The organism is Methanomassiliicoccaceae archaeon, assembly GCA_034928305.1.
GTDB lineage: Archaea > Thermoplasmatota > Thermoplasmata > Methanomassiliicoccales > Methanomethylophilaceae > VadinCA11.
In genome coordinates, this window is sequence record JAYFOZ010000005.1 from 1 (window position 1) to 57,472 (window position 57,472).

Below are 57,472 nucleotides of genomic sequence, written 5' to 3' on the forward strand. Positions count from 1 at the left end.
TATGTCTCCCTCGATGGTGCATATCAGGAACTTTCCGAGGCCTTCGCCCGCCGATTTTCCGGATTTCTCCAGCTCAGGGGTGAGAAGGTTCACGCCCGCGTTCATGGCGTTGGCGGCCGACATGATGTGCGGCAGGAACAGCTTCTTCGCCTGGTACAGGTCCCCTACTTCCTGGATCCCCGCGGTGTATCCTTCCTGGATCAGGTTCACCAGGTCGGCTTTTTTCGCGATCGCCTCCTTGGCGACTTCCGCGGATGCTTTCTGGTCGTAGGCCGTGACGGCCTTCTTCGCTCTCTCGTTCAGATCTTTCTGAGTCATATTCTTCACAATACCTTTTTGTCTGCTTCCTTGATTATATTTTGAATTGTCTTCATATCGTCGGCATCTATCGGGGTCGCAACATGTTCCTCGAGGATCGACCGGACCTTTTCATGAGCCAGTTCCACCGTATGCCTTCCGCCCGTGCTCTTCCATCCATCGTACATGTTCCTGTCGAACAGTTCAGGATGGGTGTGCCCGAACATTCCAGCCATCGTCTCCGGCCTCGAGATGAACTCCCCGCCGACCCCCACTTCTTTTATGGCATCGATAGAGAGGGTCTCCGAGTTGACCTCGAATCCTTCTAGGGCACGCCTCACCAAGGGTATCATGTCGTTCACCATGACCGCCTGTTCGAGCGAGAAGGTCATTCCCAGCTCGATGAGTCCCACGCCGAACACGTTGGACGTGCCGTTCAGTGCAGGCAGCATCGCGTTGAGCGTCGCTTCCTGCGCCGACTGGAAATCGGGGCATTTGGAATCGGAGATCGCTCCCGATGTGATGCATGGCACGCCGTAGAACTGTGACATCTGCGAGCTGGCCGAACTGATCAACGCGTTCTCCGGAGATCCGAAGGGCGCTGTGTCGGTCATGAAGTCGAACCCCGTGGTGCAGCTTCCGTATATGACCGGCAGCCCGGGCTTTACCAGCTGCGCCAGGGTTATCCCGGCGAGTGCCTCCGAATTGTGGATCGCCATCGTCCCCGCGAGGGTCACGGGCGATGTGGTCCCTGCCATGGCCATCGTCATGGACATGAAGGGCATACCGTATTCTCCTGCCTTGATTGCCAGTTCGCAGAACGATGTGTCCAGCTGAAGCGGGCTGGAGCTGCATCCGCCGACCATGAGGAACGGTTTCTTCCGCGCCTCCTCCCCGTCCCCTGAATAGCAGGCCTTCATAATGTCGAAGTATGCATCGACATAATTCGGGTCCGGATCCAGAAGGAACGGCTTGGAGGTGTTGGTGATCATGGCCTCTACCTCGTGGAGGGTGCGTACGCACCTTTTGTTCATGAGGTCCAGGGCAGACACGGGCTGCGTCACAAGATCCACATTCTCGCAGGCGTCGAGGACTTTAGCAATGTCCCTTATGTCGGGGATCGTCGAGTCCCTGGTGTCGAACCTGTTCTCCGATACGTAATGGCAGACCTTCGTTCCCATCCCCAAGTTCATGAAATTGGTTCTGGAACCGTCGGACACCATCTTGACGTCATGCTTGCCGTCCCGGCTGCTGAACGTCCACATTCTGGGGACGCTCTTCAACGCGCCGTTAATGACATCTCGGGGTATTCTGACGATTCCGCTGCTTTCGTCGACCGTGCAGCCGGCGCGCTCCATGATGGCCCTCGCACCTGTGTGAGCCACCCTGATACCTGTCTGAGAGAGTACTTCGAGGCTCCCCTCATGTATCATTTCTATTTCTTCTTTGGATAATACGTCTGCTTTCAGATTTTTCATCGGCGCGCCTCGTTTTTCTTCAATCTGACGTTAAAAACATTCTGGGTCATTTTTTTCTTCCCGCGAAATGTTTTTCATTCGCTTTCTCGATTATCCGTTCTATATTCTTGGCGGCCTTCTCGCTTAGAGGTTCCGGCTTGTGGTTCTCCAAAATATAGAGCACCTTATCATGTGCCGCTTCTGCCAGGTCCTTGGATCCGTCTTTCTCCCACAATCCGATCATGCGCCTGTCAATGATCGCGGGGTGCGATGGAAGTCCGACGTTCATCATGGTCTCTTGCAGTCCCAAGAAGTCTTTGCCTGCGCCGACGTCCTTTATAGAATCGACCGCGAGAGATTTTTCATTCACTTCTATCCCTCTCGCAGCATATTTGTTCATGCCGATGATGTCGTTGTCGATGACCATCTGCTCAAGGGACAGCGACATGCCCAGCTCCAGCATTCCTGCGCCGTAGACTGTCGAGGCCCCAGCCAGAGTGGGAATGAGGTTGGTTATCGTCTTCTCATGCCCGGCCTGCTCGTCGGGGACCTTTGCGTCAGCCTAGGTACCAGCGACGATCGAGGGCATGCGGTAGTACTTCGCCAGTTCCGCGACACCGGCGCTAATAAGTGCCAGTTCGGGAGAGCCTACCGGTGCAGAGTCGCAGAAGAAATCAAAGGACGTGGTCGAGCTGCCGTATATCGTGGGCATTCCAGGGTTGGCCAGCTGAGTTATGACGATGGCTGAAAGCACTTCGGCATTGTGCACGACCAGCGTGCCCGCGAGATAGATGGGCGCGGAAGCCGCGCCCATCGCCATACTGAGACACATCATCGGGAAACCGTATTTTCCGCAGTTGACGGCCAGCTCACATGCGTGGTGGTCCAGCTGCAACGGGCTCGTGGGGCATCCGCCTACGATGAAGAAGGGCTCTTTCTTAGCCCTCTCCTCATCTCCGCCGTAGCAAGCGCACTCTATGTCGAAGTATTCCTGAAGGTATTCCGGGTCGGGGTCCAGAAGTATCGGCTTCGATGAGTTCGCGACGATGGCCATCGTCTCGTACAGCGTCCTGGCGCATTCCTTTCCGACAAGGTCCATCGCAGATATCGGCAATGTGAACCAATCGATGTTCTCGCAGGCGTCGGTGACCTTCGCGATCTTCGCAAGGTCCTCGAGCGTTCCGTCCCTGGTCCTGTATTTTCCGGGAGATACGTATTCAGTGAGCTTGACTCCCACGCCGAAGGTCATGTTATGGGTCTCTGACCCGTCGCTGACCATCTTGACGTTGTGTTTCCCGTCGCGGCTGTATATCATGAAGGATTCCGGCACCTTCTTGATGGCGGATTCCACGATATCGGCAGGGAACCTCACGGCCCCTGTTTCGTCGTCGACTTTGCAGCCCGCCTCTTTCAATATCTCCCTTGCCTTGGCATGATTCACAACGATTCCCGTGTCCCATAGCACTTTAAGGGTCGCCGCATGGATCTTGTCCATGTCGGCTTTAGATAGTATTTCTGTTTTTGATTTCATTACGTTTCCTCTTTATTTCTTCAAATCTTCTTGAAAAACGTTCTTCCGAGGTAGATCACTACTGCTGTCAGGACGACGGCCAGTCCTATGAATGCGTATTCGGCTCCCGCCCATGCAAAATATTCAAATCCCATATCCATTTCAATCCCTCAACATAGATTCGGCTCTCGAAAGGCCGTAGTCGGTGATCTTGTACTTGTGCAGAAGCTTGCCCTTCTCCAGCTCCCCCTCGTCGATCCTTGTGTCCACCAGCTCGAGGAGCCCGTTGGCTTCCAGTTCGATGAGCCAGAAACGGGCGTTGGAGAACCAGTACGCAGAGGTCCGACCCTCCTGGGTCATGACCTCCTTTATCGCTTTGTGCTCCCATACTTCCCCTTCTTTTTCATAGAATTTCAACAATTTGGATTTAGAAGACAGAACAGCCATCTCATTCACCTCCCCTGGTGCGGTTGGATGATTTCAGGTCTCCGCTTTCCCAATACATTATGAACATCCCTGCGACCGCGATCACCGCTCCGATGGCGAGCGTCCATGTCGGGGCTACACCGAGGAATACGAACAACCCTATCAGGGAGACAGGGACGTACAGCGATCCGAGGGCGAGGGTGCGCCCTACGCCCAGCAGAGGGAATGATTTGTACTGGCACACGTAGCATATCCCTAGAGTGAGAGCTCCGAGCACCATCCAGAAAACGAAGGCTCCGCTGGTGAAGGATGCGATGAATATGTCGGCGAAGATGCCAGGACCTATTGCGATCAGTGTGATAGGGAATATTATAATCAGCCAGATCGAAGACTCGGTGATGTATCTGACAGGCAGCGAGGCATCGGAATCCGTAACATCCAAAGCACGGACCGAGAAGTTCCCTTCGAGTCCCCATCCAATAGCGGACATTATACCGCCCAGGTAACCGAGCCATACTCCATCGGGAGATGCGGGGTTCGCAATGTTTTCTATCATAGCCTGAGGGTCGAGGATTATGACTCCGCCCACGAGTATGGCCAGTATTCCGATCGCAGTCTTCCTGGTCATCTTTTCCTTGTTATAGAGCCATCCGACCAATGCTCCGACGACTGCGGAGAGCAATCCGATGGACGCCGCGAATCCTGCACCGATGTAACCGATCGCGAGCGTGGACCCGAAGATGGCGACCGGGCCTCCGAACAGAGAGCCGACCAGCAGCCATCTGCTGATCCGGTGGTTGCGGACTATCCTTCCCACGTCTCTGAGCTTGCCTGTCGCGCCTGCCCATATGACCATCAGTACGAGACCGAAGATTATCGCCTGTCCAGCGGAGATCATGATTGCACTGACGACATATCCGCCCATCCCCTCTACGAATTGGAAGTTGACGAACGGTTCGACAGACCATGCCATCTGGAGCGGGACGTATCCCAACCCCCATGTCAGAGCACATAGAAGTGCCCATACGAATCCCCATTTTATTCGGTTTTTCCTTTCGATCTCAAGTTTCTCTTCAATAGAACTTCTATCCGCGTCGGCGAAAACGCCGCCGGCCGTCTTTTTATCGAGTATCTCTTCCAGAGTACCTCCCCCTAACGAGTGTCCCTTGTGGAGCGCACTGTTGGATGAAACATTACATCCGCAATATATAATGTTGATGATAACTCAATATATAGGTTGATATGTCAAAGTGAATCTTGTATTTTTTATGTACTGATTCGCTCATTTTTTAAAATTGAATTGATAACTAAGATAATATTCATAAATAATTGTACAATTATGCATATTTATTGCAGTGTAATAAATAATTACATTGACAACTCAATTATTAAATACACACACGTGCATGGTGCACCATCGGGCGGATGACCGCACGATCGCGGGGATTAGTAAATTTCCTCCCAGGCTTGACCTTAAAAGTACGAAGTCCTCGCGCCACATTTACATAATTATAATAACTGACTCGTATTGGTGAAAGCATGAACGGCGGACGCTGGACGAGTCCATATTGGAGTTCTTTCCTTCCGATATTCTTCGATCGTGTGACGAAAATAATGAGAAAAAACGTCAACGAGGAGATAGCGGACACGGGACTGACCAGCGCGCACACGATATACCTGATCGCACTGAACCTGAAGGACGGACAGACAATGGTGGAGTTGTCGAAGTTCTTGGATTACGACGTTGCCAACACAAGCAGAGTAATCAAGACACTCATGCAGGGTGGGTACGTATACAACGACCGCAAGACCCCTAAGAGCAGGAGGTACAAGATCCACCTCACCGAAATGGGCAGGAACCTGGCCGAGCGCGTGATGAATTTCGAAGACTCGAAGATGGAGGAGTACTTCGGGAATGTTGAAACAGAGGACCTGTTGCAAATGAGGGATACTCTGATCACTATCCTGAGGAGCATGGACCCGGAACTCGACGACTATATATCGTCTCCCTTCGACAACCCGTACTATACTCTGCTTCATACCAACCCTCCGGGAGACGGGGACAGGTTCTTCATTTCGGGCCGCGCGCCGAAAGAGAAAAGATAATCTTGTCGGACAATGTAAATAAACGACCGACGATACGTAGACGGGGGACATCGATGAAAGTTGTTAGCTCGGGCATCGTTGACGGCTGGTTCGAGGACAGGTTCGGTTCGAGGGGGGACGAATCCATATACGAAGTTATCCCCAGCCGTTCTGTTCCGTTCGAAATAATCAATCCTCCAGAGGGCACGGTTTCTTTCGCGTTCATCCTGATTGACTACGACACCGTTCCCGAGCTCGGATTTCCATGGATCAATTGGATGGGGGCCAATCTGAGGCGGACGAAGGTCGAGGAGAACGAGAGCCTTACCGCGACGGATTTCCTGCAAGGCTACAGCAGCTACAGCGGGCACGAAGGAGGATTCACGAACGTGAAATACGGAGGTATGTGGCCTACCAGCGGGAGGCACACCTATACCCTCCAGATATTCGCCGTGAACAGGTTGCTCGACCTCGAAGACGGTTTCACCTACAGCGAGCTCATCAGAGAAATCCAAAAGGGCAAGTTGGCCATCGCGAGCGTGTCCGGGCTGTACTCCGCCGGCGGGAAGTGACGGCGGTACACGTTTAAGGTTCAGGCCGTTCTTTCCGCCGACGACGTCGTCCTGAAGACAATGGCGGACCCCCTGGGATTCGAACCCAGGTCATCGGCTTCGAAGGCCAACAGGATGATCCACTACCCCAAGGGTCCACACGGCCTCTACCGCTGAAGCCTTATTTTTATTATCCGTTCCTAGCTCTCCCTGAACAAGTCTTTATCCACGTTACTTCATCACGCAACAATGACAAAGGTCGTAATGAACCACGGTGCCGGCGGGGAAGCGATGCAGGAATTCCTGTCGAAACATATCATCTGCCATTTTCCCAAAGTAAAATCGGATGTTCCGCTGGATTCGATGGATGATTCCGCCGTCGTGGACGGCATAGTTTTCACGATCGACGGGCACACCGTCAAGCCGCTGTTCTTCCCGGGCGGAGATCTGGGCAAGATCTCAATCTCCGGAACAGTTAACGATATAGCTGTCATGGGCGCGAAGCCCCTTGCCATCGGCTGTTCTACGATAATCGAGGAGGGCCTCGATATCGACATCGTCGACAGGGTCATGTCGAGCGCGGGAAGGACCTGCCTGGAATGCGGCGTGCCCATCGAGACCGGCGACACGAAGGTCGTGGAGGCGGGCGCGGTAGACCAGATGTTCATGGCCACTTCGGCCATTGGAAGAAGGTCCGAATATCTGGACGCCAACTTCGCCAAAGCGAAGGAATACCGCAACGTCACCGACAACTGGTGCACCGATTCGAACATAGCGCCCGGCGACGCCATAATCGTATCCGGCTACGTCGGGGACCATGGGGTCGCATTGATGTCCTTCCGCGAAGGGTACGGGTTCGAGAGCGAGGTCCAAAGCGACGTGGCCCCGCTGAACATGATGATCGAGAGGGCACTCAGGGTAGGCGGCATCGTCACAATGAAGGATTCAACGCGCGGGGGCCTCGCTAACACTCTGAACGAGCTCGCCTCCAAATCCCGCGTGGAGATCGACGTCGAATATACGTCCATCCCCATCAGGGACGGCGTCGTAAACGCGTGCGACCTTCTGGGCATCGATCCGCTGAGCATAGGGAACGAGGGCAAATGCGTCGTGGCATGCGTCCCTGAAATGGCGGACGCCGTGCTGAAGATGCTGAGGTCGACCCCGGAAGGTAAGGACGCGTCCCTGATCGGATATGCCGGCAAAGGCCCCGGAAGGGTGATACTAAAGACGGAGGTAGGCGGCAGACGCATACTGGAGCCGCCCATCGGCGACCCGGTCCCGAGGATCTGCTAAGCGACCGCGGTTATTTGATATAGCCGTAGTATATGCTTTGGACGAGCAAATATGGTTACATTCTTACCTTTCCCAGGATATAGGCCCGCGATCGGAAGCGGAGAATCTGTAGGCGACAGGATCAGCCCCCCTTACGATGTTATCGATCCATCTTACTTGGTGGAACTGCAGAGCCATGCACACAATATCACCAGACTTACGCTCGACCCGGACCAGGACAAAAGGTACCGCGGTTCCAGGCAGGAATTGGACAAATGGATCGCGGACGGTTCGCTGAAACAGGACGGGGACTCTTTCTACATCTACGAGCAGACGTTCGAGGACGGAGGCAGGAAGATGACCCGCACGGGCATCGTCGGAATACTGAAGACCGAGCCTTACGAGGACGGCAACGTTGTTCCGCACGAGGAAACGTTCTCAAAAGTAAAGGCCGACCGCCTGAACCTGCTCAGGGACATGGAGTCCCATTTGGAATCTATATTCGGCATTTATGATTCGTTCAATCCTGGATTGAACAGAAAGATCAGGGACAATGCCATGCTTGTCTGCAGGTACGTCGACAGCGACGGCGTGGAACACAAATATTACCGTCTGGTCGACGAGAAGGTCTGTAACGAGATAACGTACGAACTGAGCGACCAGAAGGTGCTCATAGCCGACGGCCATCACAGATACGAGACCGCTCTGGCGTATTCCCGGGAGAATCCCGGATCCGAAAAGAAGGGCTACGTCCTCGCCACCCTTGTATCCTCATCGGACTCCGGCCTGTCCATCTGGCCGACGCACCGCCTCGTTAAGACCGAAAGCATCTCCGAGAAGAACGCGATAAAGAAGATGTCCGAATCCCTCGAGATGAAAGAGGTCTCCGCAGAGGAGATGGAGAAAGACCTGGAGAACTGGATGATGGGGCTCAGGTTCCGTTCCGGAAAGTGCTATCTCGCACGTTATTCCGGAGAGGGCATTTGGAACTTAGACACATATGTCGTCCAGGAGAAGATATTGAAGGATATCTACAAATGGGACGAGGGAAAGTCCCAGGTCGATTACGACGCAGAGCTTTCTTCGGTGAAAATAAAGATGTCCGCCGGCGATTACGACCTGGCCGTGGTCCTCAACAGACCAAGCCTCGATACGGTCTGGAATCTTTCTATGCAGGGCAAGCGCATGCCCAAGAAAACCACATATTTCTTCCCGAAGATCTGGTCCGGCTTCGTGATCTATCGGATGGACTGATCATCTTATCGGGGCCCGGGCCCTGGCGAAAACCGTGGCCGCAGTCAATACTACGGCGGCCACGGTCAGCCCGACCAATATGAAGCCCAGCATCACCGTCGTGGCACAGATGATGAAAATCGCTGTCAGCGCGAAGAGCATGAACGACCTTCTTTTCCACAGCACTTCGGCATCGTTTCTTCCGGTCGTCCGGGGGGAGCCCGCATTGACATTTTCCTCGACACATGTGCCCATCTCGACGCATCGCGCCCTGGTACCGAAGAACGCGAGAAATAACGCTATAGCGATAAAAAGTGCAAAAACAAAGAAGTCTATCGGCCCCATCGCCATGCCAGAGCATCGCAACGTAGATTAAAAACATAAGGGATTAAAATGGAGCCGCTGGAGGGAATTGAACCCTCGACCTACGCCTTACCAAGGCGTCGCTATACCCCTTAGCCACAGCGGCCTGTGGGGTGCCTAATCAATATATGATTGATAAAGGTTTCTGGTATAATCTGAAGAGCACTTATGATTCCAGCATGCGGCCCGGTTATTTTGAAGAAACTATATCTGATTAGTGCGCCTACGCCAGACTATGAAGAAAGAGATGAGTTCCCTTGACGTCCGCTCCGTGGTATCGGAGATGTCCGTCCTCGAGGGCGCCCACATGGACAAGATTTTCCACTGGGGCGCGGGAAACGTACTGTTTCGAATAAGCGTTACGGGCGGTAAGAAGGAACTTTTCTTCAAAGACAAAAAATGGCTGTACATGCCGCCGGTCAAACCAGAGGCCCCCGTGCTCCAGACGTCCTTCGCGTCCTTCATGCGTAAATATCTGGACAACGCCAGGATCGGGAAGACCAGGCAGGCGGGGTTCGACCGTGTCGTGGTCACGGAACTCAGAAAGGGTGAAACGGATTATCAGCTGATATTCGAAATATTCGGAGGAGGGAACGTCCTACTCGTATCAGAGGGGAAGATCGTCAACTGCCTCATACACAAGACCTACAGAGACAGGGCGGCCAGGCCTGGCGAGGAGTATATCATGCCGAAACCCCGTTTCGAACCGGGAATATCGACGTTCGATGAATTCGCGGCCCTTTTCCGGTCATCCGATTCGGATACTGTCCGGACGTTGGCGACCTCGGTGAACTTGGGCGGTCAGTACGCCGAAGAGATCTGCGTCCGCGCCGGCGTCGATAAAAAGGCCACGTCCAAATCCGTTAACGACGAACAATTAAGGGCCGTCTTCGAAAAAATAGTGGAACTCGTTTCTTCTGCGGCATCTTCTCCGGAGCCCACCGCATACCGCAAGGACGGCAAGATCGTAGACCTAGCACCTGTCAGGTTGCTTTCTTACGGCGAGGCGGACGCAGAACACTACGAAACAATGTCTTTGGCCATAGAAGCCATGCTCAAGGAAACAGACGTGACCGCGGTCGAGGACTACGTGGACCCGGAAATCCTGAAGCTGAGGCGCCGTATAGAGAAACAAGAAGAGACCGTCGCCGATTATGAGATGGCCGCCGAGGAGTTCAGACTTGATGCCGATGCGCTGTACACCGACTATCAGCGGGCCGACGAGCTCCTTACGGTCCTGGGCCAGCAGTCGAAGAGGCTGCCCTGGGACAAGCTGTCCGAGGGTGCGATGAAAATTCCATTCGTTTCGTCCATAGATCCTTCAAATAACAAAATTACGGCCACCCTGAGCGGGCGCAAGGTCATTCTGGACTACACTAAAGGCGTGGACACGAACGCCTCCATCATATATCAGAAGGGCAAGGACATAGGCGACAAAGGTAAAAGAGCCGAAGACGCGCTTAAGATGAGCCGCGAAGAACTGGTAAAGAAAGAGAAGGGGTTCGAAAAGGAGAGGCATATTGCACTTACCCGCGCGCAACCTACCAAACAATTCTGGTTCAACCGCTACAAGTGGTTCTTTACCGGGACAGGAAAACTCATAATCGCAGGAAAGGACGCCCACAGCAACGACAACATCGTCAAAAAACACCTGAAAGACGGCGATGTGTATGTTCACGCGGACATACACGGCGCCCCCTCGGTCGTTTTCAAGGAAGGCAGCGTTGCCACGCCCGATGAGCTGAAACAGGCATGCGCATTCGCATTCTGCCATTCCAAGGCCTGGGTTTCCGCCATGTCCGACGGAAGCGCGTTCTGGGTCTATCCCGACCAGGTAAGCAAGACTCCGAATCCCGGTGAGTTCGTCCCCCGCGGAGCCTTCATAGTGCGCGGAAAAAGGAACTACGAATATCATATACAGACGGAGCTCGCGGTCGGAGAGATCGATTACCAGGGAAGCAGGAAGATCATGTGCGGCCCGAGGGAAGTCATCGAAAAGACATCCGAAAAGTACTTCGTCATAAGGCCGGGAAGAGGCAAGAACAAGAAGACCGCTTCCGATATTGCGAAAGCTTTCGAAGTGCCCGAGGAAGAAATATCAGGAATATTGCCGCCCGGAGATTCCGAAATAACAGAAAAATTCTGGCCTAAAGAGTCCAGTAACTAATCCGAACGTGGCGCTCGCGCCGGAATTCGAATCCGGGTCAAGAGATCCGCAATCTCTCAGGATATCCAAGCTACCCCACGCGAGCAAAAAGGTGCGGAAAAAGTCTTGCGACTAAGGTGTTTAAACCTCAGGGTGAGAAAGGTAGCGTGAGATGTATCCCGCAATCCTGTTCCTCATCTTAATCGAGGTTACGTCTGTGAGGGTGCTCACCATCTCCTTGTTGTTCTCGAAGTCCCTGCTGAATGCCTGGGGATACTTGTTGAGGAGCTCAATGGACACTCTCTTGATGTATGTGGGTCTTATCCTTCCCATATCTTTCACCGAGTGAACCGATTAAGTATATTCCCTATTTAAGGCTTTTTAACTCTTTTGGGGCGACCGCAGGACTTACTGCCTTCTGGACATGGGCCCCTGACACAGGGGGGGCCGGCATCCTTGAAGATCGTGGGAGAGATTTCCCTGCAAAGCCTGAGCATTTCATCCGCCATCTCGCGGATCTCCCACTGTGCCCTCTCGCAGCACCTGAGATCGAAGAAGTGCAGCAGCTCGCGGGCGTTCATCGTTATCGTGATGTTTGTGGTGCAACCGTTGGGCAGTATGTACCTCGCATCCTCGGCGGGCACTTTCTCGCCCAGCCGGGAGTATGCCTCCCATATCTTTTCCATGGCGTCCTTGTAGATCTCCAGGGCCTCGGGGTCATTGCTTACGGTATGCGGTATGACATAGGTCGGCTCCTTTAGCGGGACGTACCTCTGGGACTGTTGAGAGAACGACGCTATGCGATGCCTGACCAGCTGATGTGTCAGCGACCTCGATACCCCTGAGACCGAGAACGTGAAAACCGCATGCTCTATAACGGAGTGGTGCCCCATGGAAACGATCTGCCCCAGCGACCTCTCGGCATCCCCTGTCCCGATGATCTCGTCGGCGGGTTTGTCGGAATAGCATGACCTGCCTGCGGCGGCGCATATCTCGGCCGCGTCCCTGGTGTAAGAAAGAAGCGTAACTCTCATATTATCATCCAAGCCTTTCATACCATATATCGGACATCAGCTTACCTATCTTCTGCTCATCCCTTATGTCCGCCAAACGAACCTTCCTCACGTCCATGTCCTTTGGAAGCAGCTCGACTATGCCTTCGACGTGCGCATCGCCCACGACCGCTACCATTTTGTCGTGTCTCTTGGAAGCTTCTGCGATCTCATTGGCCATGGCTTCGTTGCGCTCCTTGTGGAGTATGCGCATCATTGTGGGATAACGGCGCCGCATTTCGTCCATATATTCCTTCTCGTTATCGGAAAAATCCTTCTGTGTCTCTTCCACGTCTTTCCGCGAGGACCTTCTGTCTTTAGTTCCCGATAAACGCCAGCGCATCTTCTCGATAAATGACATCTCGTCCCACATCCTGAGGAGCATCTCGACCACGTCCCCATCCATTAATATTACTTCGGCGCCGGCCGCCTTCCCGGCCCTGCATGCCTCGAGGAGCTCGAGACCTGCGTATGTTCCGAACTGGGATGCCGTGCGGCTCTGAGTCTTGCCCAAGGACTTCGCTATGCCTGGCAACTTTATCGGCCTCTGGTCCTTCGGATGCTCGTACGTCCCGTCCATCACTCTGAACCTTTTCTCGTCCAGCTCCACCAGTACTGCATCGGGCCATGTGTTTTTGATGATGAAACGCACCTGCTCATCTATTTTGAAAACGTGGCCGGTGCCTATGATGAGCAACATCGTCCGTACCATGGTGCCAAACAATAAAAGTGTTAGGTCTAAACATTATATTCGTTGAAATTGTAATCTGGCTTTATGCCCGAGATAATCAAGGTCGCCGGACTCAGCAAAAGTTATGGGGATTTTCTCGCCGTCGATGATGTCTCGTTCAGCGTGGGCGAGAATCAGCTTTTTGCATTCTTGGGACCGAACGGCGCCGGCAAGAGCACGACAGGAGACCGCGCTTCGGTGTTCTTTTCGCTGATGGACGCGCTCGACGACCTGAAGGCCGCGCCCATGAGTTCTTTCACGATCGCTGCCGGATATCTTCTCTCGACATTTATAATCGGACTGACAATGGCTTTCGTTTTTCTGATACTCGGAGAAGCGTTCATGTTAGCCCGGGGTATGTGTTCGGCGCCGATGTCTGCAGCATCGGGATGGTGCTGATGATCCCATCCGTATTCTCATCCTGTGCTTTCGTGTTCTTCATAACCGCACTGATCGGGTCCAAAGCCGCATTCGACGGCTTCGCGGCCAGCTACCCATTCGGCGGCCATGGCCCGGGACATACTCGGAACGCCGACCCTTGATTACACGTTTGCATTCGCGGGAGAGGTCCGGGAGCACAGGGACCTCTTGGGGTTCGACCTCTATATCGGGGACTGGATGGTCACGCCGGAGTTCAGCATAATGTACCTGTTCGGCACAGGAGCGCTTTTCTTCATCCTTACCGCGGCACTTATGAGAAGACGGTGATGGACATGGTTTTAATTATGCCCGGGCATCCCTGAGCGATGAGGTACGAACTCGCCTGTTTCGATATGGACGGCACTCTGACCACGGTCAGAAGCTCATGGGGGTGGGTCCACGAATTCTACGGGGTCGACAACAAAGAATCGTACGACATGTTCTGCTCCGGCGAGATAGACGAGCCGGAGTTCATGCGGAGGGACATAGCCCTTTGGAAAGAGGTGCACCCGGACATCACGATGACCGATGTGGCCCGTACTTTCACTTCCATGCCTCTGACCGAAGGAATACAGGAGACGGTCGCCGCCTTGAGGTCGGAGGGGATCAGGTGCGTAATAGTCAGCGGAGGAATAGACGTTGCGGCGAAGATGCTTACCGACGAGTTTGGATTCGACGACTACATCGCGGATTCCCTGGAGACTTACGATGACGGGCGGCTCACCGGGGAAGGCGTGATGAACGTGGACCTCCGCGACAAGGGGATCAGCGTCAGAGAGTTCCAGAAAAAATACGATACCGACAGGGACCGCACGGTCTCGATAGGCAACTCGTTCACCGACATCGGCATGTTCAGGAACAGCGTCTTGTCGATAGCGTTCAACCCTATGGACGAAATGACCGTCGATGCGGCAGATGCCGTTGTACGTTCCAAAAACATATCCGACATATTGGACATAATTTTCGGATGATCACTCGTCGCCGAAATCCATGACTTCATACTGCTTCTTGCGGATCTTGCCGTAGACCCTGGTAATGTTGCGTGCCTCCGCAGAACCGTTCCTTATGAGACGGTCCTTCGTCTTGATCGCATGTACGAGGCAGTCGAAATCTTCGAACGGAATGGTCATCCCTATTGTAAAATCGTCGTCCGGTTCCGCCTCTACGACCATAGACAAGGTGCGGTGGTTGTCGTTGACCGATATTTTCACATTAAGGATGCCGAACTGCTTGACCCAAAGGCACTTTATCCTTGTGGCCTGCGCCCTCCTCGGGTTTCTGCCGGACTCTTCGTCGATCAGCGTCACGCGGACCCTTTCCCCGCTGTCCAGGAAGAACTCGTCGCCTTTCTCGACGACCTCGTTGCTTTTCAGCACCGTTTCGGTCACGGTTGTGACATCGCCGTCGCTGAACACGACCCTTACCCTGATGTCCTCCGGAAGGCGTATCGTCGTCGAAGTGACCGTCTTGCATTCTGTGCACTTGAACGTACCTGATACCGAGGCCTTGCCGAACCTTCCTTTCAGTATCTCGTGCTCCGTGAACTCACGGCATTTAGCGCATTCAAAAAAGATTGCCTCAGGAAGTTCTTCGTCGTTCATGATATTCACATGCGGACCATAAACGGAAAACCATGTCCGGGTATGATCACATCCGCGTATCTCTTTATCTTCTTAATACTTTGTAACGCTTCCTCTGCATCGCAGTTGATTGCAGGAGGGACCATCTTCCTGAAATTGTCCTCCGTGGGTATGGCATCACCGGCTATCACGTATCTGCGGTCCGCCTCGACGAATACGCTCATAGACCCTCTGGTGTGACCCGGAGTATGTACCAGACGGACCCCTGGGACAAGCTGGAATTCCTCTTCTTTGATAACGATGGCGCCCTCGATGCTTATGTCCTCGTCCCCGTGGACATAGATGGCCGCCTTAAGGAACAAACTGAGATTTTGAATGTGGTCGGAGTGGGTGTGGGTCAGAACGACGGCGCTCACATCCCCGAAATACACTCCTGCCTGCACCAACGACTTTTTGATCATCGGCCTCATATAATTCGTGCTGGGATCCACGACAATGATGCCGTTATCGGTTTTTATCATGGTGCAGGTCGAATCTGCATTGACTATCTTGCCCTCGGCATCCCTTTCCAACCTTCCTATTGCCAGGACTTCGAGTCTAATCATGATAAGCGATCCGAGACGACGAATTAACATGTTCCGCTTAATATATCATTGATGCCGATGCTTTAATTGCATGCATTATGTATATGATATTCTCCTGGAAGAGGACCGAAGGGTCTATCCTCCTTCAGAGGATTCTGTTTTTCTGGTCAGATGTCTGGATATCGTCCCTGGAGAAAGGGTACTGGAGATCGGTTGCGGCTCCGGTGTTGTCTCTCTTCACTGCGCAAGAGCCGGGGCTTTGGTCACGGCGGGGGATATAAACCCCGTTGCCGTAGAACTTACGAAAAGGAACGCCGAATCCAACGGATTGGATATCGACGTCGTAGAAACAGACGTATACAGTTCGATATCCGGTAAATTCGATACAATAATTTTCAATCTGCCCTACCTCCCTGTGGATGACGATTGCGAACTGTCCGATGCGTGGTCCGGGGGCGAGGGGGGATTGGGGCCCCTTCCCGAGCTGTTAAGGGGTGCCCCGGACCACGGCAACGATGGATGGCGGGTCGTGGTGGTGGTGTCGTCGCTCATGGACACGGAAAGGCTGGATGATCTGCTGGGCCCTTATTCTGTGAAGGTTTTGGGAGAGCTGCCGCTCTTCTTCGAAAAACTAAGGGTGCTGCAGATCTCACCCTATCAGCTTTGAGATCTCCTTCACGAGGATATCGTTGGCGGCCTTGCCGTCGATCTTGCCTCTGAGAGCGGCCATGACCGGCCCCATCAGAGGTCCGATGGCTTCCATGCCTCTGTTGCGGACGAAGTCTTCCCTCTCTTTTACTATCGCTGCCACTATCTTTGCCGCCTCGTCCTCTTCCACGGCCTCGAGGCCCAGCTTCGAAACGGCGGCCGAAGGATCGGTGCCTTTCGATACCTCGCGTATGATGTCCGGGAGCGCCTCTTTAGCGAACTTGTTATGTGCCAGCATCCTGAATATCTCCATGATGGCGACATCTTGGATATCGGCTGTAACGACGCCCTCGTGATCGAGCTCGCTGTATGTGTTGGTGAGTGTGGTTGCTATCGCCGACGCCAGTCCCCTGTATGTGCCAGCAAGCTTCTCGAAGAGCTCGTCGTTGCTCTCCCTGAGCATCTGATGTGCCTGCTGGGAATTGATGCCGTACTGGTTTACGAGCCTCTTCTCTATCTCTTCGGGAAATTCCGGCATCGATGCTCTGATCTCTGCGATTCTTTCCTCCGTTATCAGAGTTGGCGGCACATCCGTCTCCGGATACATCCTCGCGGCCCCGGGCAGCGGCCTTGAATATTTCGTAGTCCCGTCTGGCAGCGGGTCCCTGGTCTCTTCGGGTATCCCTTCGAGAGCCTCGTTGGCGCGTTCTGTTGCGGCGATGAGCGCCTCCCTGGCAGTTGCCTCCGGTGCCGCGCATATGACGAATGCATCATCTGCGGACGAGATGCCCAGGTATTCTTTCAGCGCATCGACGAACTCCTGTTCGATGCCGTAGTTGGGCAGTTCGTCCGAATGGAATATCCCCTTGACGCCGTGGGTCCTGGCGCGCTGTGCCATCTCGGAACCGAGCCTGAGTTTTCCAGAGTCGCCGTTCATAACGCCTGAGAACCCAGGAAGCTTTACGGCCAGCACCACGCCTTTTCCCTTTATGGCGCCTGTCACGATCTTCGACGGGCAGTCTCTGAAGACGTCCGTTGCGTCCACTATCTTGGAGGAGACAGGTTTAACGCCTCTTTTGACGAGAATGTCCTTCACCGTGAGCAGCATCTTCTGCCTGTTGACCTCGTTGCGCACGAAGTCGGGCAGCATCTTCAGCTCCTGCACTCCTTTGATCTCGATACGTGCTCCGCCCGGGATCGATATGTTCAGGTCCTCTCTTATTGTCCCGATGCCGCGCTTAACTTTTTTTGTTGCGCGTAGAAGCGAACCGAGGCGCATAGCGACCTCCATGACCTCTTCCGGCGTCCTCATGTCTGGCCCTGTTGCGACCTCTACGAGGGGGAATCCCAGGCGGTCCAGCCTGTATGTGACCTCGTTGCCCTTCGTCTCTATCTTCCTGGCCGCGTCCTCTTCCAGACAGACCGACAGAATGGATATCTTCTTGCCGTTGACGTCCACTTCTCCGCCGGTGGCCACAAGCGCGGTCCTCTGGAAACCCGACGTGTTCGATCCGTCGACCACTATCTTCCTCATGAAGTGGATCTCGTCGGTTATGTCGGAGTTGAGCATTGCCGAGAACATGAGCGACGTCTCCATCGCCTCCTTGTTGACCTCGTGCGGCGGCTCCTCGTCGAGGTCTACCAAACATGAGGCCCCATGGCAGCACTGATACCTGAAGCCCATATGCCTCTGGAACTGCGCCAGTGCGGCGCGGTCGACCTCTCCCATCTCGCTCGTCGTCGGTCTGAGTTTGCGGAAATGGGCACCGAACCCCTCATCGCAGAGTATGGTGTCGCAGGAGCAGAACAGCTTCTTCGTGTCAAGCTGCTGGTGTATCTCGATGCCACACATCATTTCGTAGTCCATCAGGCCAGCCTCCTGTCGCCTGTCTCGCCCGCAATGGGCATTTCCATCAGTCCGACTGCCTGTTCCCTGCTCCCGGAGTTGGCCATGGCCCACATGAGCTTGACATATGCCGTCTCCGGCAGCATGTCGCCCACTGATACCGCACCGGCGGAAAGCATATCCCTTCCCGTGTTGTAGACGTTCAGATTCGTAGCGCCTCCCAGGCACTGGGAGGTCATGACCACTATCGTCCCTGAATCGCTGGCCTTCTTTATCGCGGGAATCATGTTCTCGTTCACATGACCGAGGCCCGAGCCTGCGATCACGACTCCTTTGCTTCTGACCATGATATCGGTGAAAATGTCCGGGTCCATTCCCGGATATGACTGCAAGAGGATGCATCTGCCCTCCATTCCCGTTTTGGCGACCGCCTTTCCGTCCGATACTTCGCGTCCTGGGCCCGAAAACTCGATTTTTCCATCGGCATCGATGTGCGCCACGGCTGGTGCGTTGATACTGTGGAACGCGTCGCGCCTGGATGTGTGCATCTTCCTTACGCGGGTCCCGAGGTGTACCGCGAACGAGTCGTCGCTATGTGTGTCGTGCATTATCACGAATACGCCTGCCCTGTTACCGTCCACGCAGAACCTGGCACTTGCCGTCATGTTGCCTGTGGCATCGGAAGAGGGCCGGTCCGAGGACCTCTGCGCCCCCACGAGAACGACCGGCTTGGGCACCTCTCCCAACATGAAGGATAACGCCGCGGCGGTGTATCCCATAGTGTCCGTGCCGTGGGGTATTATTATGCCGTCCGCTCCGTCGTTAATCGCCTCGGATACTGCTTCGGCGAGCTTCTGCCAATGTTCCACGTTCATATTTTCTGAGAAAATGGAGAAAAGCACGCGCGCTTCGATGTTCGCTATTTCCCTGAGCTCCGGCATTGCGTTAACGAGCTCCGATGTCGATAGGGCTGGCTGAACGGCCCCCGTCCTGTAGTCGACGTAGGAGGCTATAGTGCCGCCGGTGCCTATGAGGACAAGTTTCTTCAGTCCTTTCTTCGGCTCGTTCGCCGCGAGGTTCGTCTTCTTCCCGGACGGCCTCTCCACCACCTGGACCGCGGAGTCCTGGTACATTCTGACGCCCACGTTATATCCGCTCTTCAATTTCAGCACGAGTATGTCCGGGGCGCTGAGGTCGTGATGGGGCATCATCGTACCTGTGTACATGCGGCCTTTCGAAGTGACGGTAAGTCTGCAACCCTCCGACGCATCTACAGATGCCAGGAGTCTGGATAATGATTCTGAATAGCTCATTTGAACGCCCCCTCATCATGCTTCGTCTTTATGACTTTTGCTAGGCGCTAGTGGGTAACATTATTACGGGCCATGGTATTGACCGTTGCATGCACTTCGTACAAGTGGGCATGGAATACGACGTTCTCAAAGAGAACGCGAAACTGGCCCATAAGAATTACCGCCTCCTGAAGGAGCACGGGATAAAGTCCGTGGATTTCATGGGGTCCATCGGCTCGGGCAAGACCACCCTCATAATAAAACTGGCCGAGAAGCTGAAGGCAAAGGGGCTCAGAGTTTGCGCCATCGCCGGCGATGTGACAGGGGACGACGATTTCGCCAGGATGGAAAAATCCGGAATGGATGCAATTAACTGCAATACCGGTTCAGAATGCCATTTGGACGCCAATCTGGTTGCAAAGGCCCTGGAAAAGATCGACCTGGACAAATACGACGTCCTTTTCATAGAAAACGTAGGAAACCTCGTATGCCCCGCGGATTTCCCGCTCGGTACCGACTACAGGGCGGTCGTGATATCCACCACAGAGGGGGACGACATGGTGAGGAAGCATCACAGCATCTTCCTGCACTCCGACCTCGCCATCCTGAACAAGATGGATATAGCCGACGCCGTGGGCGTAGATCCGAAAGTCATATTGGAAGACTACAGCAAGTTGACCGGCGGCCTGAAAGCAATGTACACATGCAGCGCTAAGAAAGACCAGGGCGTGGACGATATCATCGCCGCCCTGAAACTGTGAGGCACCCAAGATGAGAATTCTCACTATAGGCGGAGGCGGCAGGGAGTGCGCCGCGGCGGATGCCTTCCACAGGGCCGGTTCGGACATTTACGCCGTGATGAAGAATGCCAATCCCGGCATCATTTGCAGGGCGAAGAAATACCTGCTTGTCGACGAAAAGGACATTGCGGCGATATGCAAGTTCGCAAAGGAGAATATAATCGAGCTTGCCTTCGTCGGGCCCGAGGCACCGCTGGAGGTCGGAATAGTCGACGCTCTTGAGAAGGAAGGAATACCTTGCGCCTCGCCGACTAAGGCCGCGGCAAGGATCGAAACGTCCAAATCGTTCATGAGGGAACTGGTCCGCAAGCACAAGGTGGACGGTAACCTGGGGTATGCCGCTTTCGACAACCCCGCGGATACAGAGGCGTACCTTAAGAAGGTGGACTACCAGATAGTGGTCAAGCCGATAGGCCTCACAGGCGGAAAGGGCGTCAAGGTGGAAGGAGAGCACCTCCACACTCTCAAGGACATAATGGGCTACGTCAACGAGATATTCGACCAGAACATCGGGGGCTCCGGCGTTATCATCGAAGAGAAAGCCGTAGGGGAGGAGTTCACACAGATGGCTTTCTGCGACGGAAAGACCGTCGCGCCGATGCCTCTGGTACAGGACCACAAGAGGGCCTACGAGGGTGATGTGGGACCCAACACGGGCGGCATGGGCTCGTATTCGGACGCGGACCACCTGCTTCCTTTTATCGGGGATGAGGACCGCAAAAGATCACTGGCCATAATGAGACAGATAATCTCGGCCATGTCGGAGGAGGGGTGCCCGTACCGCGGGGTCATGTACGGACAATTTATGCTCACAAAGGACGGACCTAAGATCATCGAGATAAACGCTAGGTTCGGAGACCCGGAGGCGATGAACGTGCTGCCCATACTCGAAGACAACTTCGAAAGAATCTGCTGGGACATGGCGAAGGGCACGCTATCGGAAAGCATCAGGTTCGCGAAAAAAGCGACCGTCTGCAAATACGTAGTACCGCGCGGATACGGCACAAAGCCCGAATCCGGTCATGAAATATCGGTCGACATGGAAGCGGTGAAGAGAAGCGGCGCCGAGGCGTTCTATGCGAACGTCGAGATGATAGATGATAAAGTGTTCACCGGCACCTCGAGGGCGATAGGCATAGTGGGCATTGACAAAACACTGGAAGAGGCGGACTGGAACTGCGAGACCGCGCTTACGTTCGTGGAAGGCGATGCCATCTACGTGAGGCATGACATCGGCACCCGCGAGCTGGTCCAGCGCAGGGTCGACCATATGAGAGAGATCCTCGGGGAATGACGCGAATCGCAGTAAAGGTCGCCTACCTTGGCGAGGGCTTCTCAGGTTCTCAGATACAGCCCGGGCTGCGCACTGTGGAGGGCGAGATAGGGTCCAATCTGGAGGTCATATGCAACACGACCGCGGAAGAGCTGAACCTGAAGCTTTCGAGCAGGACCGACCGGGGCGTCAACGCACTGGCTAATGTCGCCGTTTTCAGTACGGTGTTCGAAAACTACGAAGTGCTCCTCAGGGCCTTGAACGCGGTTTCCAAAGGGATCTACTATCGCTCTTACACTGTTGTCCCCGAAGATTTTAACCCCAGGTATGCGGACCTTCGTATGTACCGCTACGTCATACCTTCCGAGGGCATAGATCCGGTACGCGCCCGCGACTGTGCTTCCATTTTCGTGGGGGAACATGATTTTATCCGTTTCTGTAAATACGATAACAAGCCGACCATTGGGAATGTTGAATCGGCAGACATATGGAAAGAGGGCGAAATGCTGATATTCGACTGCAGTGCCAGATTTTTTCTTTGGAATCAGGTGCGCCGTATGATGTCGGCGATCGCTGCGGTGGGAAGGGGCGATGCCGAGAATGACGACGTATTAAGGGCGCTGAGCGGCGAAGATATAAGCTTCGGCGTCGCACGTGCGGACGCCCTGACCCTAAGGGATGTGGTCTACAAAGATCTGGATTTCAAAGTACCGGATGCGGCCATGTTCGATACCAAGGTAAAAGAAGAGCTGTTCCGCAGCAGACTGAGGGAGTCTTTCTTCACTTCCCTTTAAACAACCCGAGAGATATATGGTCGCATGGAAGGGCTTTCGGACGGTTTGACGTCGGCTTCGGATTACTTCGGCCGTGCAGAGGAACGCAGAGAATATGCGATCAGGTCTTCACGCGAGATCATCAGAAGGTCGAAGAAAATAATCCATTCCATACATGAGGGGGATGATTATTCCCTCGATGCAGAAAAAATCTCCCGAGAAGTGCGTACTATGGTCTCCGACCTGAAGGATGAAACATACCTCCTTTATTCCGGGCCCGCGGCAGATGCCATGTCAGAGTATGCCGAGGCCGCAATTCTGGGCGGAATGCTGAAAAACGGAGCGGTTCCATCCCATGAAACGCTGGGAATACCCGAACCTTCCTGGGCACTGGGTCTTGCGGATACTGTCGGCGAGCTCAGACGCATCGTGCTAAAACGGCTTATGGCCGGGGAGATCGAGATGGCGTTATCCGCATACAGTATGATGGAAGAGGTCACCGACGGGATACTTTTGTTCGACGTCCCTGACGCTGTTGTACCGATGAGAAGGAAACAGGACATAGCCAGAGGCGTTATGGAACGTACCCGTTCCGACATAGCCATAGCTATGGTCATGTCAAAGAAATGAAAAATAAGCGGGGTTTCCCCCGCTAAGTAATTTAACGCCTTCCCTTTGGTTTTCCGAAGTTCTTGACGGGCTTGCGATAGATGAATATCAGCACTATGACTAATACGATGAACAGGAGTGCGATCAGAACCGTCGCAATCTGATAGTCGTCGTGGCCGATATAGAACACGCTCTCCTGATTCAGTCCCGTGACTGTGACCATGGATGTTTCGCTTACCGCCTTGTATGTGTGCTTCCCGGATGACAGAGTGTCGGTAACCCACTCGAAGGTAGCCGTGTCGGTCTCGCCGGGCGCAATGTCGCTGACCGTCGTCTCGCTGTCCGGTACTGCTTTGCCGTCGACGATAAAGCTGACCGTGAGCGAGCTCAGCGTAACGTTACCGTTGTTGGTTATTTCGGCCTTAAGGGTTACAGGCACTACGACCTTGACGGATGCATAGCTCGAACCGCTGACATCTATCTCTTCGGTGCCGACTGTTACGGTGCCGCTGTATTCAACGACCAGCTTGTATGTTCCTGCAGTGTCGGGCGCGGTCACCTTGATGGTCTTGGTGCCGTTGGCGGTATACGTTCCTGTGGACGGAGATGCTCCGCCCGTCATCTTTTCACCGCTGGAATTCAGCAGATATGCTGTGAACGTCACGGACATCGAGCTGAAGCTGCCTTCGTAGTAGAATGGTGCCTCGTACGATATCGTGCCTTCGGTCTTCACGATGTATCCGTCGACCGGGGTCACGTTAAAATATTCCGCGTCCGAATCGTCCGCTGTCACAAGGCATACGCCGGCGACCATCAGGAGCGATATCACTCCCATTATCGAGATTACTTTCTGCGTCTGAACACCCCCCTCTTAGATCCGAGCCAGACGATCATTACGATCAGGACGACGCTGAGCAGAAGCAAAATCCAGAACGCGTTCTGGACCGCATTTCCGGTCTGGTATACATTGTCCCCTGAAGCAGATACCGAAGACTCGAGCACTGCGTCCTGTTTCGTCACATCGAACTCGACGGTTGTAACGGGCGAACCGGACGACGGTGAAACTTCCACCTTTATGTTTATTTCCGGAATCTCCGTGCTCGAACCGTCCACACTGATCAGCTTCACATAGACCGTAGTGTAGGCGTATCCCGCGACGGGGAACTTGGTCGTAGAATCAGCACTGATGAGCTTTCCGTCCCCGTCCGATACTGTATACAGCCAACCGGAAGGAACACCGGTTACCGTCAGCTTTGCGTACATCATGTAGTTCGCATCGTTCCTTATCGTCACCGCATACATGTACTCATAGTCGTTGACCGCGTCCGAGCTTGCGCCATCGTCGGTTGCAACCATCACTGTTACGTTGTCGACCGCCGCGATATCCACGACATATCCGCTGGGCATCTGGCACGTCGCCTGTGTTGTGCCATTGAGGTCTGTAAGCGAGACTTTCATCTCCGGATCGCCGTCCCCTACTTTAAGCGGGTCCAGCCATCCCCATACTTCCACTGTTTCGGCCCCTGAACCATCCACCGTGACGGTGTAGGATTTGTCGAGCTGCCACGGACCGACGGCCGAGACGGCATATGTCTTGGTGCCGGTAGAATCGACGGAAGGCGTCACGTCGAGTGTGAACGAGAATGTTCCATCGGCGGACGGCGCGAGAGTGCTCGCGTCGACCTCGATCGTGAGGGCCGCATCCGAATCGGCCACAGAAATCCCGTCTCCTGTCAATTCGGCGTTAACGGTGTTCGTCTTGGTCGAATCGATTGTTGCATTCACTGACCCGGTGTAGCTGTATTCGCTGGAGCTGATGGTTTTCGTCACGTCGAAAGTAATCGTCACAGCCCCGATGTCTCCGGGAACCTCTATTTCGTAGGCTCCGTCCGAGACGGAGGCGAATAGGGTCTGTCCGGATGCCGATATGACAGCTGTACCGCTCCCTGCGACTCCGACGTATCCCTTGAGCGTGACCGCGTCCTTCAAGGTCCATGCTGGGTTGTCGAGAGCTGAACCGTCGTAGTAAGCGTATGCAACCTGGGTGTCCGTCTCTGCTTTGAACAGATACTTTCCGGACTCCAACAGGTAGTATCCTGTGCCTAAGTTAACCTCGTAGTATTCAGCATCTTCGTTGTCTGGGTCCGCCGTCACCGTGACTGTGGCCCCTGTGAGAGCGGGCACCTCGACCTTCGACATATTCTCTACTTTTGTGTCGGCGACGGTGTACATTGTGTTGTGTCCAGCTCCAGCGTAAACTTTGACCTCGCTGTATGTGTAAACTCCTGCGTTCTCTTCTATGCAGAAATATGTTCCCGGTGCCACAGCGGCCGATGCGCCCGCGGCTATCTCATAGTCTGCCGTGTCCGAAGTTGCGGACGTCAGCAACCATGTGTTATCCGTCGGGGTTATGCTCTGGGAATTTACAGTGCTACCGGTAACGGTACCGATGTTGAAAGACGCCGTGGCATTCTCGGTGCTGGCCGCAATGGATTTTGTAAGGTCTGACCAGGTCATCGCTGAATCGCTGGATCCCGCTATGAGGATCTCAGCAGTTACGCCGTCGGGTATCTGTATCACCGCTTTGCCTTCGGAATTCGTCATCCCGTAGATTACCTCGCCGGTTCCCAGAGTTACCTTTACCTCTCTGAACGCCAGGCCTTTCTGGCCGTCCGTACCGGAACTGAAGGTCAGGGTCACGGTGAGCTTCCGGCCGTCTCCGGTCTCAAGCTCTCCCAGGTCCGCTCCGGCGGTTATAGTGACCGTCTTTATGAGACACGAACCGTCGCTTCCGACCGCGCACACGGTGTAGTCGCCAGCAGGCAGTTTTCCGCTTATGTTGCCTTCATCGTCCGCGGTGTAGCCCATCGTCACACCGTTGTCGCCGAAGAACGTTACAGTCCCGGAGATCGCCTCGCCGGACGAGGACATTAGCGTAGCGGTGAAGTCGACGACAGAACCGATATCTGTATACGTGCCAGATTCCACATCGTACGTCTTCACAACGCTGCCGTCGTAGAGAGTGAATGTGGAATCTCCTATGCTGGGCAGGTTCGCTACTCCGGAAGTTGCGTTCACCGATGAATATCCGGGTGCCATAACCGTAATGATTCCGGTCATTCCGGACCCGGTCTCGACGTCGCCGTAAACGGTGATCTTCGCACTGACTGTGGAGGTACTGACCGTTGCGCTGGATGATGTACCTACCTTATCCTTGGCATATACGACGTACTGCCCCGAATAGGTGACCCCTGTGATGGACGACATCACCGATATGTCGACTTTGCCGTAAACGTCTGTAAGGGCAGTCGCCTCGTATATCGATCCGTCGAGCAGGCTCTGGGCTACAACCTGTATATCTTTCAGCGGAGCGCCGTACTGGTCGGTGACGGTCACAGATATCTCGCCTTCGGGCTCGATGTCTATTCCGGAGTTGTTTCCGGGATATATTGTAACCGTCTGCGTGCCCAGCGTGTATGTGCCGAGGGTCGCGGTCAATGTGTATTTATCCGAGGGCATCGCCGGGAACGTGTATTCGCCGCTGGCGTTAGAGTCGACCGTCACACTCGTTCCGGAATACAGCCCTGTGGCCGTGACCTTTACAGAGCTGGTGACTCCTGTCACGGTTCCGGAGATCGTGGATGCAGTTATATCCGTTGCGACCGCCGGGTCTGTGATGGTCTCCACGAACGTGCCGCCGACCGTCAGATCTGTCCCTGTGTATACTCTGATCTCGTAATTTCCAGAAGTGGGGACCATTATCGAATAGATGCCGTCGGAACCTGTGAAGGAGGTCGAGCGCTGAACGAATGTTCCGTTCTCATCCTCTTCGAACACGGCGACCTTTGCGCCTTCGAGGGGCGTTCCGCCGTTGTAAGTCAGCTGACCGCTGACCGCGGTCTCTTCGGACGTGTCCGACACCTTGAGGAGCACGATGCTCGAGAAGTAGTTGATCAGTCCGCCGTTGGTCTTCTGCAGTTCGATGGCCTCATAGCCGTCCATGTAGACCCATCCGTCGTCGTTGAGTTCTGCGTCGCCGTCAGGGTTGTATTTGACCTGCCAATATTCCACTTCGAATCCGCTGAGCCCTAGTCCTGGCTGTGCGGTGACTGTCCCGTCGCTGTAGACGAGGTCGTATGCCAGACTGGTGACGCCGGATGATTCGTCGGTCACACCGAAGATGGCCTTCCACAGGAAGGATTCGTACATCGCGTCCGTGTAGCTGACCCCGGTGTATCCGTATGTGAAGAACTTGGTGTATGCGCCGTTCGAGTCTGCGGAGTAGTCGTTGAGGTACGCGAGTGTCGAAATCGAAGAACCGTCCCCGTAGTAGAGAGGTATCATTCCCGCATTGAGGGCTACGTACGAGATTCCGCCGTCCCCGCGCTCGTCGCAGATATCGTTGTAGAACGCTATGACCTCCGGCTCTGTCAGATTGTCGGTTATGTACTGAACCGTGCGGATATAGACGGCGTTCTCGTCGCTGATGTCTCCGGAGACTCCGGAGTAGATGTCGGGGTTATTCAGAATCGTGTCCCTGCAGGCTGCTGGGTCATTGATCAGCGACTCCAGGTCGCCGAGGCCGGCCGCGTCTATCAGGTCGGAGTAACTTCCTGTGCCGTCTGCGATTATCAGACGCATGGCCATTGCGGCGAGCGCTCCTTCGGAACCTTCCGCGAGTATGATGTTGGATGCTGCCGATGCGCCCTGTCCGGAATCGCTGGTGAGAGAAACAAATCCTCCTTTGTCCACCGCTGCGGACGAATCCTGGAACCATGTGACTATGGCCCCATCCTTCGATATGGTCGAGTACGTGTCCCAGATCTTGTTCATGGGGTCGCTTTCCTCGGTATTGATGGAATATCCCAGACCGCCCAGGTAATCCGTGGACATGTCGCTCTCCTGGTTGGTAGAAGTGCTTGCATCTGCGGCCAACATCGCGTTGGGCGCGACTATCAGCAAAAGGATGCATATGAAAGAAATGAAGGGCTCGGGCTTCAGGAACTTCTTGAGGCTTGCCTTGAAACCCCCTCCCCTGATGGTTGCCAAATAGGTCTTCATGTCAACGCCGCGGATCAGTTTGACAATGACCACAGCGGCCGCTATGGAATACATCGCCCCGGCTATTATGGCGCTCTCGAAAGACAGCCAGCTGAGCACGAACACTCCGATGATCCAAAGCATCGACATCAGATAGGCCTCCGAATGAGCCTTCTTGCCGAACCTGTAAAGCATGTACGCGAAGATCACAAACGGCATCCAGACGGTAGCCCAGCCATAGAATGTGGCCATGTATGATATCGATATGTGTTGCGGCAGGAGGATCGCCGCGAGGAGCGGCGTTTCATAGATCTGGTTCCCGGATACTACATCGTTGAAAAGCCAAGGGGTTGCCAGATAAAGGACCACCAATGCGACCGCGGCAACGATCACCGGAATGAGCATGGACTGTATTCTGGGCCTCGCCCTGAAAACGTAGAACAATCCGACGCATGCGGCAGATATGGCCGCTATCGTCAGAGGTCCGGTGAACACTGCGAAGAACAGGCCTGCGGCCACATAGTAAGGGACCGATGCCGCGAGCCCGATGATGATCATCGTGAGGTACGAACCTAAAACCGCACCGAAGTCGCGGCCCTTGAGGCGCGCGAACACCGCCTGGGCGACCATCAGGAACACCAGCATGACGATGATCATGCGGAATCCGTTCCACGAAAGCGCTATCGCTGCGACCAGGAGGCCTGCGGGAACGGTATACTTTAGAACGCCCTTGCCGAAGGCGCCCTTTATGCCTGCCTCGCGGTTGCTGTCGAGGGCGTTCATCGCCCTGACCATGAAAAGCATGGCGGCCACGAAGAACATCAGGACGATGCTCATCTCGTTCCCGTTGGAGAACACGGACATTACGATCGGTAGCGGAAGGGTGGCGAACAGAAGCGCGGATACGAGGCCCACGGTCCTGTCGAACATCTCCTTTCCCAGAATGTACACGAGGACGCATGTTATTGCTGCCGCTACGGGGCCGGAGAACGCAAGCGCGCCTGCGGCTGCGGTAGGGACGGATACTCCGAGCAGCATGGCGATCCATGCGAAGAATGCCAATATGAAGTCGACCAGCGGAGGCTGGACCGATGTTCCGCCGTACGGGTAGTTAAGCGAGGGGTCGGAAAGCCCGAATGCGCCCGTAAGGATGTTCTCGATCGTGTGCTGGTGTTCAGATGACCCCGAGCCTGACAGGGCGAAATTGCTTCCCGCGGATATACCGAACGAGAAGACTGTCCTGACGGCGATGGCCAACGCGACTATCAGAAGAAGCGTCAGCGGGAGCCAGTGTCTTTTTATCCAAGATCCTTCGCCGCCGTCTTTGGCGGCCAGGACCCTCTTCTCAGTTTCCTGGGAAGATTTTGCCTTTCCGAATTTACGCATTATAAGGGTCTCCGTCCTTTAAGGTGGCGATTGATGTTTGATTGCCTATTTATAGGTTTACGGGTGCGTATCTATTATAGGTTCAGAGGTCCGCGCACCGTTCTATTTCATCGCATAGATCTTTTGCGACGGACCTCGGGTTCTTGGACGTATATATGGAGCGCCCGACTATTACGTAGTCGGCACCCGCCGATATGGCCGATGCCGCACTTCCGCCTTGGGCGCCGACGCCTGGCGAAAGGATGGTCTTGTTCCCTACGACCGACCGGATCGCCGCGATTCCGTCGGGCCTTGTCGCCGGTGCGATGAAACCGGACGCTCCGCATCTGACTCCCATCTCGGCCATTTCCACCGCATGTTTTGCAGTGAATATCTGCCCCCCGGGATGGCTCATCTCTGTCACGGCGAATATCTCGGCGTCGGTTCCTGCCGCCGCCACTGCCGCCGCCAGGGAGTCGTCGCCCGTGAATGCGTGAACGATGATTGCCACGGCTCCGCGTGAGACGCAATTCTCCACGATGAGCCGAACGGTGTTGGGTATATCGGCGACTTTGAAGTCGCATATAACATCGTTACGTTCGGCCAGCCTGTCTATCATTTCCGGACCGGAAGAAAGTACCAGCGGCCAGTTGATCTTCACTGCGTCCACACAGTCGGATACCGCATCGGCTATCGCCAATGCCTTTTTGCCATCGGTCTCGTCTAGAGCGAGGACCAAACGAGTGTCCTTCTTCATGGTTTCCCGATAGCTCAGGGAGAGTTAATAAAACGTCGGAGTGATTTACGTTCATGACGGTAAGGAGATTGGAGTGCGGTTCCGCGGCAGACGGCGAACTCGCTAAGGGGTGCCTTTTTTGCTCTGAGGGTTCGAAGATGGTACTTTTTGTTACCGGGATCTGCTATACCGGATGCCCGTACTGCCCCGTGTCGTTGGAAAAAAAGGGAAATGCTGGCACATTTGCCAATGAGCTAAGGGCCCTATCCGACGCGGAAATAATCGGCGAGGCGGAGGCCATGGATGCTATGGGGACCGGTGTGACCGGCGGTGACCCGCTCTGCGACATGGACCGCACCGTGCACTATATACGGATGCTCAAAGAGCACTTCGGTCCGAAACATCATATCCACCTCTACACCTCGACAATAGATCCAGACAGGATAAAACTGCTCAGGGAGGCTGGTCTTGACGAAGTCAGGTTCCATCCCCGCGACAGCGAGTGGGCGAACTTCGATACCGAAGACCTCAAGAAAATCGTTTCCATCGGGGGCCTGGACGTCGGCATCGAGGTCCCGGCCCTTCCGGGGCGCGAAAACGACCTGAACTCGATGATATCACGCGCTTTTTCGGCCGGAGTTTCCTTTGTAAACCTGAACGAGCTGGAGTTCTCGGAAAGTAACTGGGATATGATGAAAGAGAACAAATACAAGCTGAAAGACGACATATCTTCGGCCATCAGGGGATCGGAGGAGACCGCGCTGGCACTTATTGCTTTGAACCGTGGCAGGAGGATTCATTTCTGCTCCTCTTCTTTCAAAGACGGCATACAGCTCAGGCGCCGCCTTATACGTATGGCCAACAACACCGCAAAGGAATACGATGTCGTTACAGAGGAGGGCACGGTCCTCAGGGGAATCCTTTACGCGGACGACCTCGACGAGGCGGCGGCGCTGCTGATGACAAAATATGAAGTTCCGGACATCCTGATATTCATTGACAGGAAACGCAATAGGATGGAGGCCGCCTCGTGGGTGCTACAGGAGCTTGCGGACGAACTGCCTTACAGGTGCTACCTGATAGAAGAATATCCGACCGCGGACAGGCTGGAGGTCGAGAGGGTGCCTCTCGGCCACCACGCCCGCGGCTGATTAACAGGTTTCATCCAGGAGAAGATCCCTAGGGGAGGGATCAATCTACGCTTAGGCTCTGTATGTCGTGGTGTCTGTTCACGATGTCTCTGGCTATGCGGAGGTTCTTGCCCTCTTTTCCTATGGCCCTGCCCTTGAGTTCCGGATCTACCGTGACGGTAGCGTGGGTGATCTCCCCGCGCTTCTCGATCATGACCTTCTGAGGATTGTAGATGTGGAAGACGTTCATAACGAACTGCTCCGGGTCTGCCGAGTGCTCGACGACCTGGATGTTCTTCCCGGTAAGGTCCTTCAGTCTGATCATATGATCCCCTTTCTTGCCCACCGCTATGTTGCCCTGTCCCGCCTCGACTACGAAGACGAGTTTGTCCGGGGTGTCCATGCAATCCACCGCATTCGTGTGGGTTACCTCCTGGAACAACGCGATGTACCTAAGGGTATCCTCTGTGATAACTATCTCTGCAGGCATTTCACTCACAGCGTAAGTATGTTTGAGGTGCCTTTATCGATGACAGCCAGCGCCGAGACCGAGAAGGGCTTTCCGCAAAGAGCTCCGAGCTCCATGTTATTGCCATCGTAGATGTGGACCTTCACGCCTACATCTCCTTTCAGCGATTCGCTGGGGCAGTTCCTGGCCAAGATTATCATCTGGGCCTTGCCCGTTTTTATGGCCTTCTCCGTCTGGTCTACTCCGAACTCGACCTTACCTGTGGTAATGGCCGATTTCAGCGCTCTGCTTATATCGACTTTTTCTTCGCTCATTCTTCATCCCCCTTCATTTTTTTCCTGGGTGTATAAATTAGGTTTACAGCGCCGGTTCCTAGCGTCACCGGCTGTCCCACTATGATGTTTTCCGTCACACCTTCAAGGTGATCGACCTCTCCCACCATTGCCGCATGCAGCAGGTGGGCCGCGGTTATCTCGAACGCTGCCCTTGCGAGCACCGACGACTTCTTTCCGGACACTCCGTGCCTTCCGATGGCCTTGACCAATCCGTCGTTGGTCATCAGGTCTGCTACCAGCATGATGTGCCTTATGTCGACGTCCAGTCCTGCTTCTCCCAGTGTCTCTCCGGCCTCGTGTATGATCGCATTCCTGGCCGCCTCGATCCCCAGAACATCGGCTACTTCCAATATGCTGTTCGTCATGACGTACGGGGAATCGACCCCTTCGACCTTCAGGACCTCCTTCAGGTTGCTGCCTTCGGTGACTATCTCGTACCTGCCGGTGTCCTTGCTTTTGCTGAGGACCGCTCTGGCAATACCGTCGATGCCCTTGATCTTGGCGTTCTTTATGGCGTCGTACATGGTCTGCAGCTTCTTGAACGACTGCAGATCGGACGTTATTGTTATACTGAAGTCCGTCTTTTCGATCAGTCCGCGGACGGCTTTTATCTTGTTCAGTTTTTCGAACATCTCGTCTATCGTCACGCCGCGCTTGTCCATCTTGTGGGCGCTGGGCGTTATGATGATGCGCATGTTCGTAACATCCGTGGATATCTCGGCGACGTCCGTAAGTACGGTCATCTCGATCTCCGAAGCTACGTGACGTGCGACGCTCTCGTCCTCGGCGGCGATCCCCAGAAGAGGGATCTCCATCGACGGCGTGCTCGGAACGCGCCTGGCATCGACGATCTCGATGAGCCTCGGAAGGCCCTGCGTAACGTTGATGTTGGCGACTCCTGCATAGTGGAAGGTACGCATGTTCATCTGGGTACCCGGCTCGCCTATCGAATGCGCCGCCATGACGCCCGCGGACTCGTTCTGGTCCATCAGGTGCGACGTGTACATGTCCCACGCCCTGTCCACGAGCTTTTCGCAGACGTCTTCGCTGAAATCGTTCCCGGCTATGCGGGATGCTATGTCGGTGATGATCTTCATCGGGAACGCGTATCCCTTGGACCTGGCCACGTCCAGGAGCATCGTCTGCTCCGGGGTGCGGTGGTGGGCGTGCGTTATCTCCTTTGCGGTGAACGCCGGTACGGCCTCCTCGATCTCTTTCTTCACCTTTGCGGTCGTGGTGCGTGACGGGCGTTTGGAGAGCTTCGTCACGATGGACTCGGCCTCCTCGGAAGATATTCCGAGGTCCTCGATATCGCCCTGGGATATCGCTTCCACGTCTCCGAGGGTGTTGTATTTGGTCATCAGGAGCGCGGCAGCCTCTTCGCTGATCCCGCGCCTGATCAAGGCCTTCATGGTATCTTTCTTAGCCATTATCACTCACCTCCGGATTCGTAATCGGATTCGCCGGACTCTTCGAACTCTTCGGACTCTTCGTCGTCGGTGAACTCCATCTCGTCCTTCTCCTTCGCGCCGTAATCCTCGCCTATGTCCTTTTCGTCGATGCGTATCATGTTCTCGGCGGCGTCGTCGCCCAAGACCTCTGCGAACAGATCGTCCAGGTCTATCGCCTTGCCGCGCACGGACCTGGTCGGGTCGATCCCGTCCTCTCCGTACTTGAACTGTATTACCATCCCGATGGTATTCCTTACCGTGCCGTCGGAAGTCAGTTTAAGGTCCTCGAGTGCCGAAACCAGCCTCCTCTGCATGTAACCGGACCTCGACGTCCTTACGGCCGTATCGACCAGTCCTTCGCGGCCTCCCATGGAGTGGAAGAAGAACTCGGTCGGGGTGAGTCCGGACTTATACGAGTTGGAGCAGAATCCCCTTGCATATGCGCCCATGTCGCCCTTGTTGAAGTGCGACAGGGTCCTGTTCCAGTAACCTCTTGCCAACCTCTCTCCACGAACCGACTGCTGGCCGACGCATCCTGCCATCTGGGACAGGTTGAGCATCGAACCGCGGGCACCGGCCTTGGCCATTATGACGGCGGGGTTGCTCATACCGAGGTGTTTCCCTGCGATCTTACCGGCCTCGTCACGGGCGGCCCCCAGCTGGGACATGACCTTGACCTCCAGCGTTTCCCTGAGGGAGCGCCCGGGCATCTGCTCGAGCGTGCCTTCCTGGTACGACTCCACGAGCCTGGACACCTCGGAGATACACTCCTGGCTGAAGCTGTTGATCTGAAGAACCGCTTCCTCCGGTATGTCCTCGTCTCCGATTCCCGTGCTGAACCCGTGGTTCATCAGGGCACCGAGGGCCAGCCTGGTCACGTGGTTGATGAACTTGGTGGCCTCCTCGGACCCGTAGTCACGGGCGACACGGTCGACGATCTTGCCTTTGCTGTTACCTATCGCCTTGACGTCCACGGTACCGCATAGAAGCTGGGAGTGGCGTATCTTGACGTAAGCGTCGTACTCGCAGCTCTCCTTCCTGCACACCGAGCAGTTCTGGCATATGTTGGCCTTGAACGTGGTGCGGAAACCTTCCGGAAGAACGGCCGAGAACAGCTGTTTGCCTGTCCAGTACATGTTGCCTTTCTCATCGATCATGGGCTCCGGCATCTCGACGTCGGGCAGCTTGGACATTATGTTGGCCGCCTGGAACCTGTCGAAACGCGGGCTCATATGCGTGAGGAAGTAAGCTCCGGTTATGTGGTCGTGTATCGCCCCTATGATCGGGCCTCCGTACCTCGGGGAAAGAATGTTCTCCTGGACCTGCATGAGGATGCGGGCCTCGGCACGGGCCTCCTCGGACTGCAGGACGTGGAGATTCATCTCGTCCCCGTCGAAGTCTGCGTTGTAGGGGGGACAGTCGCATAGGTTGAACCTGAAAGTGCGTCCGTCCATGATCCTTACGCGGTGCGCCATCATGGACATCCTGTGCAGCGACGGCTGCCTGTTGAACAGGACGACATCGCCGTTTATCAGTTGCCTCTCGACCGTGTAATCCTGCTCGAGTCCTTCCGCGACGTCCTGTGCGTTGCGGTCGGTCACACGGATCCTTCTTCCGTCGGACCTTATGACGTAGTTCGCTCCGGGCACATAGACGCCTTCGTCGGGCGGTGTGGGCCCGCGTGCCACGAGCTCCTTGAGCTTATCGATGTTGTGTTCGTTGACGTGGACCGGGACCGTCAGCTCCCTGGCGGCGAAAGCGGGTATTCCCACGTCGTTGATGGAAAGCATCGGGTCGGGCGAAATGACCGTACGGGCAGAGAAGTTCACACGCTTACCTGAAAGGTTGGACCTGAAACGTCCCTCCTTTCCCTTAAGCCTCTGGGTCAGCGTCTTCAACGGGCGGCCGGACCTGTGCCTCGCGGGCGGGATTCCGGACGTCTGGTTGTCGAAGTACGTGGTTATGTGGTACTGCAGAAGCTCCCATAGGTCCTCGACGATCAGCTGGGGCGCACCGGCGTCGCGGTTCTCCCTGAGCCTCTGGTTGATCCTCAGGACGTCGACCATCTTATGGGTCAGGTCGTCCTCGGACCTGTCGCCCGAATCGAGCGTGATCGAAGGCCTGACTGTGACCGGCGGGACGGCCAATGCCGTCAGCACCATCCACTCGGGCCTGCAGGTCGAAGGGTCGAATCCCAAGGTTGCAAGGTCCTCGTCGGTGATGCGCTCGAGCCTCTCGCGGACCTCCTTGGGGGTCAGCTTGTGGTTGTCGTCGACCTCCCTGAAGGTCGTGGGCTTGTCGAGCTTTATCTTGATCTGTTCTGCGCTGCAGTACGGACAAAGGCCCTTGGTGGACGCTCCTTTGGCGGTGACCTTGGCGAAATTCTTTACGTCCATCGTGTCGCCGCCCAGCTCCTCCATGCGCTCCATGTCGTTCCTGGTCTCGCTTATCTGGTCCGGGGTCAGCATGAGCCTGCCGCAAGAGCGGCATGTGCTCTCAAGGAGCATCTTGATGTCCTTGACGAAGCCGACGTGTATTACCGGAAGGGCGAGATCTATGTGTCCGAAGTGCCCGGGGCATTCGTCCACTTTGCATCCGCAGGTCTTGCAGCGGAGCCCGGGCTCTATGACTCCCATGCGGGGGTCCATAAGTCCCATGTCGATCGGGTATCCCTCGTCGTCGTAGGTGTCCGCCGTAATTACTTTGGTGGCGGACATCTTCCTGATCTCCTCCGGGGAGATGCAGGAGAATTTGATCGAGCCGATCCTCTTCGTGATACCTCTCATCATCTTAAGTCCTCCAGCTGAAGCCTCATAGCGACACCGAGCGACAGCAACTCGTCCATGAGAAGCTTGAACGCATAAGATGTCTGCACGAGGTGGATGTTTGTCGTGTTCTTACATACCGGGCAGTAAAGGTTCCCGAACCTGTTCATTATTGCAACATGACCGCACTTCGGGTTCCCGCAGACGTACTGCTGGGTTCCGTCGGACTGGTCGAGCAGACGGTCTTTGATGACCATCGCCGCTCCGTGGCCTATCAGACAGTCACGCTCCATCTCACCGAACCTGAGACCTCCCTGTCTGGAACGCCCCTCGGTGGGCTGACGCGTAAGGATCTGGACCGGCCCTCTGGAACGTACGTGCAACTTTCCGCTGACCATGTGGTGCAGCTTCTCGTAGAAGATCACACCGGTGTAGATGTCCATCTGGATCATGTGGCCGGTTGTCCCGTCGTACATGACCTCTTTACCATCGTTCTTGAAACCGTTCCTGACCAGACCGTCACGTATCGACCCCTCGTTCTCTCCCGAGAACGCTGTTCCGTCGACGAGGCGGCCTTCCATGGACCCGACCCTCCCGGAGATCATTTCGAGCACGTGCCCGATGGTCATACGCGAAGGTATTCCGTGGGGGTTGACGACCAGGTCCGGTGTCACTCCCTGGCAGGTGAAGGGCATGTCGCACTGGTCCACCAGTTTGCCTATGACTCCCTTCTGTCCGAACCTTGAGCAGAACTTGTCTCCGAGCTCCGGAATCCTCTGGTCCCTCACTTTTACGCGGACAAGCCTCGAACCGTTCTCCGATTCCGTCACCATGACGGAGTCGACGTATCCGGTCTCTCCCGGCCTGACGGTAACCGACGTCTCCCTCCTCTTCTGCGGGGTCAGGAAGTCCGTCTCCTCCTCGAGGAATCTGGGAGGGGACGTCTTTCCGACGAGCACGTCGCTTCCGACGATCTCCGCCTCAGGATATATGAGCCCGTCTTCGCCCAACGAGGCGTAAGAAAGGTCCGTGCGTGCGCCCATCACGTCGGGGGACGGGACCTCGAAGTGGTCCTCCTGTCCTCCTGGATAGCGGCGCTCCTCCGAGCGGTAAGACCTCAGGAACGTGGAACGCCCGAGGCCCCTCTGAATGGAGCTCTTGTTCATGACCAATGCATCTTCTATGTTATAGCCGTGGTACGAAAGTACGGCGATGCAGAAGTTCTGGCCGGCGGGCCTCTGGTTGTAACCGATGAACTTCATCGTCTCGGTCTGAACCATCGGCACCTGGGGGTAGTGCATCAGGTGGCTTCTTGTGTCGGGCCTTATGCGGTAATTCGCCGCAGGGATCCCCAGCGCCTGTTTGGCCATTCCCGCTCCCATGGTGATACGGGGTGCGGAATTGTGCTCCGGGTACGGGACCACTCCGGCCGCCACTCCCAGGATGACCATCGGGTCCAGTTCCATGTGGGTGTGCTCCTTGGTGATCCTGTTGGGAACGGAGAATTCTCCGCCGCACCATTTGCACTTCAGTATCTCGTCCCCATCGTTGCCGGGGTTCATCCAGTCGGCGTCCATCGGCGAAAGGGTATGGTTGCAGTGCTCGCATCTGTCCGGAACATCGTAGGGATAGACGAGGACCAGCAGGTCTTCCTCTTCCTCGGCGTCGATCCATTCCACGATACCTTCGCGGAACAGGTCGCTCCATTTGACTTTGCCCTCGCGGATGCTCTCGAGGTGTTTTCTGGTGATCGTGGTCCTGCCGTCCTTGAGGATCAGCAACGGGCGCCTGAGGCGCCCCTCGTCGCAGTTGATGACGACCTCGTCCATCTCCTCGTCGTAGCGGATGTTGATCTCATTGGACAATATGCCGACCCTTCTGCGTTCCCTTATCTGGGACACCAGGTCTCTGGGCGAGTCGTGCGTTCCCACGAGGTCTCCGTTTACGAAGACACGCGTGCCGTTGTCCTTGACGGTTCCGAGACCGAGGTCGCGGAGCGTCCATTTGACGTCCTGGCCGGGGAATCCCTCCGAAACATCGATTATCAGGGCGGCGTTCTTTACCAGACCGCAGTTCTGTCCTTCCGGGGTTTCGGACGGGCAGAGTCTCCCCCACTGCGTGGGGTGCAGGTCACGGGCCTCGAAGTGAGGCTGACTCCTGGTCAGGGAAGAGGTTATCCTCCTGAGGTGGGACATCGCCGAAAGGTTGGACGTCCTGTCGAGAAGCTGAGAAACTCCTGCACGTCCGCCGACCCAGTTTCCGGTGGCGAGGGCGTGTAGCAGCTTGTGGGTGAGCAGGTCGGGGCGGATCGACGAAGCGATGTTGAGCTCGTTCCTCTTCCTTCCCCAATTTCTCTCGAGCTGGTACTTAAGGTCCTTCATGAGGCTGCTGAAACTTGTCCTGAAGAGGTCCTCCATCAGGTCTCCGGAGAGCTTGAGCCTCTTGTTGGCGTAGTGGTCCTTGTCGTCCTCTTTCCTCTTGCCGAGCGAAAGTTCGAGGACCGAGCGTGCGATACGGCCTAGGTAGATGGCCTTCTTCATGCGGTCCTCGGACGTGTCTCCGAGGTGGGGCAGCAGCGAGTGGTCGAGAATGCTCTCGACCTTCTTGGTCCTGTACTCTTTGGCCTGTCCGGCTGCGAAGTTCCTCTCGAGGAACAGGACCGCATCCTCGGTGGAGTGATAACCGTTCGGCGCGTACGTCTTTTTGTCGAGCGATGCCTCGATGTTGGCGTAAACGGTGTTGGTCATCGCGTCGTCGGATACGATCGTTTCGAATATCTCCTGGTCGGACTCCATTCCCAGCGCTTTCATCAGTGCGATGAGCGGGATGGAGCTCGATGCGACGGGGACGGATACCATGAGCATCCCGTCCTTCTTCTTCTCCACAAGGGTCAGGGCACGGTATCCTTCCCTCTGCGAGAATACTTTCGCGGCCTCCATGGCGGCGCCGTACTTCTCGTTGTATTCGACCATGACCCTGTTGGGGGCCAGGTCTTCGAGCGTTATCAGGGCCCTCTCGGTCCCTCCTATGATGAAGTATCCTCCGGGCTCCTCGGGATCCTCCTTGTTCGTGATCAGCGCCTTGTGATAATCCTCTTCCGAGAGGTTGCGGTCAAGCCTGCGGCCTATAACATCCCTGTTGAGGTTGCATCCTTTGGACTTGACCATCATCGGCATGTCTCCGACCCTGATCCATTTGTCGCCCTCGGGCATCGGTATTTCTTCCCCGTCCTCGAATACCTCGAAACGCACGTAAACGGGCGAGAGATAGTTGAGGTTCCTGAGCCTGGCCTCCATCGGCACCAGCTCATGGCTGTATCCGTTGGCCTCCGTGACCTTCGGGGGTTCGATGCGCACGGTGGGTTTGGATATCGGGTCTATGCCGCCCGCCTCTGTCCTGATCCTTCCGATGCGTATCTCGATGTTCCTTCCGCCGGTGCGTTCAGGGTCGAGCCTGATCGTTCCGCGGGCGGTATCGTCCGTCGGGACGCGGATGTCGTCGACGATCCTCTGCATCCTGCTGCTTGGATTGTCAGGTGTTGCCAGGAAGTCGTTGAACGACGAGAGGTGATGGTTCACTATGTTGCGTTCTGTAAAATAAAGGTCTACGAGATCTCTCATGCTTTTCCCCCCGTGATGAGTCTGTAGGCGACGAACTCCTCTGCTGTCTCACTTTTCCTTACTATTTTTACCACGCGGCCTTCGTCGATGGGGCCGTGTACGGATTCGAGCACCTTGATTCCGGCATCGCTCTTCTTGATCTTCGGAAGCTGGTCGCGGGTCATTCCCATTTCAGTAAGAACCACATCCGCATCTTCCTCGGATAGAAGGTGATGTTCGGGCACTAATCTGTGCTCGAGGACGTTAAACGAGATATTGTTTGTTGCCAAAGTTTCACCTACCTGCTGCCCCGCCACGGGTTTGCGGGTAATATGTTTTAAAATCTGTGAAGTCCACTTTCCTCATACTTGATCCGCCGTTCGATCGCTCATGAAGTCCATCAGCGGGCCTGAAGGGATTCGAACCCTTGACCACCTGATTAAAAGTCAGATGCTCTACCTAGCTGAGCTACAGGCCCTTAGATAGCTTAAGCTTGTAATGTGTGCTGAACTCTTTCTTATATATAAGGTCTTGTTTTGAACCGATTATCGCCCTCTGGCGGAGACACTGTGCGGACGGCATTTCATGCCGCTTCGGGCGTTCTGCAAGGCCTCGGAACATATCATATAAAGGTATCCCAATCGGGAAACGATATGGTCGACTCCCTCGAACTTAAGGTCGGAATGGCCCGCAGACAGTCGGAAACCGGCTACGGCAGGGCACGGATCGACTCGCCGTCCCGTTACGCGCTCGGCCTGGAGGTCGGCGACTCGGTGGAGATCTGCGGACGGAACTGCGTGGTCGCCAAAGTTTTCAAGGGGGACCCCGAGGACGAGGGAAGAGGGATCATCCGCATAGACGGGCTTACCCGCACCAGCGCCGGGATCGGTGTCGACGACACCGTCACTGTCAGGAAGTGCGCCCCCGCGCCGGCGGAGAAGGTCACGCTGGCCCCAAACATCCCGGAGGGGAAGAAGGCAAATTACGTGGAGGGCATAGAGGCCGTCTTCCTGAAGGACCTGACCGGAAGGCCGCTGGTCAAGGGGCTGGACATACTTCTGCCGAACGTGGCGTTGCTCGGCAACCGATCGACGTTCTCTGTGGTGGCGACGGTCCCCCAGGGACCGGTCGTGGTCGTTCCGGAGACGCTGATCGTCCTCAAGGACTCGCATGCCAGCGGCAGGAAGCTCCGGTGCGTCAACTACGACGACATCGGCGGACTGGACGGAGAGCTCAAGAGGATAAGGGAGCTCGTGGAGCTTCCTCTCAAGCACCCGGAGCTTTTCGAGAGGCTCGGAATCGCACCTCCGAGGGGCGTGCTGCTCTATGGTCCGTCGGGAACCGGAAAAACATTGATAGCCCAGGCCGTTGCGAGCGAGTCGGGAGCATCGTTCTACGCGGTGCAGGGCCCGGAGATCATGGGCAGCTATTACGGTCAGAGCGAGGAGCGCCTGCGCGACATATTCAAAGAAGCATCCGAAAATGCGCCCAGCATAGTGTTCCTGGACGAGATCGACTCCATAGCGCCCAGCAGGGACTCTGTCTCCGGCGAGGTCGAGAAAAGGGTCGTCGCCCAGTTGCTTACACTTATGGACGGGATGGGCGACCGGGAGGGCGTGATCGTGATCGGGGCCACCAACCGCGAGGATTCCATCGACCCGGCGCTAAGGAGGCCCGGGAGGTTCGACCGGGAAATCGAGATAGGCGTGCCGGGCAGATCCGCCAGAAAGGAGATTCTGGACGTCCACACGAGGAACATGCCTGTCGCCAGTGACGTAAAATCGGACGTGCTGGCGTCCATGACGCAGGGTTTCGTAGGTGCGGACCTGGCCTCCCTGTGCCGGGAGAGCGCGATGAAGTGCCTGAGCTCGCACATGGAAGAGCTGGACCTCGACAAGCCGATACCTCACAGCAAGCTCGCCGAGATGAAGGTTACGATGAAGGATTTCACGGATGCCCTGGCGGAAGTAGAGCCGAGCGGCATGAGGGAGGTCCTCGTCGAGATACCCAAGGTCACATGGGCGGACGTCGGCGGGCTGGACGCGATCAAGAAGGAGATCCGCGAGGTCTTCATGCCCAGCGAGGACGCCAAGGCGTTCGAGCGGCTGGGGATATGCCCGGGAAAGGGGCTCCTGCTGTACGGCCCTCCGGGCACAGGAAAAACGTTGATAGCCAAGGCCGTTGCGAACGAGTCCGGCGCGAACTTCATATCGGTCAGCGGGCCCGAGATGGCCAGCAAGTGGCTGGGAGAGACCGAGCGCGCGATCAGGCACGTTTTCAAGAGGGCGAAGCAGATGTCGCCCTGCATCATATTCTTCGACGAGCTGGATTCCATCGCGCCCCGGCGCGGGAACGGCGGGAACGGTTCCTGGGAGAGGGCCGTGGCACAGCTGCTCACGGCGATGGACGGCATAGAATCCATGGGGAACGTCATGGTTATGGCCGCCACGAACCGCCCGGATATGATAGACCCGGCGCTTCTGAGGCCCGGAAGGTTCGACCGCCTGGTGCTCGTCGGGAAACCAGACCTCAAGAGCCGCCTGAGGATCCTCGAGATACACACCGGGAAAATGCCTCTGGTCGACATAGACCTGATCGACGTTGCAACCGAGACCGACGGGTACGTGGGCGCGGACCTAGCCGCCCTGTGCAGGGAGGCGGGGCTCGCGGCTTACAGAGAGAACTCCGGGGCGGAGTTCGTCTGCAGGAAACATTTCACCGCCGCCATGAAGGTCGTAGGGCCGTCCGTGGGCCCGGAGACTTTCAAAAATTACGAAAGCATCGGGAGCGAGATTAAAAAGCGCAAGGATGGATGGGACGGGGTGCCGTTCTACGGGTGATTAAATGGTCAGTACCAAGTTCTTTTCAAGGGAGATCGTCGGCCTTACGGTCGAGACCGTCGCAGGGACGGCTGTAGGAATTTTAGACGACATCGTCATAGATACCGAAAACGGGCGCATCAAGTACCTGCTGGTAAAGCCTGCCGGTGCGGTGATTAACGGCCCGGCGAAGGTGGACGAGGCGGGTCGGCTGGTGGTCGAGACCGACCGCCTGCGCATAGACGGCGGCAAAGTGATAATCAACTGATCCTCTTTACCATATAAGGGCGGTCCAGTTCGTAACCCATGGCCCTGTAGAAACCGCGGGCCCCGGGGCCGCACGTGACCCTTACGACGGAGGCGCCCGCCGATGCGGCGACCTCCTCGGCCTTGGATATCAGATTTACGTCATACCCTCTGCGCTGCCATGACCCTGTGCCGGAGATCGGCGTGAAGCTCCCGGATATTTTCATATCCCTTATCGCTGCGGTTCCCGAACCGTCCGTCCTCAGACGCACATATCCTACGACCGAGTCCCTGAACTCATAGCTGATAAAATGCTCTGTGCCGCCCGACGCCTCATACTCGACGGCCCTTAACTCGGCCTCCCCGGGGTCCTTCGGCTCTTCGCCGGTGTGCCCGACCTCGCGACAGCGCAGGCAGCGGCACTTCCTCCCCTGCTCGGCCATACGGTCCTGCACCAGCTGCCTCAGGTTGCTCTTCAGTATCCCGGCCGCTATTTCAGGTACGGGTATGTCCCTCTGTATCCTCTGGATACGTACATATTCTGGAACGATGGCCTTCATCTCCGCCAAAAGTGCGACGGCTTCCTCCGTACCGTACGGCTCGTAACCTCCGTCCTTCCAAAGGTCGTAAAGCCGGGTGCCGGGGATGACCAGCGTGGTGTAGAACTTGAAGCCGTCCGGCCGAAAGTCCGGGTCGGAGAATATGCGCCTGAAGCACTCCATGTCCTTGCCCGGGTCCGACCCCGGCAGACCGGGCATGATATGGTATCCGACAGGAATGCCGGCCTCCTTGGAGGCGCGGGTGGACGCTATGATGTCCTCCACCGTGTGGCCGCGGTTAACGGCTCCCAGTATTTCGTCGTCGAGTATCTGAACGCCTATCTCGACCCTTGTCGCCCCAAGCCTCATGGCGTCCTGTGCCTCGGCGGGGCTGAAGGTATCGGGACGGGTTTCCACGGCCATTGCGACACAGCGGTGATCCGCATTCTCATTGAGGTCCTGGGCGGACACCAGGTCCGCGGAGTCTGTCCCGTTCATGGCGTCAAAGCACCTTTTGACAAACCACTCCTTGTATTCGGGGTCCCTGCACGTGAACGTGCCGCCCATCACGATCAGGTCGATCTTGGATGCGTCGTGACCTATTACCTCCAGCTGGTGTATCCTGTCTGTTACCTGCATGTAGGGGTCGTAGAGGTTTCTGCCCGCGCGGCGGGCGGCCGGTTCTTTTCCGGTGTATGACTGCGGAGATCCGTTCTCTACTCCCCCGGGGCAGAACGTGCATTTGCCATGGGGGCATGGGTGAGGCGATGCCATAACGGCGACGACCGCGGTGCCGCTGGCAGTACGCATCGGTTTTTTTATCAGCAACGGGAGAATGAGCTCCCTGTCATCATCGGCCACCTCGGCCAGTATCTCGGAGTTCGGCGGGACGTTCTTGAGGCCCAGCTCCCCGCACAGCTTTATCTTGCAGTCCTGCAGCTCGTCGCGGGTCGATATATCTCCGCACTTGACCGCCTCTATCAGACGTTCGGCGATTTTTGACATTTCTCATCCGTAGTAGATGTCGTTGGCCGCGTGCTGTTTCTCGTCGGGCGCCTGCTCGACCAGCGCCATGCATGCGATCGCCGCGGCGGGTATGTAGAATATCCTTCCCGACGAATCGATTACGACCGCTGTCTCCGAACCTATCATCGTGTATCCGCGGAAAGACCCGGTCACGCTGTCGCTCTCCTTACCATATCTTATTGTATAGACGGAGCCGGGGCGGAGCTCGTAGCTTCTGTCTTCCGCCACCTTCATCCCTTCCTTTTTACGAAGAGGTCCTGGAGGTGGTCGACGGTGCACTTGTAGTTGTCCATCGCCATTTTCACATTGGCCTCGGTGAAGCTCCATGCCTTGCTCAGGTCCCCGTACCTTATGCGGTATCCCTTCCTTTTCTGGCCTTCGAACTCCGCGTCGACCCCTTCCAGGATGTCGAGCGATTTCAGCTTGTTGATGTGCCTGTATATCGTGGGCCTGGTGGTCCCTAAGAGAAGTGAGAGCTCCTCGACCGTCCATGCTTTAGAGGTATTGCCCATGAAATAGTCCATGAACATGCGGTACGGGACACTGTCCCTGAGGCCCGTGGCCGAGGTCTTGGGGTCGTACCCCTTGGGAATATATCCTATCTGTATCAGAAATGTCTCCGCCACGATGTCGACGTCCGGGACGGCGTTCATCGGCGTGTTGCTAACTACCTGGAGCTGGAACAATTTGCCACCTTTCTGCGAGAATAGTAAAGGTGGTATTTTAATTTTTCAAAGAATGCTCTGCAGACGATCGATCGCACGAAGAATGCTGCCGGTTGGGATGACCCTGGAAACGGGAATTGTCAATATCTTTTCCACTGTGGGCGCCACTATCGGTGCACACACCACGGCCAGAGCGCCGTCGCGCTCCGCCCGCACCGCCGCGATGATCGCATCCTCGACCGTGTTAACGGGATATTCCCTTAGAGGGATCACCCTGCCGTTTAAATCCACCGTACCCGGAATCAGGTCCATGGACACATTTGACGCTATTATCGCGATGAAATGTTCGGCCGCGGGGTCCGCCAGTGTCCGAACGGCTTTCACAATCTCCCTCACGGTGCGTATGTTGGGCTCGCGCTTCTCTTCCAGTATCTTGTACATTGTGGACGGCGAAAGACCCGACGCGGCGCAGAACTCGCTCAATGTCATATCGAGCTCGTCCTCGAGCACGGAGCGCAGGGCCTTCTGGAATTCGCCCTCCTCTCTGAGCATTCCTGCGATCAGGTCGTCCACCGTCATTTTGTGCCCTTCACGTAGTCGGCCGCCGCGAGACCGGCCATACATCCCTGGCCTACCGCCCTGGCCACCTGCCATGGCTTACCGACGACGTCGCCGCATGCGAACAATCCCAGAACCTTGGTGGCATATTTCGCATCCACTTTGATCGTGTCGTCCATTTCGGGCATGAGGTCCATGTCCATCACGAGGTCGGCCGCCGATTTGGCACCGAGCTCGATGAACACGCCGTCCAGGTCGATCTCGGTGTCGTCCCCGAGGACCAGCGACCCGACCTTACCGTCGCCGCGGATCTCCTTCGGCGACGTGTCCTTCATAACCACCCCTGCCAGCATCGCACGGTCGACCAGCGCCTTGGCCGCCTTGGGCCCTTTGGTGATCCAATATACCTGCGTGGCATACTTCGTCATGAGTTCTGCAGCCATCGCCGCCTCCGTCTCATCGCCTATTATGGCCACCGTCTTGCCCTTGAAGAAATTGCAATCGCATACCGAGCAGTAGCTGACGCCCTTTCCGATGAACTCCTTCTCGCCGGGTATGCCGAGCTTGACCCTGGATATGCCCGTGGCCATTATCACGGATTTCGCGGTGTACTCCTTCCCGGACTCGGTCCTGATGATGAACGACTTGCCGTCGCGTTCGGCCGTGATCACGTTCTCTTCGACGAACTCGGCGCCGAAGGATTTGACCTGCGTTATCCCGTTGTCCAGCAGGTCCCGCCCTTTGACGGGACCGATAACTCCGAAATAGTTCTCGATCTGGGCATCGGCCACGGCAGAGTTGGACGGCTTCCCGATGATAACTGTCGACACTTTCCGCCTGGCCGCATATATGGCCGCCTGTATCCCCGAGGGGCCGGCACCTATCACTACGACGTCAGTTTCCATTTTAGATTCCGCTCATTATCTTGAGGATGTCGTCCTTAGGTCTGAGCCCTACAAGCGTCTGGACAAGGACGCCGTCCTTGAACACCAGCAGTGTGGGGATGGCGTTTATCCTGAACCTCGCTGAGATCGCCTGGTTCTCATCGGTGTTGAGCTTGGCGACCGCAAAGTCCTTTGTCTCCGATGATATCTCATCTATGATCGGGCCCATCCTCCTGCAGGGTCCGCACCAGGGCGCCCAGCAGTCTATAAGGACCTTGTTATTGCTGCCTATGAAACTGTCAAAGTTAGACTCGTTCAATTCTGTTACCATATCTTTAGCCTCCGTCTGTTATCAGAGGGAATAAATAAATAGCTTACACCATAAGAGGATAGAGAAACCGCAATGTTGGAAACGCTGTCGAACATCATGGGATTGGAGATATACGAACCGCGCGGACTTTTTGTCGGGACGGTCGACGAGATCGTTATCGATGTGTCGACCATGCGTGCTTGCGGCCTTTATGTAGAACAGGCTAACCCGGCGATAGTCGATGAAGGCATCGCGATATCGATACCGTTCGGATGGGTCCGAGGCATCGGGGATGCTGTGATCCTCAGAACTTTTCCTGAGAGCGTCGGCGCTGACACTGATTCTCGACAGGATATTCCCCTGTCATTTCAACGATGAGGTCCAGATCGAAGCCCACCTTGTCAGAGAGCTCCCTGTGGAGCGCTATTATGCGGTCGGCTCCTTTGGGTGCCCCTTTGCTTCGGAGCTTCTCGGCCGGTACACGGTGGGATACCAACGCCGAATCGCTCACCAGATTGTCGGCCGCAGCCACTATCTTCTGCTCGATGGTCCTTGGAATATAGTCTCCGCTAGGCAGCCCGAACATCGCTATGTCCTCTTCGTCCAGCCCGGCACCGGTGTGTCTGCGTATTATTTCGACGAGCTCTTCGGGAAGGCCTAGCTTTCCGGCCATCTCCGCGCCGACGACGGCATGCATTATCGTATGGTCCTTAGACCTCCCGATGTCATGAAGCAACGCTCCGGCCGTTACGAGGTCGCGGTCGGCGCCGGGAATGCGCTCCGACATTATATCTGCCACCACACGGACCGTGCGGCAGTGGACCATAACTCGCTGAGAACACCCGGCATCCTTCAGTATTTTGAGGCACTCTTTATCATCTGGGTATGTTCTCGACAACCGTCTTCCCCCTCTCGTTCGGTATAACTGTCATCTTACCTTCTCTATCAGAGTAGAGCGCCTTTCCGTCGGTAAAGCAATAGAGGAAAATAGCCAGCGCGGCTATCTCCGAATGTGGCTGATTTCCGACAGAAATGTTGAAATCGGCACGCTGATAAACTTCGGGCGGGACCTTCTCTGCGCCGACTATGACCATAAGATCTTTGTCTCTGGGTATTTTAGGCAGAGCTTCGTCCATCCTCTGCCCGTACATCGTGAGATGAACGACGGTGCCTTCGAATTTCCCGACGGCCTCCCGCCATTTGACGCCCGTCTCGATCGTGTAAGAACCGCCGAATCTGTCCGCAACGCTCCGGATTCCCTCTTCGAGCTTGGGGTCGTAGGTATCAACGCATATGCCGCTGGCACCCAGCGCCCTGGATGAAAGGGCAACATGCGTGGTCACCCTCTTGTCTCTCTCGGGCCTATGACCGATCCTCATTATCCGTATCTCGGACATGTTTACTCTTCTTTTATCGGCTCTATCCTGTGGCCCCTGTAGTCCATCCTGACGGACCTTCTGACGAGACTCTTCAACATCGTGGATGTAAGTCCCATCGCCTCCGCGACATCGCCGGAGAACCTGCCTGCCGAGCCTAGCTCCGCAAGGATCTTCTCCTCGAGCACGGTATATTCCTCGTTGCTCATCATAGCGGCCGCCAAAACATCGCTTATCTCATACACTGGCCACTGCGAGTTTATGCTGAAGGACGTGTAATATGAATGGTATGATTTTTCTGGATAGCTTCCATCGGTGGAAAGCCATCTGGTTTCGACCAACTTCATTTTTTCGAAGAAAACGAGCGCATCTTTTCCTTCCTGGCCGTATTTTTCCTCGATCTCTCCGACCGTTCTCCATTCCAAGGTCACTTCCTTTAGTATCTCCCTTTTTATGGGCGTATCAACGGACCTGAGCATCGGTACCAGCTCGGACGGCTCGTTGATGACCTTGATCTTGTTCATGAACCTATAGGGATAACTTGTGGATATAATATTATTTCTAAAGAAATTGGCAATTTGTGTGCAATCCCGGATATTTCGCATGTATTTTAACCACTCGGTTCGCAGAACAACAACGCTGGATCATGTCCGAATCACATCCATTATACTGCCCAAACGTCTGCGAGCAACATAAATTAATTTGTCGCTGGCACATAATTATTGGAAGTACGCCTCCCCGTAAATGGCCCCTAAAGCTTTATTTATTGGTCGTACCTTCCATACTGCAATGGCTAAAAAGAGAGAGCCCGAACTGAGATTCCAGTGCCTTAAGTGCTACAAGACCTACAAGGGTCTGGAAGCCGAGCAGAAAGCTCTGGATTGCTGCGGGTCGTTCATCCAAGGGTACTGGAAGTACTACTCGAGATGGGGCGACAAGATGAAGTGGTACGGCCGCTGATCGCCAGTCGTGCCGTTGCCCCGTTTTTTGCATTTGGGGCGTTAAACCGAACGTGTATAGTGGTAGGTATCGGCATGGACGAAGAGAGCAAACTGACCAGCGGGGCATATAAGGAAATCGAGCTCATAGAGCGCCACATCAAAATGCTCATGATAACCAAAGAGAACCAGCCGGTCGGCATAATCAGACTTTCCGAGATGCTGGAACTGCCCCGCCACAAGGTGCGCTACTCCCTGAGGATGCTGGAGCGCGACGGTGTCATCGTGGCGACACCGGACGGCGCGGTCGTATCCGATAAGTACGAAATCTTCATGAACGAAATGTCACAGTACCTTAACGAGCTTAAAGAACGGATCGAGGAGGTCCGCGCGCAAATTCCAAATACGTAACGCTTTAATACGAGCCATCCTTTGCACTTGACAGGCCGTCGTAGCTCAGTTGGTAGAGCGTGTGACTGTTAATCACAAGGTCCACGGTTCGAGCCCGTGCGACGGCGCCACTTTTTTCTCGATAGATTTTTATCCTATTCCTCTTCTAACCGTCCCTGGGGGCTCGTAGCTTAGTTGGTAGAGCGCCCGGCTCATAACCGGGTGGTCGTCGGTTCAAATCCGACCGGGCCCACTTCAATTTTTCCATAGTATTTCCAGCTAATGTGCCATAGTGTTTTTTTTGGCCACTTTTATCGATTTTTCGAAGGCGTGTATTCGACGAATCGGAAAGGCTTAATATAGAAGTAGGCGTGTCTGCTTTCTATAAATACAGGTCGCAAACGCGGCCTTTTCCGAGGAAGACCAATGGTGGAAATTACAATTAAAGCAGAAGCGCCTAAGTCGATCAAGCTCCCCCGAATACAGAAAGAACTTACGCAGTGTGTCCAGTGCGGTTACTGCATCTCTGTGTGCGAGGCCCACGGGCAGACCCCCTGGGAGTCTGTGACCCCCAGAGGAAAAATCTACTACCTGAACCAGCTTGACAAGGTCGGCATGGGCGTCGAGGACAGGCTCCTCGGAAGGAAGGTCACTGTCAGCCCGGAGTTCGTCGACGCCATTTACAAATGCACAGGCTGCGGAAACTGCGAAGCGGTCTGCCACGCCAACATCCACCTTGTAGCGCTCTGGGAGAACGTCAGGGCATGGCTTGTCAAGAACGATTATGGACCGATGCCCGCCCATAAGGCCATGCACGAGAAGATAGCGGCCAACCACAACCCCTACGGCGAGCCGGACGAAACAAGGTCCGCATGGTGGCCCAAGGATGTTGAGAACACCGCCGTTCCCGACGTCATATTCTTTGCGGGATGCACGGCATCCTACAGGATGATGGAGATCGCCAAGGCCGGTGTGACTGTCCTGTCCCGCGCCGGTGTGAAGATCGGCACCATGGGATCTGAAGAATGGTGCTGCACCTCCCCGCTGATCAGGACCGGGGACAGGGAGCTTTCGCTCGAATTTTCGCAGCACACCGTCGAGACGGCTGACGGAACCGGCGCCAAGGACATGGTGATGACCTGCTCCGGATGCTACAAGACGATCCTCAACGATGCGGGTAAATTCTACTCCAAACCCGGACAGAACGTGTACCACTTCTCACAGTACGTCGAGAGGCTCATCGCGGAGAGGAAACTTCCGCTCAACAACGAGTTCAAAGCAAAGGCGACCTACCACGACCCGTGCCACCTCGGAAGGCATGCGGGAGTGTTCGAACCGCCCAGAAACGTGATCAAGAAGATCAAAGGCATCGAATTTGTGGAGATGTACCGCAGCAGAGACATATCCAGGTGTTGCGGTGCAGGCGGAGGATACAAGAGCCAGTACGGAGACTATGCCGTTAACGTGGCTGCCGAGAGGATTGCCGATGCGGAAGAGGTCGGAGCCGACCTCATAATATCTTGCTGTCCGTTCTGTGTCCTGAATCTCAGGGCGGGAGCCAAAAAGGCAGGTTCCAAGATTAAAGTGATGGACCTATCCGAGGTCCTGCTGCAAGTCACGGCCCCCAAGCAGGAAGGGCCGGCCAAGGAAGCCGATAAACCTGCGGCAAAGACCGAGGCCGTGCCGGCCAAGGTGGCGGAGGCCCCTAAGGAAGTCGCGAAACAACAGGTGACCCCTAAGGAAGTCGCTAAGCCTGTCGAAACACCCAGGGAGGTCGCGAAACAACAGGTGACCCCTAAGGAAGTTGTCAAGACCGAAGTTATCGCAGAATCGCCCGGATGGGTCGAGAACGAGACCGAAGAAGTATACATCGACGACTACACCGACAAATCTCCTGAGGCGCTCGTCAGAAGGTCTGCATGGAACAACGGGCTGAGGTGCAGAAGGGACTACGGAATCGAACGCATACCCGTCGCCTTCGTGAAGGGGAGGGTAGCCGTCTTCGTACAACCCAGAAATTCAGACAGGACGATGGACAGCAAGCTCAGAGCCAAAGGCTGGACCGTCCTCCGGTACAATGAGGAGGACATCACCGACGGTGCAGAGCAGGGCGAGGAGATCGCCAAGGCCGTTAAGGAGAACCTCAGGGCCGCCAAGAAAAAGAAGAAGCGGTAAATCGAGTGCTGCGTGAAGATGCCCTTTGACATGCTGAGCCCCTGGCTCTCCAAGATGCTTAGCGAAAGGGGCATCTATGAGCCTACGGAACCCCAGGCGGACGCCATACCAAAGATAGCAAAAGGGCAGAACGTACTTCTTGTCGCACCTACGGGCATCGGTAAGACAGAAGCGGCGGTTCTGCCTATACTCGACGAGATAAAACGCCGTGGCGGCGTCGGGTTCCAGTGCATCTACATAACTCCCCTGCGCGCGCTGAACCGCGATATGCTGAAAAGACTGGAGGACTACGGGAGGGAATCCGGCATATCGGTGGGCGTGAGGCACGGAGACACCACTCAGAGCGAGAGAAACAGCCAGTCGAAAAATCCTCCTCAGATACTTATCACGACGCCCGAGACCCTACAGGTGCTTTTTACCGGGAAGGTGCTCAGAGAACATCTGAAAAAGGTACGCTGGGTCGTTGTCGACGAGATACATGAGCTCGCCGATAACGAAAGAGGCGCGCAGCTGAGCGTGGCCTTAGAACGGCTTTCCATACTGGCGGGGGAATATCAGAGGATCGGGCTGTCCGCGACGGTCGGGGATGTCGAGGAAGTTAAAAAATTTTTATCTGGCACTAAACGGGAGGTCATTGTTTGCAGGCACGACACCCACCGAGATTATGATATTACCGTGGAGTGCCCGGGACCGGACTCCGACCCGCATCTCCTCGACAAGCTTCAGACCGACCCAGAAATGATGGGCGTCATGAAGCACGCACGAGACCTCATCGAAGCGGGCAATTCGACGCTGTTCTTCGTTAACACCAGGGAGACGGCGGAGTGGCTGGCCGCGAGATACCGTCTCTGGGACCCCGAATTCTCGATAGGCGTGCACCACGGGTCCCTTTCGAAAGAGAACCGCATGGACATAGAGGACCGTTTCAAGAACGGTGAACTGAAGGCACTGGTGTGCACATCGTCCCTGGAGCTGGGAATCGACGTCGGGACCACAGACCTGGTGATACAGTTCAACTCCCCCAGACAGGTCTCGAGGATGATCCAGCGTGCCGGCCGTGCCGGCCACCGTGTCGGGGAGATCATAAGAGCCAGGATAATAGCCACGGCACCTGACGAGGTGGCCGAGGCAATGGTCGTCGCAAGGAGGTCGGACGAAAGAGATATGGAGATACTGGAGGGCAGGAAATGCCCGCTCACGGTGGTTGCAAACCAGCTCGTGGCGATGACGATGGGCGGCAGGATGGACAGAGATGCCGCATTCTCGGTCTTCAAGCGGTCATATCCTTTCAGCACTCTCGAAAGGACGGAGATGAACGACGTCCTGGAACAGTTGAAATCCATCAAGATGATATTCGAAGACGATGAGGGCTTCAGACGTTCCCGTCGCGGAATGGATTATTTTTACAACAATATTTCGATGATACCCGATGAAAGAACATACCTGATCCGCGACATCGGAACCCGTTCGATCATTGGTACCCTGGACGAGAGCTTCGTCGCAACCTTTGCGGAGGAATATGCCATGTTCATCGCCAAGGGCAGGACGTGGAGGATCGTCGAGATGAGAGAGGACGAGCTCCTTGTGGAGGAGGCGAGAGAGATCGGCTCCGTTCCGTCATGGACCGGATCAGACATTCCCGTTCCTTTCGAGGTCGCCATGGAGGTCGGACGGATGCGCAGGCTCCGCAACTACAAGGACTATCCCTGCGACGATAATTGTTCCAGCACCGTGGAAACTTTCCTCAGTTCACAGGGGGACCAAGCCATGCCTACCGACCAGACCGTTACATTGGAGGTTGGTGACAGGATCGCAATAATCAACTGCTGCTTCGGCACCAAGGTCAACGAAACAATAAGCAAGATCGTCTCGGCGCTTCTGACGGCACGTTTCGGAGAGAGCGTCGGAGTATCGACGGATCCGTACCGCATCATAATGGAGCTGCCCCGCAACATTTCGAAGGAAGATCTGGAGAGCACGTTCAGGCTCATACGGCCGGGAACCGTGGAGGACCTCTGCCGCAAGACGATATTGAATTCTTCTTTCCTGAAGTGGAGGTTCGTATATGTCGCAAAAAAGTTCGGTATTATCGAAAAGGAAGCTGACCATCGCTTCATGAACTTCAACCGGCTGTTCGATTTGCACATGGGGACGCCTGCTTACAGAGAGGCTGTCAACAAGGTCCTCTGGGACGACCTGGACATCCTAAACACCGAGAGGGTCGTCTCTATGATGGCCGGGGGCGAGATAAATATAGTTTCCGGAAGGGTCGCCCCGATAGGCCTCGAAGGCCTTACCCGCTCCAAGGAGCTCATGCAGCCGATACGCGCCGACCACTCCATCCTGATGGCAATGAAAAAAAGGATCGACGACGAGACGCTCTTCGCGACCTGCCTGAACTGCGCATCCCAATGGAGATTCCGGGTTGGCGACGCCCCCGACCGGCTAACTTGCCACAGTTGCGGTGGCGTCATGATCGCAGCGCTAAAAGAATATGAGAGGGAGAATGTCAAGCTCCTCAGACAGAAACGCATCACCGCACAGGAAAAGAAAGAGATCCTGCGCATGTCACGGAACGCGAATCTGGTGAGAGAACAGGGAAAGATGGCGATATTCACACTGGCCGGAAGGGGCATAGGGCCGGAAGGGGCTTTCAGGATCCTTCGTGGCATTCATGTGGACGAGGATGAATTCCTAAGGGACATCATGTCGGCCGAGATCCTGTATGCGAAGAACAAGAGGTTCTGGGACTGAAAATCATATGTCCAACGGCAACTTTGTGGGGCCGTATTCCTTCAGTTCCTGATTTATTATTGTTATCAGCCCATCGTTCGATATTGTCCTCTCCACACGGTAGACTATGCCGTCGTCCTGGCCCACCCAGCGCTTGATGACTTCTCCGGTGTTTTCATCGCTGTGGACGTAGAGATCGACGTCTTTTTGACCGAAATTCGACGTGGAATATCCGGTTATACTCGAGTTCAATATCCCATAGTCCGGGCTCGATGTGAAGCTCCACCTCTTCTGGAGCTCATAGACCTTGTCGGTGTTCGTGTCGGCATCATGATAAGAAATATTGCTGGTGGTCGTGACCCTGTTCTCTCCCAGGATGTCCATGTACGTGGTGCTGACATCTCCCCATAAGGCAGTGGTGACAATATCTCCGTTCAGGTTCTCATACTGGTGGGTGCCCGTTACTTCATATTCGTAAATCGTGGCATCGTAGTCTTTGAGAACAATGTAACCCAGCGATGCTATGACAATTGTTACTACTACTGTCACTAACATTAACGAGACAACAGACTTGCCTTTCTTTGCCGCCATCGAGCGCTCCAATCCCGTTAGTACACGACCAACTAATTAACTATACGCAATGCAGGCCTTTCAAATCAGGCCGCCCTTCACCGAGAACTCCTGTTCTTTAACCTGTGGCACCGGCTCCTTCAGGGCCACGTTCTTTTTCGCGTAGAAGCCTTTGCATATCACGTAGACCTCGGAGGATGTTTCCCTCGAGGCATCGGGAGAATGTATTTTGACGGAGGCAAAACGGCTCTCGAGCTTTTTCATGATGGTATCGAACATGTCTCCCATGAAGACCTTCATCACAAGCTTGCCTCTCTTCTTTAGGATACGGTCGCAGACGTCCACCGCGAACGTGCAGAGATGTATCGAACGGGCGTGATCCAAGGAATACTGGCCCGTTATGTTCGGCGCCATGTCCGAAAGGATGATGTCCGTCTTGCCGCCTATCTTGGCCAACAGTTCGATCATCGTCGCATCCTCCGTTATGTCTCCGAGGATCATCTCGACACCTTCCATGGGGCGCATCTTCCTAAGGTCCACGCCTATCACCTTTCCGGTCTCGCCTACTTTTTCTTTGGCGACCTGCAGCCAGCCGCCCGGGCACGCGCCGAGGTCGACAACCGAGTCGCCCTCGCTGAAAATATTGAAGCGCTCGTCGATCTGAAGGAGCTTGTAAGAGGCCCTGGAGCGGTAACCCTCTTTCTTTGCGAGCTTGTAATAGTGCTCATGCCTCCTCTCCTCCACCCACCGATCGTGAATTCCCACAGCCGCTCATCGCGTTTAGCGTTAAACCCTTTTCCCACGTCATAAATATACTACGGGGATATTCTGTAGGCGAGCGCGATGACCGACCCATGGACATATGAGAAAGCAGGAGTGAGCATTGACCGCAAATCGAGCGCCATAGAATCACTAGTCGGAGAACTTACGTACCGTCGCAAGGGGGAAGGACAGAACGTGAGGATGTCGGGTCTGTTCGCCAGCCTAATAGACTACGGAGACGAATATCTGACACTGGCGACCGACGGTGTGGGGACCAAGCTGCTGGTGGCACAGGCAATGGCAAAATGGGACACGGTGGGCATAGACTGCGTTGCGATGAATGTCAACGATACCATCTGCGTGAACGCGGAACCGATCTCTTTCGTCGACTACGTGGCAATAGCTGACCCGGACGAGAAGATCGCGCGCGACATCGGCATCGGTCTGAACAAGGGCGCCGAGATGTCCAACATGGATATCGTCGGGGGGGAGATCGCGGTCCTCCCGGAAATCGTGAGGATGCCCGACCTTTCAGGAACCTGCCTGGGTCGCGTCAAGAAGGACCGTGTGGTCACCGGTTCCGCCTGCAAGGAGGGCGACCTGATAGTTGCGCTGAAATCGTCGGGAGTGCACTCTAACGGGCTTACTTTGGCCAGGAAGGTGTTCGAGGCCGCAGGCATAGAGCTCGGCGAAAAGACTTCGGGTTTGAGCGGAACGGTTGGAGAAAATCTGCTTGAACCGACCGAGATCTACGTCAAGGAGGTTTTGGGCATCACATCCAAACACGAGGTCCACGGGCTGGTGGACATCACCGGAGGAGGACTCCGCAACCTGCTGAGGATGCGTAAAGGGCTCCGTTACATTATTGATGACCCTTTCAAACCTGCACCGATATTCAATAAGGTACAGGAGCTCGGCAATGTGACCGAGAAGGAAATGTACCAGACATTCAACATGAGCATGGGCTTCATGATAATTGCACCCGCAGGGGACGCCGAACGTATCGTATCCGAGAACGCGAACGCAAAAATCGTGGGGCGCGTCGAAGAAGGGGCGGGCGTGCTCTTGGAGACGGAGAACCTTACTTACGACCATTATTGATCCATCAACGCATGGATCGCGCCGCATACGGCGCCGATAGCGGTGCAAGTTTCCAGAGAATATCCTCCCCCGGTTATATCCAGATTGTACCTGGGTATCGATGCCGCGCTCTTCGGGACCCCATGGGGGCCCAGGCCGAAGACGAGCATCACGCTTCTGCCGTCTCTCAACTGGCCGACCACCTCTCCGAGCTTGATCTCCTTCGGCTTTTCCGGCCTGCTGGTGGTCAATATTGGCTCGCCCAGCTGCGGCGGGAAACCTTTTGAAGGATATGGAAACGTTGAGAACCTGCCCTCTGATGCCAGCTGCACGAAATAATCGCCATGGCTGCCGATGCTCGTAGTGCCGGCTACCCAGTCGGCTATCTGTTGGGGGGTCCTGCAGTCCTCCGGTATCGGAAAACCGAAAAGTACCAGGTTCATTCCGTATGCCATCGCTATGTCGCCCGTGCGGGCGATGACCCGCCTGTGCGGCTCCCTGAATTTATTGGCGTCGTACGAATTATAAAGCCCGATCGTTACCCGTCCTTTACCCATCCCG

55 protein-coding genes, 6 tRNA genes and 1 pseudogene are annotated in these 57,472 nt (G+C 55.4%); 24 read left to right on the forward strand and 38 right to left on the reverse strand.

Annotation, left to right across the window (positions count from 1 at the left end):
* The 5 genes and pseudogenes from VB016_06185 to VB016_06205 all read right to left on the reverse strand — a co-directional run.
* A partial coding sequence (locus VB016_06185; protein MEA4978118.1) for a B12-binding domain-containing protein occupies positions 1-318 on the reverse strand: 318 nt, incomplete at its 3' end.
* Positions 319-323: 5 nt separating this feature from the next.
* Positions 324-1,775, reverse strand: coding sequence for a trimethylamine methyltransferase family protein (locus VB016_06190; GenBank protein ID MEA4978119.1), 1,452 nt, complete (start codon positions 1,773-1,775; stop codon positions 324-326).
* Between the two features lie 46 nt (positions 1,776-1,821).
* A pseudogene (locus tag VB016_06195) lies at positions 1,822-3,285 on the reverse strand (trimethylamine methyltransferase family protein).
* Between the two features lie 141 nt (positions 3,286-3,426).
* Positions 3,427-3,711: a hypothetical protein gene (locus VB016_06200; GenBank protein MEA4978120.1), complete on the reverse strand. Its 285-nt coding sequence runs from the start codon at positions 3,709-3,711 to the stop codon at positions 3,427-3,429.
* Position 3,712: 1 nt separating this feature from the next.
* Positions 3,713-4,912 carry a DMT family transporter gene (locus VB016_06205; GenBank protein MEA4978121.1) on the reverse strand — a complete coding sequence of 400 codons (1,200 nt, stop codon included), beginning with the start codon at positions 4,910-4,912 and terminating at the stop codon, positions 3,713-3,715.
* 317 nt (positions 4,913-5,229) lie between these two features.
* On the opposite strand from VB016_06205, the gene VB016_06210 reads away from it, so the two are divergent.
* On the forward strand, positions 5,230-5,796 hold the full coding sequence (locus VB016_06210) for a MarR family winged helix-turn-helix transcriptional regulator (protein ID MEA4978122.1): 567 nt from the start codon (positions 5,230-5,232) through the stop codon (positions 5,794-5,796).
* A 53-nt stretch (positions 5,797-5,849) separates the two neighbouring features.
* Positions 5,850-6,347, forward strand: coding sequence for a YbhB/YbcL family Raf kinase inhibitor-like protein (locus VB016_06215; protein MEA4978123.1), 498 nt, complete (start codon positions 5,850-5,852; stop codon positions 6,345-6,347).
* A gap of 61 nt (positions 6,348-6,408) precedes the next feature.
* On the opposite strand, the gene VB016_06220 is transcribed toward VB016_06215, so the two are convergent.
* Positions 6,409-6,484 (reverse strand) — tRNA-Arg (locus tag VB016_06220).
* 91 nt (positions 6,485-6,575) lie between these two features.
* Between VB016_06220 and hypE the strand changes: the two genes are divergently transcribed.
* Together hypE and VB016_06230 are read left to right on the forward strand one after the other, a co-directional pair.
* Positions 6,576-7,622, forward strand: coding sequence for a hydrogenase expression/formation protein HypE (gene hypE / locus VB016_06225; protein ID MEA4978124.1), 1,047 nt, complete (start codon positions 6,576-6,578; stop codon positions 7,620-7,622).
* A gap of 51 nt (positions 7,623-7,673) precedes the next feature.
* Positions 7,674-8,855 (forward strand): DUF1015 domain-containing protein, encoded by a 1,182-nt coding sequence (locus VB016_06230; protein MEA4978125.1) that lies wholly within the window; start codon positions 7,674-7,676, stop codon positions 8,853-8,855.
* Here VB016_06230 and VB016_06235 read toward each other — a convergent pair whose 3' ends face one another.
* Positions 8,856-9,185, reverse strand: coding sequence for a hypothetical protein (locus VB016_06235; GenBank protein MEA4978126.1), 330 nt, complete (start codon positions 9,183-9,185; stop codon positions 8,856-8,858).
* Positions 9,186-9,228: 43 nt separating this feature from the next.
* Positions 9,229-9,303 (reverse strand) — tRNA-Thr (locus VB016_06240).
* A gap of 129 nt (positions 9,304-9,432) precedes the next feature.
* On the opposite strand from VB016_06240, the gene rqcH reads away from it, so the two are divergent.
* The gene (gene rqcH, locus VB016_06245) at positions 9,433-11,364 is read left to right on the forward strand and encodes a ribosome rescue protein RqcH (GenBank protein MEA4978127.1); all 1,932 of its coding nucleotides are present in this window, start codon (positions 9,433-9,435) and stop codon (positions 11,362-11,364) included.
* Positions 11,365-11,372: 8 nt separating this feature from the next.
* On the opposite strand, the gene VB016_06250 is transcribed toward rqcH, so the two are convergent.
* The 4 genes from VB016_06250 to VB016_06265 all read right to left on the reverse strand — a co-directional run bounded on the left by VB016_06250 (position 11,373) and on the right by VB016_06265 (position 13,095).
* Positions 11,373-11,449: transfer RNA gene (locus tag VB016_06250), tRNA-Arg, on the reverse strand.
* 35 nt (positions 11,450-11,484) lie between these two features.
* On the reverse strand, positions 11,485-11,676 hold the full coding sequence (locus VB016_06255; protein ID MEA4978128.1) for a 30S ribosomal protein S17e: 192 nt from the start codon (positions 11,674-11,676) through the stop codon (positions 11,485-11,487).
* A gap of 38 nt (positions 11,677-11,714) precedes the next feature.
* Complete coding sequence (gene thyX, locus VB016_06260; GenBank protein ID MEA4978129.1) at positions 11,715-12,377, reverse strand: FAD-dependent thymidylate synthase; 663 nt, start codon at positions 12,375-12,377, stop codon at positions 11,715-11,717.
* Positions 12,378-12,381: 4 nt separating this feature from the next.
* Positions 12,382-13,095, reverse strand: coding sequence for a TraB domain-containing protein (locus VB016_06265; protein MEA4978130.1), 714 nt, complete (start codon positions 13,093-13,095; stop codon positions 12,382-12,384).
* A gap of 75 nt (positions 13,096-13,170) precedes the next feature.
* Here VB016_06265 and VB016_06270 point away from each other — a divergent pair, with 75 nt between their 5' ends.
* Genes VB016_06270 through VB016_06285 form a run of 4 tightly spaced genes read left to right on the forward strand, consistent with a single transcriptional unit; the run spans position 13,171 to position 14,516 of the window.
* Positions 13,171-13,524, forward strand: coding sequence for a hypothetical protein (locus tag VB016_06270; GenBank protein ID MEA4978131.1), 354 nt, complete (start codon positions 13,171-13,173; stop codon positions 13,522-13,524).
* Positions 13,524-13,667 carry a hypothetical protein gene (locus VB016_06275; GenBank protein ID MEA4978132.1) on the forward strand — a complete coding sequence of 48 codons (144 nt, stop codon included), beginning with the start codon at positions 13,524-13,526 and terminating at the stop codon, positions 13,665-13,667. Before VB016_06270 ends, VB016_06275 begins: the two co-directional genes overlap by 1 nt.
* Positions 13,633-13,833 (forward strand): hypothetical protein, encoded by a 201-nt coding sequence (locus VB016_06280; GenBank protein MEA4978133.1) that lies wholly within the window; start codon positions 13,633-13,635, stop codon positions 13,831-13,833. Before VB016_06275 ends, VB016_06280 begins: the two co-directional genes overlap by 35 nt.
* A 38-nt stretch (positions 13,834-13,871) precedes the next feature.
* Complete coding sequence (locus VB016_06285; protein MEA4978134.1) at positions 13,872-14,516, forward strand: HAD-IB family phosphatase; 645 nt, start codon at positions 13,872-13,874, stop codon at positions 14,514-14,516.
* Here VB016_06285 and VB016_06290 read toward each other — a convergent pair whose 3' ends face one another.
* The gene (locus tag VB016_06290; protein MEA4978135.1) at positions 14,517-15,146 is read right to left on the reverse strand and encodes an HVO_0476 family zinc finger protein; all 630 of its coding nucleotides are present in this window, start codon (positions 15,144-15,146) and stop codon (positions 14,517-14,519) included.
* 5 nt (positions 15,147-15,151) lie between these two features.
* Positions 15,152-15,730, reverse strand: a complete 579-nt coding sequence (locus VB016_06295) for an MBL fold metallo-hydrolase (protein MEA4978136.1) — start codon at positions 15,728-15,730, stop codon at positions 15,152-15,154.
* 70 nt (positions 15,731-15,800) lie between these two features.
* On the opposite strand from VB016_06295, the gene VB016_06300 reads away from it, so the two are divergent.
* Complete coding sequence (locus tag VB016_06300) at positions 15,801-16,376, forward strand: HemK2/MTQ2 family protein methyltransferase (GenBank protein MEA4978137.1); 576 nt, start codon at positions 15,801-15,803, stop codon at positions 16,374-16,376.
* On the opposite strand, the gene gatE is transcribed toward VB016_06300, so the two are convergent.
* Positions 16,359-18,224, reverse strand: a complete 1,866-nt coding sequence (gene gatE, locus VB016_06305; GenBank protein MEA4978138.1) for a Glu-tRNA(Gln) amidotransferase subunit GatE — start codon at positions 18,222-18,224, stop codon at positions 16,359-16,361. The two genes, VB016_06300 and gatE, sit on opposite strands and share 18 nt — an antisense overlap.
* Positions 18,224-19,516 carry a Glu-tRNA(Gln) amidotransferase subunit GatD gene (gene gatD / locus VB016_06310; protein MEA4978139.1) on the reverse strand — a complete coding sequence of 431 codons (1,293 nt, stop codon included), beginning with the start codon at positions 19,514-19,516 and terminating at the stop codon, positions 18,224-18,226. The genes gatE and gatD overlap by 1 nt, the downstream gene beginning before the upstream one ends.
* An 89-nt stretch (positions 19,517-19,605) precedes the next feature.
* Between gatD and hypB the strand changes: the two genes are divergently transcribed.
* From hypB to VB016_06330, 4 genes are read left to right on the forward strand one after another with little or no spacing between them, the layout of a single operon-like run.
* Positions 19,606-20,256, forward strand: coding sequence for a hydrogenase nickel incorporation protein HypB (gene hypB / locus VB016_06315; GenBank protein MEA4978140.1), 651 nt, complete (start codon positions 19,606-19,608; stop codon positions 20,254-20,256).
* Positions 20,257-20,266: 10 nt separating this feature from the next.
* Positions 20,267-21,589, forward strand: coding sequence for a phosphoribosylamine--glycine ligase (purD, locus tag VB016_06320; GenBank protein ID MEA4978141.1), 1,323 nt, complete (start codon positions 20,267-20,269; stop codon positions 21,587-21,589).
* Positions 21,586-22,362, forward strand: coding sequence for a tRNA pseudouridine(38-40) synthase TruA (locus tag VB016_06325; protein MEA4978142.1), 777 nt, complete (start codon positions 21,586-21,588; stop codon positions 22,360-22,362). The genes purD and VB016_06325 overlap by 4 nt, the downstream gene beginning before the upstream one ends.
* 24 nt (positions 22,363-22,386) lie before the next feature.
* Positions 22,387-22,971, forward strand: a complete 585-nt coding sequence (locus tag VB016_06330; protein ID MEA4978143.1) for an RNA-binding protein — start codon at positions 22,387-22,389, stop codon at positions 22,969-22,971.
* 31 nt (positions 22,972-23,002) lie between these two features.
* Here the strand turns inward: VB016_06330 and VB016_06335 are convergent, their stop codons facing one another.
* The 3 genes from VB016_06335 to pyrF form a co-directional block, all read right to left on the reverse strand.
* Positions 23,003-23,785, reverse strand: a complete 783-nt coding sequence (locus tag VB016_06335; protein MEA4978144.1) for a CARDB domain-containing protein — start codon at positions 23,783-23,785, stop codon at positions 23,003-23,005.
* Between the two features lie 8 nt (positions 23,786-23,793).
* On the reverse strand, positions 23,794-29,376 hold the full coding sequence (locus VB016_06340; protein MEA4978145.1) for a carboxypeptidase regulatory-like domain-containing protein: 5,583 nt from the start codon (positions 29,374-29,376) through the stop codon (positions 23,794-23,796).
* A gap of 82 nt (positions 29,377-29,458) precedes the next feature.
* Positions 29,459-30,112, reverse strand: coding sequence for an orotidine-5'-phosphate decarboxylase (pyrF, locus tag VB016_06345; GenBank protein MEA4978146.1), 654 nt, complete (start codon positions 30,110-30,112; stop codon positions 29,459-29,461).
* A 53-nt stretch (positions 30,113-30,165) separates the two neighbouring features.
* Between pyrF and VB016_06350 the strand changes: the two genes are divergently transcribed.
* Positions 30,166-31,242, forward strand: coding sequence for a radical SAM protein (locus tag VB016_06350; GenBank protein MEA4978147.1), 1,077 nt, complete (start codon positions 30,166-30,168; stop codon positions 31,240-31,242).
* A 40-nt stretch (positions 31,243-31,282) separates the two neighbouring features.
* Here the strand turns inward: VB016_06350 and VB016_06355 are convergent, their stop codons facing one another.
* The 7 genes from VB016_06355 to VB016_06385 form a co-directional block, all read right to left on the reverse strand.
* Positions 31,283-31,711, reverse strand: a complete 429-nt coding sequence (locus VB016_06355) for a NusA-like transcription termination signal-binding factor (protein ID MEA4978148.1) — start codon at positions 31,709-31,711, stop codon at positions 31,283-31,285.
* Positions 31,712-31,716: 5 nt separating this feature from the next.
* Positions 31,717-32,004 (reverse strand): 50S ribosomal protein L30e, encoded by a 288-nt coding sequence (locus VB016_06360; GenBank protein ID MEA4978149.1) that lies wholly within the window; start codon positions 32,002-32,004, stop codon positions 31,717-31,719.
* Positions 32,001-33,455 (reverse strand): DNA-directed RNA polymerase subunit A'', encoded by a 1,455-nt coding sequence (rpoA2, locus tag VB016_06365; protein ID MEA4978150.1) that lies wholly within the window; start codon positions 33,453-33,455, stop codon positions 32,001-32,003. Before rpoA2 ends, VB016_06360 begins: the two co-directional genes overlap by 4 nt.
* 2 nt (positions 33,456-33,457) lie before the next feature.
* Positions 33,458-36,265, reverse strand: coding sequence for a DNA-directed RNA polymerase subunit A' (locus VB016_06370; GenBank protein MEA4978151.1), 2,808 nt, complete (start codon positions 36,263-36,265; stop codon positions 33,458-33,460).
* On the reverse strand, positions 36,262-39,861 hold the full coding sequence (locus VB016_06375) for a DNA-directed RNA polymerase subunit B (protein ID MEA4978152.1): 3,600 nt from the start codon (positions 39,859-39,861) through the stop codon (positions 36,262-36,264). The genes VB016_06370 and VB016_06375 overlap by 4 nt, the downstream gene beginning before the upstream one ends.
* The gene (locus VB016_06380) at positions 39,858-40,130 is read right to left on the reverse strand and encodes a DNA-directed RNA polymerase subunit H (protein MEA4978153.1); all 273 of its coding nucleotides are present in this window, start codon (positions 40,128-40,130) and stop codon (positions 39,858-39,860) included. Before VB016_06380 ends, VB016_06375 begins: the two co-directional genes overlap by 4 nt.
* 114 nt (positions 40,131-40,244) lie before the next feature.
* Positions 40,245-40,318: transfer RNA gene (locus VB016_06385), tRNA-Lys, on the reverse strand.
* 175 nt (positions 40,319-40,493) lie between these two features.
* On the opposite strand from VB016_06385, the gene VB016_06390 reads away from it, so the two are divergent.
* Positions 40,494-42,680, forward strand: a complete 2,187-nt coding sequence (locus VB016_06390; GenBank protein MEA4978154.1) for a CDC48 family AAA ATPase — start codon at positions 40,494-40,496, stop codon at positions 42,678-42,680.
* A 4-nt stretch (positions 42,681-42,684) separates the two neighbouring features.
* A complete protein-coding gene (locus tag VB016_06395; protein MEA4978155.1) occupies positions 42,685-42,927 on the forward strand; it encodes a PRC-barrel domain-containing protein in 243 nt (80 codons plus the stop codon).
* Here the strand turns inward: VB016_06395 and VB016_06400 are convergent.
* The 9 genes from VB016_06400 to VB016_06440 form a co-directional block, all read right to left on the reverse strand.
* Positions 42,920-44,449 (reverse strand): tRNA uridine(34) 5-carboxymethylaminomethyl modification radical SAM/GNAT enzyme Elp3, encoded by a 1,530-nt coding sequence (locus VB016_06400; GenBank protein MEA4978156.1) that lies wholly within the window; start codon positions 44,447-44,449, stop codon positions 42,920-42,922. The two genes, VB016_06395 and VB016_06400, sit on opposite strands and share 8 nt — an antisense overlap.
* Positions 44,450-44,452: 3 nt before the next feature.
* Complete coding sequence (locus tag VB016_06405; GenBank protein MEA4978157.1) at positions 44,453-44,698, reverse strand: hypothetical protein; 246 nt, start codon at positions 44,696-44,698, stop codon at positions 44,453-44,455.
* Between the two features lie 2 nt (positions 44,699-44,700).
* Positions 44,701-45,156 (reverse strand): helix-turn-helix domain-containing protein, encoded by a 456-nt coding sequence (locus tag VB016_06410; GenBank protein ID MEA4978158.1) that lies wholly within the window; start codon positions 45,154-45,156, stop codon positions 44,701-44,703.
* A gap of 45 nt (positions 45,157-45,201) precedes the next feature.
* On the reverse strand, positions 45,202-45,714 hold the full coding sequence (locus VB016_06415; GenBank protein ID MEA4978159.1) for a helix-turn-helix domain-containing protein: 513 nt from the start codon (positions 45,712-45,714) through the stop codon (positions 45,202-45,204).
* A complete protein-coding gene (locus VB016_06420) occupies positions 45,711-46,598 on the reverse strand; it encodes an FAD-dependent oxidoreductase (GenBank protein MEA4978160.1) in 888 nt (295 codons plus the stop codon). The genes VB016_06415 and VB016_06420 overlap by 4 nt, the downstream gene beginning before the upstream one ends.
* A gap of 1 nt (position 46,599) precedes the next feature.
* Positions 46,600-46,908, reverse strand: coding sequence for a thioredoxin (trxA, locus tag VB016_06425; GenBank protein ID MEA4978161.1), 309 nt, complete (start codon positions 46,906-46,908; stop codon positions 46,600-46,602).
* Between the two features lie 283 nt (positions 46,909-47,191).
* The gene (locus tag VB016_06430; protein ID MEA4978162.1) at positions 47,192-47,785 is read right to left on the reverse strand and encodes an HDIG domain-containing protein; all 594 of its coding nucleotides are present in this window, start codon (positions 47,783-47,785) and stop codon (positions 47,192-47,194) included.
* A complete protein-coding gene (locus VB016_06435; protein ID MEA4978163.1) occupies positions 47,763-48,284 on the reverse strand; it encodes a tRNA (cytidine(56)-2'-O)-methyltransferase in 522 nt (173 codons plus the stop codon). The genes VB016_06430 and VB016_06435 overlap by 23 nt, the downstream gene beginning before the upstream one ends.
* Positions 48,285-48,286: 2 nt before the next feature.
* Positions 48,287-48,787, reverse strand: a complete 501-nt coding sequence (locus VB016_06440; protein ID MEA4978164.1) for an ArsR family transcriptional regulator — start codon at positions 48,785-48,787, stop codon at positions 48,287-48,289.
* 265 nt (positions 48,788-49,052) lie between these two features.
* Here VB016_06440 and VB016_06445 point away from each other — a divergent pair, with 265 nt between their 5' ends.
* The 6 genes from VB016_06445 to VB016_06470 all read left to right on the forward strand — a co-directional run bounded on the left by VB016_06445 (position 49,053) and on the right by VB016_06470 (position 54,520).
* On the forward strand, positions 49,053-49,223 hold the full coding sequence (locus VB016_06445; GenBank protein ID MEA4978165.1) for a hypothetical protein: 171 nt from the start codon (positions 49,053-49,055) through the stop codon (positions 49,221-49,223).
* Positions 49,224-49,297: 74 nt separating this feature from the next.
* A complete protein-coding gene (locus VB016_06450; GenBank protein ID MEA4978166.1) occupies positions 49,298-49,612 on the forward strand; it encodes a hypothetical protein in 315 nt (104 codons plus the stop codon).
* Between the two features lie 34 nt (positions 49,613-49,646).
* Positions 49,647-49,722: transfer RNA gene (locus tag VB016_06455), tRNA-Asn, on the forward strand.
* 49 nt (positions 49,723-49,771) lie between these two features.
* A tRNA-Ile gene (locus tag VB016_06460) sits at positions 49,772-49,844 on the forward strand.
* Between the two features lie 173 nt (positions 49,845-50,017).
* Positions 50,018-51,766 carry a heterodisulfide reductase-related iron-sulfur binding cluster gene (locus tag VB016_06465; GenBank protein MEA4978167.1) on the forward strand — a complete coding sequence of 583 codons (1,749 nt, stop codon included), beginning with the start codon at positions 50,018-50,020 and terminating at the stop codon, positions 51,764-51,766.
* 18 nt (positions 51,767-51,784) lie between these two features.
* The gene (locus tag VB016_06470; protein MEA4978168.1) at positions 51,785-54,520 is read left to right on the forward strand and encodes a DEAD/DEAH box helicase; all 2,736 of its coding nucleotides are present in this window, start codon (positions 51,785-51,787) and stop codon (positions 54,518-54,520) included.
* Between the two features lie 3 nt (positions 54,521-54,523).
* On the opposite strand, the gene VB016_06475 is transcribed toward VB016_06470, so the two are convergent.
* Together VB016_06475 and VB016_06480 are read right to left on the reverse strand one after the other, a co-directional pair.
* Entirely contained in the window at positions 54,524-55,090 is a 567-nt protein-coding gene (locus tag VB016_06475) for a hypothetical protein (protein MEA4978169.1), read from the reverse strand.
* A gap of 60 nt (positions 55,091-55,150) precedes the next feature.
* Complete coding sequence (locus tag VB016_06480) at positions 55,151-55,834, reverse strand: RlmE family RNA methyltransferase (GenBank protein ID MEA4978170.1); 684 nt, start codon at positions 55,832-55,834, stop codon at positions 55,151-55,153.
* 78 nt (positions 55,835-55,912) lie between these two features.
* On the opposite strand from VB016_06480, the gene purM reads away from it, so the two are divergent.
* Positions 55,913-56,932 (forward strand): phosphoribosylformylglycinamidine cyclo-ligase, encoded by a 1,020-nt coding sequence (gene purM, locus VB016_06485; protein MEA4978171.1) that lies wholly within the window; start codon positions 55,913-55,915, stop codon positions 56,930-56,932.
* Here the strand turns inward: purM and VB016_06490 are convergent.
* On the reverse strand, positions 56,926-57,468 hold the full coding sequence (locus VB016_06490) for a DUF531 family protein (GenBank protein MEA4978172.1): 543 nt from the start codon (positions 57,466-57,468) through the stop codon (positions 56,926-56,928). The two genes, purM and VB016_06490, sit on opposite strands and share 7 nt — an antisense overlap.
* Between the last annotated feature and the right edge of the window lie 4 nt (positions 57,469-57,472).

Coding starts and splice junctions, on each gene's coding strand:
- VB016_06190 (MEA4978119.1), bottom strand. CDS start 1,775: ATGAAAAATCTGAAAGCAGACGTATTATCCAAAGAAGAAATAGAAATG.
- VB016_06200 (MEA4978120.1), bottom strand. CDS start 3,711: ATGGCTGTTCTGTCTTCTAAATCCAAATTGTTGAAATTCTATGAAAAA.
- VB016_06210 (MEA4978122.1), top strand. CDS start 5,230: ATGAACGGCGGACGCTGGACGAGTCCATATTGGAGTTCTTTCCTTCCG.
- VB016_06215 (MEA4978123.1), top strand. CDS start 5,850: ATGAAAGTTGTTAGCTCGGGCATCGTTGACGGCTGGTTCGAGGACAGG.
- hypE (MEA4978124.1), top strand. CDS start 6,576: ATGACAAAGGTCGTAATGAACCACGGTGCCGGCGGGGAAGCGATGCAG.
- VB016_06230 (MEA4978125.1), top strand. CDS start 7,674: ATGGTTACATTCTTACCTTTCCCAGGATATAGGCCCGCGATCGGAAGC.
- VB016_06235 (MEA4978126.1), bottom strand. CDS start 9,185: ATGGCGATGGGGCCGATAGACTTCTTTGTTTTTGCACTTTTTATCGCT.
- rqcH (MEA4978127.1), top strand. CDS start 9,433: ATGAAGAAAGAGATGAGTTCCCTTGACGTCCGCTCCGTGGTATCGGAG.
- VB016_06255 (MEA4978128.1), bottom strand. CDS start 11,676: ATGGGAAGGATAAGACCCACATACATCAAGAGAGTGTCCATTGAGCTC.
- thyX (MEA4978129.1), bottom strand. CDS start 12,377: ATGAGAGTTACGCTTCTTTCTTACACCAGGGACGCGGCCGAGATATGC.
- VB016_06265 (MEA4978130.1), bottom strand. CDS start 13,095: ATGTTGCTCATCATAGGCACCGGCCACGTTTTCAAAATAGATGAGCAG.
- VB016_06270 (MEA4978131.1), top strand. CDS start 13,171: ATGCCCGAGATAATCAAGGTCGCCGGACTCAGCAAAAGTTATGGGGAT.
- VB016_06275 (MEA4978132.1), top strand. CDS start 13,524: ATGATCCCATCCGTATTCTCATCCTGTGCTTTCGTGTTCTTCATAACC.
- VB016_06280 (MEA4978133.1), top strand. CDS start 13,633: ATGGCCCGGGACATACTCGGAACGCCGACCCTTGATTACACGTTTGCA.
- VB016_06285 (MEA4978134.1), top strand. CDS start 13,872: ATGAGGTACGAACTCGCCTGTTTCGATATGGACGGCACTCTGACCACG.
- VB016_06290 (MEA4978135.1), bottom strand. CDS start 15,146: ATGAACGACGAAGAACTTCCTGAGGCAATCTTTTTTGAATGCGCTAAA.
- VB016_06295 (MEA4978136.1), bottom strand. CDS start 15,730: ATGATTAGACTCGAAGTCCTGGCAATAGGAAGGTTGGAAAGGGATGCC.
- VB016_06300 (MEA4978137.1), top strand. CDS start 15,801: ATGCATTATGTATATGATATTCTCCTGGAAGAGGACCGAAGGGTCTAT.
- gatE (MEA4978138.1), bottom strand. CDS start 18,224: ATGGACTACGAAATGATGTGTGGCATCGAGATACACCAGCAGCTTGAC.
- gatD (MEA4978139.1), bottom strand. CDS start 19,516: ATGAGCTATTCAGAATCATTATCCAGACTCCTGGCATCTGTAGATGCG.
- hypB (MEA4978140.1), top strand. CDS start 19,606: ATGCACTTCGTACAAGTGGGCATGGAATACGACGTTCTCAAAGAGAAC.
- purD (MEA4978141.1), top strand. CDS start 20,267: ATGAGAATTCTCACTATAGGCGGAGGCGGCAGGGAGTGCGCCGCGGCG.
- VB016_06325 (MEA4978142.1), top strand. CDS start 21,586: ATGACGCGAATCGCAGTAAAGGTCGCCTACCTTGGCGAGGGCTTCTCA.
- VB016_06330 (MEA4978143.1), top strand. CDS start 22,387: ATGGAAGGGCTTTCGGACGGTTTGACGTCGGCTTCGGATTACTTCGGC.
- VB016_06335 (MEA4978144.1), bottom strand. CDS start 23,785: ATGGGAGTGATATCGCTCCTGATGGTCGCCGGCGTATGCCTTGTGACA.
- VB016_06340 (MEA4978145.1), bottom strand. CDS start 29,376: ATGCGTAAATTCGGAAAGGCAAAATCTTCCCAGGAAACTGAGAAGAGG.
- pyrF (MEA4978146.1), bottom strand. CDS start 30,112: ATGAAGAAGGACACTCGTTTGGTCCTCGCTCTAGACGAGACCGATGGC.
- VB016_06350 (MEA4978147.1), top strand. CDS start 30,166: ATGACGGTAAGGAGATTGGAGTGCGGTTCCGCGGCAGACGGCGAACTC.
- VB016_06355 (MEA4978148.1), bottom strand. CDS start 31,711: ATGCCTGCAGAGATAGTTATCACAGAGGATACCCTTAGGTACATCGCG.
- VB016_06360 (MEA4978149.1), bottom strand. CDS start 32,004: ATGAGCGAAGAAAAAGTCGATATAAGCAGAGCGCTGAAATCGGCCATT.
- rpoA2 (MEA4978150.1), bottom strand. CDS start 33,455: ATGGCTAAGAAAGATACCATGAAGGCCTTGATCAGGCGCGGGATCAGC.
- VB016_06370 (MEA4978151.1), bottom strand. CDS start 36,265: ATGATGAGAGGTATCACGAAGAGGATCGGCTCGATCAAATTCTCCTGC.
- VB016_06375 (MEA4978152.1), bottom strand. CDS start 39,861: ATGAGAGATCTCGTAGACCTTTATTTTACAGAACGCAACATAGTGAAC.
- VB016_06390 (MEA4978154.1), top strand. CDS start 40,494: ATGGTCGACTCCCTCGAACTTAAGGTCGGAATGGCCCGCAGACAGTCG.
- VB016_06395 (MEA4978155.1), top strand. CDS start 42,685: ATGGTCAGTACCAAGTTCTTTTCAAGGGAGATCGTCGGCCTTACGGTC.
- VB016_06400 (MEA4978156.1), bottom strand. CDS start 44,449: ATGTCAAAAATCGCCGAACGTCTGATAGAGGCGGTCAAGTGCGGAGAT.
- VB016_06415 (MEA4978159.1), bottom strand. CDS start 45,714: ATGACGGTGGACGACCTGATCGCAGGAATGCTCAGAGAGGAGGGCGAA.
- VB016_06420 (MEA4978160.1), bottom strand. CDS start 46,598: ATGGAAACTGACGTCGTAGTGATAGGTGCCGGCCCCTCGGGGATACAG.
- trxA (MEA4978161.1), bottom strand. CDS start 46,908: ATGGTAACAGAATTGAACGAGTCTAACTTTGACAGTTTCATAGGCAGC.
- VB016_06435 (MEA4978163.1), bottom strand. CDS start 48,284: ATGTCCGAGATACGGATAATGAGGATCGGTCATAGGCCCGAGAGAGAC.
- VB016_06440 (MEA4978164.1), bottom strand. CDS start 48,787: ATGAACAAGATCAAGGTCATCAACGAGCCGTCCGAGCTGGTACCGATG.
- VB016_06445 (MEA4978165.1), top strand. CDS start 49,053: ATGGCTAAAAAGAGAGAGCCCGAACTGAGATTCCAGTGCCTTAAGTGC.
- VB016_06450 (MEA4978166.1), top strand. CDS start 49,298: ATGGACGAAGAGAGCAAACTGACCAGCGGGGCATATAAGGAAATCGAG.
- VB016_06465 (MEA4978167.1), top strand. CDS start 50,018: ATGGTGGAAATTACAATTAAAGCAGAAGCGCCTAAGTCGATCAAGCTC.
- VB016_06470 (MEA4978168.1), top strand. CDS start 51,785: ATGCCCTTTGACATGCTGAGCCCCTGGCTCTCCAAGATGCTTAGCGAA.
- VB016_06475 (MEA4978169.1), bottom strand. CDS start 55,090: ATGGCGGCAAAGAAAGGCAAGTCTGTTGTCTCGTTAATGTTAGTGACA.
- purM (MEA4978171.1), top strand. CDS start 55,913: ATGACCGACCCATGGACATATGAGAAAGCAGGAGTGAGCATTGACCGC.
- VB016_06490 (MEA4978172.1), bottom strand. CDS start 57,468: ATGGGTAAAGGACGGGTAACGATCGGGCTTTATAATTCGTACGACGCC.